This window comes from Nocardia sp. NPDC127606 (assembly GCF_042671725.1).
GTDB lineage: Bacteria > Actinomycetota > Actinomycetes > Mycobacteriales > Mycobacteriaceae > Nocardia.
In genome coordinates this window covers 796,573-854,243 of record NZ_JBHXWQ010000002.1, presented here as the reverse complement: position 1 = coordinate 854,243, position 57,671 = coordinate 796,573, and the positions used below count along the sequence as shown (strand labels likewise).

The 57,671-nt window shown below is 67.1% G+C and carries 52 protein-coding genes (1 of these 52 running past the window's edge); 21 read left to right on the top strand and 31 right to left on the bottom strand.

What is annotated here, in order from left to right:
- Positions 1-221 carry the 3' end of an alpha/beta fold hydrolase gene (locus ACFVJ5_RS14590; RefSeq protein WP_379220394.1) on the top strand. Its footprint begins 580 nt before the window's first position, so only the last 221 of its 801 coding nucleotides appear in the window; its start codon lies off the left edge, out of view; its stop codon occupies positions 219-221.
- 13 nt (positions 222-234) lie between these two features.
- On the opposite strand, the gene ACFVJ5_RS14585 is transcribed toward ACFVJ5_RS14590, so the two are convergent.
- Both ACFVJ5_RS14585 and guaB read right to left on the bottom strand, forming a co-directional pair.
- Positions 235-1,389 carry a GuaB3 family IMP dehydrogenase-related protein gene (locus ACFVJ5_RS14585; RefSeq protein ID WP_358126810.1) on the bottom strand — a complete coding sequence of 385 codons (1,155 nt, stop codon included), beginning with the start codon at positions 1,387-1,389 and terminating at the stop codon, positions 235-237.
- Positions 1,390-1,657: 268 nt separating this feature from the next.
- Positions 1,658-3,202, bottom strand: a complete 1,545-nt coding sequence (gene guaB, locus ACFVJ5_RS14580; RefSeq protein ID WP_379220393.1) for an IMP dehydrogenase — start codon at positions 3,200-3,202, stop codon at positions 1,658-1,660.
- A 221-nt stretch (positions 3,203-3,423) separates the two neighbouring features.
- Here guaB and ACFVJ5_RS14575 point away from each other — a divergent pair, with 221 nt between their 5' ends.
- A complete protein-coding gene (locus tag ACFVJ5_RS14575) occupies positions 3,424-3,837 on the top strand; it encodes a DUF5319 domain-containing protein (RefSeq protein ID WP_022567296.1) in 414 nt (137 codons plus the stop codon).
- Between the two features lie 167 nt (positions 3,838-4,004).
- Here ACFVJ5_RS14575 and ACFVJ5_RS14570 read toward each other — a convergent pair whose 3' ends face one another.
- From ACFVJ5_RS14570 to ACFVJ5_RS14560, 3 genes are all read right to left on the bottom strand, one after another.
- The gene (locus tag ACFVJ5_RS14570) at positions 4,005-5,108 is read right to left on the bottom strand and encodes an anti-sigma-D factor RsdA (RefSeq protein ID WP_379220392.1); all 1,104 of its coding nucleotides are present in this window, start codon (positions 5,106-5,108) and stop codon (positions 4,005-4,007) included.
- The gene (locus ACFVJ5_RS14565; RefSeq protein WP_056818204.1) at positions 5,101-5,679 is read right to left on the bottom strand and encodes a sigma-70 family RNA polymerase sigma factor; all 579 of its coding nucleotides are present in this window, start codon (positions 5,677-5,679) and stop codon (positions 5,101-5,103) included. Before ACFVJ5_RS14565 ends, ACFVJ5_RS14570 begins: the two co-directional genes overlap by 8 nt.
- A 156-nt stretch (positions 5,680-5,835) precedes the next feature.
- Entirely contained in the window at positions 5,836-6,669 is an 834-nt protein-coding gene (locus ACFVJ5_RS14560; protein ID WP_379220391.1) for a hypothetical protein, read from the bottom strand.
- A gap of 621 nt (positions 6,670-7,290) precedes the next feature.
- Here ACFVJ5_RS14560 and ACFVJ5_RS14555 point away from each other — a divergent pair.
- The 3 genes from ACFVJ5_RS14555 to ACFVJ5_RS14545 all read left to right on the top strand — a co-directional run bounded on the left by ACFVJ5_RS14555 (position 7,291) and on the right by ACFVJ5_RS14545 (position 8,602).
- A complete protein-coding gene (locus ACFVJ5_RS14555; RefSeq protein ID WP_022567299.1) occupies positions 7,291-7,584 on the top strand; it encodes a WhiB family transcriptional regulator in 294 nt (97 codons plus the stop codon).
- Between the two features lie 147 nt (positions 7,585-7,731).
- Positions 7,732-8,349: a sigma-70 family RNA polymerase sigma factor gene (locus ACFVJ5_RS14550; protein ID WP_379220390.1), complete on the top strand. Its 618-nt coding sequence runs from the start codon at positions 7,732-7,734 to the stop codon at positions 8,347-8,349.
- A 1-nt stretch (position 8,350) separates the two neighbouring features.
- Complete coding sequence (locus tag ACFVJ5_RS14545; protein WP_379220389.1) at positions 8,351-8,602, top strand: hypothetical protein; 252 nt, start codon at positions 8,351-8,353, stop codon at positions 8,600-8,602.
- Between the two features lie 55 nt (positions 8,603-8,657).
- On the opposite strand, the gene groL is transcribed toward ACFVJ5_RS14545, so the two are convergent.
- Both groL and groES read right to left on the bottom strand, forming a co-directional pair.
- Positions 8,658-10,268: a chaperonin GroEL gene (gene groL / locus ACFVJ5_RS14540; protein WP_378635326.1), complete on the bottom strand. Its 1,611-nt coding sequence runs from the start codon at positions 10,266-10,268 to the stop codon at positions 8,658-8,660.
- A gap of 84 nt (positions 10,269-10,352) precedes the next feature.
- Positions 10,353-10,652 (bottom strand): co-chaperone GroES, encoded by a 300-nt coding sequence (gene groES / locus ACFVJ5_RS14535; protein ID WP_056818214.1) that lies wholly within the window; start codon positions 10,650-10,652, stop codon positions 10,353-10,355.
- 351 nt (positions 10,653-11,003) lie between these two features.
- On the opposite strand from groES, the gene ACFVJ5_RS14530 reads away from it, so the two are divergent.
- Positions 11,004-12,482 (top strand): Hsp70 family protein, encoded by a 1,479-nt coding sequence (locus ACFVJ5_RS14530; protein WP_379220388.1) that lies wholly within the window; start codon positions 11,004-11,006, stop codon positions 12,480-12,482.
- Positions 12,483-12,550: 68 nt separating this feature from the next.
- Here the strand turns inward: ACFVJ5_RS14530 and tsaD are convergent, their stop codons facing one another.
- The 7 genes from tsaD to ACFVJ5_RS14495 all read right to left on the bottom strand — a co-directional run bounded on the left by tsaD (position 12,551) and on the right by ACFVJ5_RS14495 (position 19,029).
- On the bottom strand, positions 12,551-13,597 hold the full coding sequence (gene tsaD, locus ACFVJ5_RS14525; protein WP_379220387.1) for a tRNA (adenosine(37)-N6)-threonylcarbamoyltransferase complex transferase subunit TsaD: 1,047 nt from the start codon (positions 13,595-13,597) through the stop codon (positions 12,551-12,553).
- Complete coding sequence (rimI, locus tag ACFVJ5_RS14520; protein WP_101468212.1) at positions 13,594-14,088, bottom strand: ribosomal protein S18-alanine N-acetyltransferase; 495 nt, start codon at positions 14,086-14,088, stop codon at positions 13,594-13,596. Before rimI ends, tsaD begins: the two co-directional genes overlap by 4 nt.
- A gap of 29 nt (positions 14,089-14,117) precedes the next feature.
- Complete coding sequence (tsaB, locus tag ACFVJ5_RS14515; protein WP_379220386.1) at positions 14,118-14,810, bottom strand: tRNA (adenosine(37)-N6)-threonylcarbamoyltransferase complex dimerization subunit type 1 TsaB; 693 nt, start codon at positions 14,808-14,810, stop codon at positions 14,118-14,120.
- 65 nt (positions 14,811-14,875) lie between these two features.
- Positions 14,876-15,331, bottom strand: a complete 456-nt coding sequence (gene tsaE, locus ACFVJ5_RS14510) for a tRNA (adenosine(37)-N6)-threonylcarbamoyltransferase complex ATPase subunit type 1 TsaE (RefSeq protein WP_056818220.1) — start codon at positions 15,329-15,331, stop codon at positions 14,876-14,878.
- A complete protein-coding gene (locus ACFVJ5_RS14505) occupies positions 15,324-16,400 on the bottom strand; it encodes an alpha/beta fold hydrolase (RefSeq protein ID WP_379220385.1) in 1,077 nt (358 codons plus the stop codon). The genes tsaE and ACFVJ5_RS14505 overlap by 8 nt, the downstream gene beginning before the upstream one ends.
- Positions 16,397-17,560, bottom strand: coding sequence for an alanine racemase (alr, locus tag ACFVJ5_RS14500; RefSeq protein WP_379220384.1), 1,164 nt, complete (start codon positions 17,558-17,560; stop codon positions 16,397-16,399). Before alr ends, ACFVJ5_RS14505 begins: the two co-directional genes overlap by 4 nt.
- A gap of 20 nt (positions 17,561-17,580) precedes the next feature.
- The gene (locus tag ACFVJ5_RS14495) at positions 17,581-19,029 is read right to left on the bottom strand and encodes a bifunctional ADP-dependent NAD(P)H-hydrate dehydratase/NAD(P)H-hydrate epimerase (RefSeq protein WP_379220383.1); all 1,449 of its coding nucleotides are present in this window, start codon (positions 19,027-19,029) and stop codon (positions 17,581-17,583) included.
- A gap of 71 nt (positions 19,030-19,100) precedes the next feature.
- Here ACFVJ5_RS14495 and ACFVJ5_RS14490 point away from each other — a divergent pair, with 71 nt between their 5' ends.
- Complete coding sequence (locus tag ACFVJ5_RS14490; RefSeq protein WP_379220382.1) at positions 19,101-19,523, top strand: plastocyanin/azurin family copper-binding protein; 423 nt, start codon at positions 19,101-19,103, stop codon at positions 19,521-19,523.
- A 36-nt stretch (positions 19,524-19,559) separates the two neighbouring features.
- On the opposite strand, the gene glmS is transcribed toward ACFVJ5_RS14490, so the two are convergent.
- On the bottom strand, positions 19,560-21,440 hold the full coding sequence (glmS, locus tag ACFVJ5_RS14485; RefSeq protein ID WP_379220381.1) for a glutamine--fructose-6-phosphate transaminase (isomerizing): 1,881 nt from the start codon (positions 21,438-21,440) through the stop codon (positions 19,560-19,562).
- 36 nt (positions 21,441-21,476) lie between these two features.
- Between glmS and ACFVJ5_RS14480 the strand changes: the two genes are divergently transcribed.
- Positions 21,477-22,331, top strand: a complete 855-nt coding sequence (locus ACFVJ5_RS14480; protein ID WP_379220380.1) for a dienelactone hydrolase family protein — start codon at positions 21,477-21,479, stop codon at positions 22,329-22,331.
- 64 nt (positions 22,332-22,395) lie between these two features.
- On the opposite strand, the gene ACFVJ5_RS14475 is transcribed toward ACFVJ5_RS14480, so the two are convergent.
- The 5 genes from ACFVJ5_RS14475 to ACFVJ5_RS14455 all read right to left on the bottom strand — a co-directional run bounded on the left by ACFVJ5_RS14475 (position 22,396) and on the right by ACFVJ5_RS14455 (position 25,437).
- On the bottom strand, positions 22,396-22,737 hold the full coding sequence (locus ACFVJ5_RS14475) for a hypothetical protein (protein WP_379220379.1): 342 nt from the start codon (positions 22,735-22,737) through the stop codon (positions 22,396-22,398).
- Between the two features lie 25 nt (positions 22,738-22,762).
- Entirely contained in the window at positions 22,763-24,349 is a 1,587-nt protein-coding gene (locus tag ACFVJ5_RS14470; protein WP_379220378.1) for a hypothetical protein, read from the bottom strand.
- A 51-nt stretch (positions 24,350-24,400) separates the two neighbouring features.
- Entirely contained in the window at positions 24,401-24,715 is a 315-nt protein-coding gene (locus ACFVJ5_RS14465) for a type VII secretion target (protein WP_379220377.1), read from the bottom strand.
- 130 nt (positions 24,716-24,845) lie between these two features.
- Positions 24,846-25,154 (bottom strand): DUF6802 family protein, encoded by a 309-nt coding sequence (locus tag ACFVJ5_RS14460; protein WP_101464356.1) that lies wholly within the window; start codon positions 25,152-25,154, stop codon positions 24,846-24,848.
- 91 nt (positions 25,155-25,245) lie between these two features.
- Positions 25,246-25,437, bottom strand: coding sequence for a PspC domain-containing protein (locus ACFVJ5_RS14455; protein ID WP_063057023.1), 192 nt, complete (start codon positions 25,435-25,437; stop codon positions 25,246-25,248).
- A 144-nt stretch (positions 25,438-25,581) separates the two neighbouring features.
- On the opposite strand from ACFVJ5_RS14455, the gene ACFVJ5_RS14450 reads away from it, so the two are divergent.
- Together ACFVJ5_RS14450 and ACFVJ5_RS14445 are read left to right on the top strand one after the other, a co-directional pair.
- A complete protein-coding gene (locus ACFVJ5_RS14450) occupies positions 25,582-27,222 on the top strand; it encodes an ABC-F family ATP-binding cassette domain-containing protein (RefSeq protein WP_379220376.1) in 1,641 nt (546 codons plus the stop codon).
- Positions 27,223-27,225: 3 nt separating this feature from the next.
- Complete coding sequence (locus ACFVJ5_RS14445) at positions 27,226-27,651, top strand: hypothetical protein (RefSeq protein ID WP_379220375.1); 426 nt, start codon at positions 27,226-27,228, stop codon at positions 27,649-27,651.
- Here ACFVJ5_RS14445 and ACFVJ5_RS14440 read toward each other — a convergent pair.
- From ACFVJ5_RS14440 to ACFVJ5_RS14415, 6 genes are all read right to left on the bottom strand, one after another.
- Complete coding sequence (locus ACFVJ5_RS14440; protein WP_379220374.1) at positions 27,648-28,010, bottom strand: hypothetical protein; 363 nt, start codon at positions 28,008-28,010, stop codon at positions 27,648-27,650. The genes ACFVJ5_RS14445 and ACFVJ5_RS14440 overlap by 4 nt on opposite strands.
- Before the next feature lie 166 nt (positions 28,011-28,176).
- Positions 28,177-29,514, bottom strand: coding sequence for a phosphoglucosamine mutase (gene glmM, locus ACFVJ5_RS14435; protein WP_379220373.1), 1,338 nt, complete (start codon positions 29,512-29,514; stop codon positions 28,177-28,179).
- Between the two features lie 142 nt (positions 29,515-29,656).
- Entirely contained in the window at positions 29,657-30,181 is a 525-nt protein-coding gene (gene rpsI, locus ACFVJ5_RS14430) for a 30S ribosomal protein S9 (protein WP_082844303.1), read from the bottom strand.
- The gene (gene rplM, locus ACFVJ5_RS14425; protein WP_194825954.1) at positions 30,178-30,621 is read right to left on the bottom strand and encodes a 50S ribosomal protein L13; all 444 of its coding nucleotides are present in this window, start codon (positions 30,619-30,621) and stop codon (positions 30,178-30,180) included. Before rplM ends, rpsI begins: the two co-directional genes overlap by 4 nt.
- Before the next feature lie 176 nt (positions 30,622-30,797).
- Positions 30,798-32,156, bottom strand: coding sequence for a hypothetical protein (locus ACFVJ5_RS14420; RefSeq protein ID WP_379220372.1), 1,359 nt, complete (start codon positions 32,154-32,156; stop codon positions 30,798-30,800).
- Between the two features lie 145 nt (positions 32,157-32,301).
- Positions 32,302-34,836, bottom strand: coding sequence for an ATP-binding cassette domain-containing protein (locus ACFVJ5_RS14415; protein ID WP_379220371.1), 2,535 nt, complete (start codon positions 34,834-34,836; stop codon positions 32,302-32,304).
- A gap of 158 nt (positions 34,837-34,994) precedes the next feature.
- On the opposite strand from ACFVJ5_RS14415, the gene ACFVJ5_RS14410 reads away from it, so the two are divergent.
- Positions 34,995-36,389: a metallopeptidase gene (locus tag ACFVJ5_RS14410; RefSeq protein WP_379220370.1), complete on the top strand. Its 1,395-nt coding sequence runs from the start codon at positions 34,995-34,997 to the stop codon at positions 36,387-36,389.
- Positions 36,390-36,584: 195 nt separating this feature from the next.
- On the opposite strand, the gene ACFVJ5_RS14405 is transcribed toward ACFVJ5_RS14410, so the two are convergent.
- Positions 36,585-37,907: an FHA domain-containing protein gene (locus tag ACFVJ5_RS14405; RefSeq protein WP_379220369.1), complete on the bottom strand. Its 1,323-nt coding sequence runs from the start codon at positions 37,905-37,907 to the stop codon at positions 36,585-36,587.
- Between the two features lie 144 nt (positions 37,908-38,051).
- On the opposite strand from ACFVJ5_RS14405, the gene ACFVJ5_RS14400 reads away from it, so the two are divergent.
- From ACFVJ5_RS14400 to ACFVJ5_RS14365, 8 genes are all read left to right on the top strand, one after another.
- Positions 38,052-39,251 (top strand): hypothetical protein, encoded by a 1,200-nt coding sequence (locus ACFVJ5_RS14400; protein WP_379220368.1) that lies wholly within the window; start codon positions 38,052-38,054, stop codon positions 39,249-39,251.
- Positions 39,252-39,322: 71 nt separating this feature from the next.
- Positions 39,323-40,516: a hypothetical protein gene (locus tag ACFVJ5_RS14395; RefSeq protein ID WP_379220367.1), complete on the top strand. Its 1,194-nt coding sequence runs from the start codon at positions 39,323-39,325 to the stop codon at positions 40,514-40,516.
- Entirely contained in the window at positions 40,513-41,745 is a 1,233-nt protein-coding gene (locus ACFVJ5_RS14390; RefSeq protein ID WP_379220366.1) for a hypothetical protein, read from the top strand. Before ACFVJ5_RS14395 ends, ACFVJ5_RS14390 begins: the two co-directional genes overlap by 4 nt.
- A gap of 93 nt (positions 41,746-41,838) precedes the next feature.
- Entirely contained in the window at positions 41,839-43,377 is a 1,539-nt protein-coding gene (locus ACFVJ5_RS14385; RefSeq protein ID WP_379220365.1) for a serine/threonine-protein kinase, read from the top strand.
- 32 nt (positions 43,378-43,409) lie between these two features.
- Positions 43,410-44,675, top strand: coding sequence for a hypothetical protein (locus tag ACFVJ5_RS14380; RefSeq protein WP_379220364.1), 1,266 nt, complete (start codon positions 43,410-43,412; stop codon positions 44,673-44,675).
- Positions 44,676-44,701: 26 nt separating this feature from the next.
- Positions 44,702-45,931: a hypothetical protein gene (locus tag ACFVJ5_RS14375; RefSeq protein WP_379220363.1), complete on the top strand. Its 1,230-nt coding sequence runs from the start codon at positions 44,702-44,704 to the stop codon at positions 45,929-45,931.
- A 350-nt stretch (positions 45,932-46,281) separates the two neighbouring features.
- Positions 46,282-46,605 (top strand): WXG100 family type VII secretion target, encoded by a 324-nt coding sequence (locus ACFVJ5_RS14370; protein ID WP_379220362.1) that lies wholly within the window; start codon positions 46,282-46,284, stop codon positions 46,603-46,605.
- Between the two features lie 34 nt (positions 46,606-46,639).
- A complete protein-coding gene (locus ACFVJ5_RS14365) occupies positions 46,640-46,942 on the top strand; it encodes a WXG100 family type VII secretion target (RefSeq protein WP_379220361.1) in 303 nt (100 codons plus the stop codon).
- A 122-nt stretch (positions 46,943-47,064) separates the two neighbouring features.
- Here the strand turns inward: ACFVJ5_RS14365 and ACFVJ5_RS14360 are convergent, their stop codons facing one another.
- From ACFVJ5_RS14360 to eccCa, 4 genes are all read right to left on the bottom strand, one after another.
- Entirely contained in the window at positions 47,065-47,910 is an 846-nt protein-coding gene (locus ACFVJ5_RS14360; RefSeq protein ID WP_379220360.1) for a hypothetical protein, read from the bottom strand.
- A gap of 97 nt (positions 47,911-48,007) precedes the next feature.
- The gene (locus ACFVJ5_RS14355; protein WP_379220359.1) at positions 48,008-48,571 is read right to left on the bottom strand and encodes a hypothetical protein; all 564 of its coding nucleotides are present in this window, start codon (positions 48,569-48,571) and stop codon (positions 48,008-48,010) included.
- Positions 48,568-49,998, bottom strand: coding sequence for a type VII secretion-associated protein (locus ACFVJ5_RS14350; protein WP_379220358.1), 1,431 nt, complete (start codon positions 49,996-49,998; stop codon positions 48,568-48,570). The genes ACFVJ5_RS14355 and ACFVJ5_RS14350 overlap by 4 nt, the downstream gene beginning before the upstream one ends.
- Positions 49,995-54,032 (bottom strand): type VII secretion protein EccCa, encoded by a 4,038-nt coding sequence (gene eccCa, locus ACFVJ5_RS14345; RefSeq protein WP_379220357.1) that lies wholly within the window; start codon positions 54,030-54,032, stop codon positions 49,995-49,997. Before eccCa ends, ACFVJ5_RS14350 begins: the two co-directional genes overlap by 4 nt.
- A 188-nt stretch (positions 54,033-54,220) precedes the next feature.
- On the opposite strand from eccCa, the gene eccD reads away from it, so the two are divergent.
- Positions 54,221-55,687, top strand: a complete 1,467-nt coding sequence (eccD, locus tag ACFVJ5_RS14340; RefSeq protein WP_379220356.1) for a type VII secretion integral membrane protein EccD — start codon at positions 54,221-54,223, stop codon at positions 55,685-55,687.
- Positions 55,684-57,102 (top strand): type VII secretion-associated serine protease mycosin, encoded by a 1,419-nt coding sequence (gene mycP, locus ACFVJ5_RS14335; RefSeq protein WP_379220355.1) that lies wholly within the window; start codon positions 55,684-55,686, stop codon positions 57,100-57,102. Before eccD ends, mycP begins: the two co-directional genes overlap by 4 nt.
- Positions 57,103-57,671: the final 569 nt, after the last annotated feature.

Sequence of the window (57,671 nt, the reverse complement as noted above, 5' to 3'; positions counted from 1 at the left end):
ACCGGCTACGGGAGATCACCTGCCCGGCGCTGATCATCCACGCCACGCAGAGCGGCATCGCGGGCGACCGGGCCCGCACGCTGGCGGACGGGCTCACCGCCTCCACCTTCGTGGAGATCGATGGCGCCCGTCTCGCCGTCACGATGACCCACCCGGAACCGGTCAATACCGCGATCTCCCGGTTCCTGCGGGATCGGGTCTCACTGACCCACGTTCGTTAGCGCAGGCCGCCTGTCAGCGGACGCTGAGCCCGACCTTCTGGAACTCCTTGAGGTCGGAGTAGCCGGCCTTGGCCATCGAACGGCGAAGGCCGCCGACCAGGTTCAGCGAGCCGAACGGGTCGTCGGAGGGGCCGTAGAGCACGCGCTCGAGGCTCGGGCGGGCCACCGCGCCGTCGGGGCCGTCCAGCCAGGCCTCGTCGACCGGCAGGAACGAACCGCGCGGCACCGAGGGGTGCGCGGTCGCCGAGGGCCAGTACCAACCACGACCGGGCGCCTCCGCCGACGCCGACAGCGGCACCCCGAGCATCACGGCGTCGGCGCCACAGGCGATGGCCTTGGCCAGCTGACCCGAGGTGGCCACGTCGCCGTCGGCGATGACGTGCACGTACCGGCCGCCGGTCTCGTCGAGGTAATCGCGACGGGCCGCGGCCGCGTCGGCGATCGCGGTCGCCATCGGGACGCCGATGCCGAGCACCTCACCGGTGGTGGTGGCGCCGGGGAACGAGCCGTAGCCGACGATGACGCCCGCCGCGCCGGTGCGCATCAGGTGCAGCGCGGTGCGGTGATCGCTCACGCCACCGGCCACGACCGGCACATCCAGCTCGGCGATGAAGGTCTTGAGGTTGAGCGGCTCCTCGCCACCCACGTGCTCGGCGGAGATGATGGTGCCCTGCACGACCAGCAGGTCGATGCCCGCCTGGAGCAGCGCCGGGGTCAGCGCGCGGGCGTTCTGCGGGCTCACGCGCACCGAGGTGGTCACCCCGGCCGCACGGACCTGCGCGACGGCGGCGGCCAGCAGGTCGGGCTGCATCGGCGCGGCGTGCAGTTCCTGCAGCAGCGAGATGGCCTTTTCGTAACCCCCCTTGTCGACCAGATCGAGCAGCTGGTCGATCTTGGCCTGCACGTCGGCGTGGCGGGCCCAGAGACCTTCGCCGTTGATCACGCCGAGGCCGCCCTGGCGGCCCAGCTCGATCGCGAACTCGGGCGAGACCAGCGCGTCGGTGGGGTGCGCGAGCACCGGGATCTCGAAACGGTAAGCGTCGAGCTGCCAGGCCAACGAGACCAGTTTCGACGACCGCGTCCGCCGCGAGGGGACGATATCGACGTCATCGAGTTCGTAGGTCCGACGGGCGACCCTGCCCATACCGATTTCGACCATGTCACGCACAGTTGCTCCTGTGTTTTTGGAGCGCTGGCGCGCTCGAGTTCGCGGCCCCGAGGGGCCGCCGGTCAGTCACCGCTGCTTGCTCCTTCGTCGCCTACGCAGCGGCGCCTGACCGGCGACCCGGCCGCGAACCGCCGCTGCGCGGCGGGACCCTCCTCGAGGTCGGGTCGTGTGGGGCTGGGAGTGCGGTCATGGCGAGACTCGGGGCCAAGCCTGCGTTGCCTCGTGCTCCGGGAGCTTATCCCCCGGAGCACAAACGCATCTATTGTACTCAGCCGCGCCCGGTGTAGTTCGGGGCCTCGACGGTCATCGTGATGTCGTGCGGGTGGCTCTCCTTGAGACCCGCCGCGGTGATCTGCACGAACTGCGCACCCTGGAGGTGCTCGATGTTCTGCGAACCGGTGTAGCCCATCGCGGCACGCAGGCCGCCGACGAGCTGGTGGATCACCTGGTTGACCGGGCCGCGGAACGGGACGCGACCTTCGATGCCCTCGGGGACCAGCTTGTCCTCGGCGAGCACGTCGTCCTGGAAGTAGCGGTCCTTGGAGTACGACTTGGCCTGGCCGCGGCCCTGCATGGCGCCGAGCGAGCCCATGCCGCGGTAGCTCTTGAACTGCTTGCCGTTGACCAGGATCAGCTCACCGGGCGACTCGGCGGTGCCCGCGAGCAGCGAGCCGAGCATCACCGTGGACGCGCCCGCGGCGATCGCCTTGGCGACGTCGCCGGAGTACTGCACGCCACCGTCGGCGATCACCGGCACGCCGGCGTCCTTGCACGCGGCGACGGCTTCGAGGATCGCGGTGATCTGCGGCGCGCCGACACCGGCGACCACGCGGGTGGTGCAGATGGAGCCGGGGCCCACACCCACCTTCACCGCGTCGACGCCCGCCTCGACGAGCGCGGCGGCACCGGCGCGCGTGGCGACGTTGCCGCCGACGATCTGAATCCGGTCACCGACCTCGGCCTTGACCTTGGCGACCATTTGCAGCACCTGCGACTGGTGGCCGTGCGCGGTGTCGACGATCAGCACGTCGACCCCGGCGTCGGCCAGCGTCATGGCCCGCGACCAGGAGTCCTCGCCGACACCGATCGCGGCGCCGACCAGCAGACGGCCGTCACGGTCCTTGGTGGCGTTGGGGTACTGATCGGTCTTGACGAAGTCCTTGACCGTGATCAGCCCGCGCAGCCTGCCGTTGCCGTCGACGATCGGCAGCTTCTCGATCTTGTGGCGACGCAGCAGACCCAGCGCGGCCTCGGCGGTGACGCCCTCACGGGCGGTGATCAGCGGCGCCTTGGTCATCACCTCGTCCACGCGGCGGTCCTGATCGACCTCGAAGCGCATGTCGCGGTTGGTGATGATGCCCACCAGCGCACCGGTCTCGTCCACCACCGGCAGACCCGAGATGCGGAAGCGGGCGCACATGGCGTCGACCTCGGCGAGGGTATCGGTGGGACGACAGGTGACCGGGTCGGTCACCATGCCCGCCTCGGAGCGCTTCACCGTCTCCACCTGGGCGGCCTGATCGGCGGCCGAGAGGTTGCGGTGCAGCACGCCCATACCGCCCGCACGCGCCATGGCGATGGCCATGCGCGCCTCGGTGACGGTGTCCATGGCCGAGCTCACCAGCGGCGTACGCAGGGTGATGTCCCTGGTCAGCTTGCTGGAAGTCTCGACCGAGCTGGGGATGAGATCCGAGGCGGCAGGCAGCAACAGCACGTCGTCGAACGTGAGGCCGAGCATGGCGATCTTGGTCGGATCGTCGCCCCCCGTAGGAGGGCGCACCGCGATTCGTTCGCCCGACACGGGATTACTCATTCGGATCGACCCCTCCTGGTCGTCATAGCTACCGACGCGGTAGACACGGTGCGTCGGTGCTCGAGCGGAAAAAGCTTTCGGATGGTCGGCTGGAACAAAGTCGCCGACGCCTGTATTCCATGGTATCCGGCGCCCGGAGACGCCTGTGAAGTGAGCCCTTCCGCAAAACTTGCCCCCCGCATCGCTGGCGCGATGCACCGAGTACTGCGTACCGTGGGGATGTGCGTGACCATCTACCACCTGGCCTGCCGCCGGATCCCTTCGCCGGAGACCCCTCCGACCCGTCTGCCGCGCTCGATGCGATCGAGCCCGGTGAGCCGTTGGATCCTCATGAGCGCCTCGCGGTCGAGGAAGATCTCGCAGACCTCGCCGTATACGAAGCCCTGCTGGCCCACCGCGGTATCCGCGGTCTGGTCGTCAGCTGTGAGGATTGTCGGCAAGATCACTACCACGACTGGGACATGCTGCGGGCGAACCTCCTACAGCTCCTGGTCGACGGCACCGTCCGTCCACACGAGCCCGCCTACGACCCCACCCCCGAGGCTTATGTCACGTGGGACTACTGCCGCGGCTACGCGGACGCGTCGATGAACGAGGCGTTCCACGGCGACGGTTTCGACGGGTTCGACAACTGAGCTCTCCGGCGACTCGGCACAGCTGAGTCCGTCGCGGCGCCTGCCCACCCCACTCTCGGTCACGCGTGCGTGGGCGACCACGCAGGCCCGGACCGGAAACTCCCCAGACAAAGACGAAGGCCCCGAACCTGTTCGGGGCCTTCGTCTTTGTTCAATTCATCGTTCTACTACGGAGACGGCACCGCGGGCGGCGACTGCAGGATGGTCGCCGGCGTGGGCACCTGCTGCGTGGGCGGCAAGCTCGGCAGGGGTGCCGACGTCGGGACCACCGTCGGCACAGTGACGACCGGCGGCGGTGATTCGACGATGGTGGTCGGTGGTGTGGTCGGGTCGACAGTCACCGGCGGAGTCACCGGCGGCTGCGTCGGCTCCACCGGCGGCTGCGTCGGCTCGACCGGAACCAGCGGCTTGGTCTCCGGGCCCGGCGACTGCATGATGACCGGCGGCGGGGTCGACGGATCGGTGCTACCCGATCCGGGATTGGTCGGCGCCACCGGCGCGGTGGTGCCCGGATTCGTGGTGGGCGGGACCTGAACGGCCGAGCTCGGCTTGGTCGGCGCGGTGGTGGTCGGCGGCAGTTGCGCGCCGATCTCAGGGGCGACCTTGATCAGCTGATCTCGCAACAGGTTCCAGCGCGCGATCAGATCCTCACGCTTGGCCGGATCGTCGACCTGGCCTGCGTTGGCCGAAGCCTGTTCCAGCCTGGCCTTCGCCTGTTCCGGATTGCCCGAGGTGAGCAGATTCTGCGCGGCCAGCAGATCTTCGTCGGCGTACTGTACGACGGTGGACTGCGCCTGCTCGCTGAACACGACCTCCTTGACCCGCCACAGCGGATCGCCGGGAGCCGCGCTGTACGCGAAGGCCGTAATACCGCCGAACACCAGCGACAATGCCGCTGCTGCCCCGAAAATCGGGCGGATCAGTCGTAGACGTCCGCGCGAGGAAGCTCCGACTCGAACCTGCCGCGCGCCGATCTCCTGATTGACGGCCGCGAACACGGTGTCGAGATCAGGGCCTGCGGGCATCGGCTCGGCCAGTAGGTCGGCCCGCCAATCCGCGAGTAACGACGCCAGCTGGAACTCTTCGGGACTGTCGGTGCGGACCGGACCATCGCTCGCGATCGCGTCGATCAGCGCATCATCGCTGCGCACCGCCGCAATGTCGACCGGCCCGGAGTCACCGGCATCCTCGGCGGCGTAGGGACCGCTGTCGTGCGATCCGCGCTGCCAAACTTTCCGGTCGCCTAGACCGCGCTCGCCATCCCTAGCCATACATTTCACCTGCCCTCGCCACTTGTGACTTCAGTTTCGCGAGTGCCCTGTGCTGGGCAACCCGTATCGCCCCCGCCGTGCTGCCCACGGCGACTGCGGTTTCCTCTGCTGACAGACCCATGACCAAACGCAGGATCAGGATTTCTCGATGCTTCTCGGGGAGCGTTGCCAGCAGAGTGTTCATCTGCCTGCTCGTCTCCGAGTCGAGAGCCCGCTGTTCCGGACCGTGGTCGGTGGATATGACATCTGGTACTTCGGCCATCGCCTCCGCCTTGTTACGGGCGGCGTTGCGATGGGCGTCGGCGACCTTGTGCGAAGCGATTCCGTACACGAAGGCCATGAAGGGCCGACCCTGATCCTGATAGCGGGGCAGGGCGGTCATCACAGCCAAACAGACCTCTTGCGCAACATCGTCCGCGGAGAGCTGTCCGCGCTCCGCGGCCCCGATCCGCGCCCTGCAGTAGCGAACTACCAAGGGACGGACCAGTTCCAATACCCGAGCTAAAGCGGTCCTGTCGCCCTGCGCAGCCGCAGCGACGGCGAGGTCCAACTCTTCGCCCATATGCGTCATCGTCAGAGATTTTCCTGGCGTTACGAGTGGCGCGGTCGAATGTGACCGAGCTTCCACCGAAAAGGCGGAACGGCACTAACAATAGCGACCCCCGGATCGGCCGCCAGCGGGCGTGGTCGCTTCTAACCGTGCTCTCAGAAAGATCATCCGGAGCAATCACGCACCCAGCGGGGCGATGTCCCCACCCCAGGCCCGTAGACGGGCACCATGATCTGCGGCTTCGTCCGCCGCGTCGCGCGCTCGCGCGGGTTCGGCGACTCCCGAGCGCAGCATCGCGGTGGCCCAACGCAGTGGGAGAAGGCCGTTTTCGCGGCAGTCCGCGTCGACCCGCGCGGCCAGTTCCGCCGACCCGGCGAGGTCACCGGTCGCGGCGGTCGCGGCGGCGACGAGCAGTGCCGATTTCACCTGGTGACGGACCGACGGCAGAGCCGCGGCGAGGTCGACGGCCTCGACCGCGTCGCGTAGCGCCTCGCTCGCTTCGCCGCCCGCGAGCGCGGTCTCGGCGCGTACCCAGTGCCAGCGCACCTCTGCTCGTGGGGGTGCGTCGGCGAGTAGTGGTCGCACGCGCCCGAGCAGCGTGCGGGCCAGGGCGAGTCGGCCGGTGCCGAGCGCGTCGGCCGCAAGCCCCGTATACGCGTCGGCGAGCGCCTCGGCGCGGGCCGCTCCGCCGGCGCCGAGTGCGATCGCCGCCGCACGGCCGTCGAACGCTGCCGCGCCCGCATGGTCGCCGAGCTGGCGCAGCAACGACCCCCGGGTGCTCTCGACGAGGGATCTCAGGCCGGGATCCACCGCGGTTCGAGCCAATACCCGCAGGTCAGAGCGGGCGGCGGCGTAGCGACCCTGCCCGCCGAGCGCGACCGCGCGGTACCACCGCGACAACGGGTCCGCAGGCTCCGGCAACTCCGTAGCGGCCAGCCCGGGAGTGGGGCCGAAGGCAGTCGAAACGAGTATTTCGGAACCGATATCCGCGGGTGAGGCCGTTGTCTGCACGACGAGACTCTAGCCGCCACCCGCCCGGGACAGTTCGCGTGTTATGACGCGGAGACGGCCATTCAGCTAACAATCAGCATTTCGCTCGAGCGTCGATGTTGCCATCAGGTAAAACTCCGCTCCTCGATGCCGCCACCGGAAAGTCTCGAATTCACATGCGTTTCGCGCAATTAACCTTCGCGCCCCGTTTTCGCCATCTACACGCAGTCCGGCCGCGGAGGTCGTTGTGATCCAGCACACCCGCCCCCGGCGGGCGTCACCGGCACGAACCGGGCCTCTACCGGCGCGACCTGGGAAAATCTGGGATGTCCCAGAAACGCGAAGACACCCGATCCATAGCCAACCAAACAGTATGGAGGGATCGGGTGTGAAATGTAAATAGTGAGTAGGTTAAATTTCAGCGTTGCAGATTTACTGAACTCATGCGCCGAACTATTGACGGAATTTCCCGCCTGCACCTAACGTAGCTCATCGCCACGGTTGGCGCCGCGCGAAATCGCAGCGACCTCCGAGCGGCACCGTCAGGCACCGTCGAGCCGGCCACCCCACACCGGGTGGCGCGAAGACCTGCCGCACCACTCGCTCGACAACGCTGACGAGCTCGCGCCACAAGGAGTTCACATGCCCATGCCCACCCACCTCCCCGGACCGAACGCCGATGTCTGGGACTGGCAGATGCGTGGCTCGTGCCGCGGTCAGGACTCCGCGGTCTTCTTCCACCCCGACGGCGAACGCGGCCGTGCCCGCACGGCGCGCGAGATGCGCGCCAAGGAGATCTGCCGGGCCTGCCCCGTGCTGATGCAGTGCCGCACCCATGCCCTCAAGGTCAGCGAGCCCTATGGCATCTGGGGCGGCATGTCCGAGACCGAACGCGAGATGCACGCCCGCCGCAATCGGCGACGGATGGCCGTCTGAGGTCCACCGAGTCCGTCTGGCCGGGTTGGCAAATCTGTTCCAATCCGCTGGCCGTGGCGCGCCGAATCTCTAGCAAACAGCTGGCACCCGAATAAAAGGCACCCCCGGTCGTGGGGAGGTCATAGCTTCGGGCTACATTCGTGACCGATGACACAGAATGGGTTCCGAAGCGAAGCCTTTCCACCGAGCGTGGATTCTGCGGTTACCGCACGCGCGGCCGAAGGAGTCGAGCTAGCTGCACTGCTGGAACGATGTGCTCTGTCCGACCAGCAGGCCTTTGCCGAGCTGTACGACCGAACGTCTGCGCGCGTTTTCGGCCTGGTCCTGCGGGTGCTCCACGACCCCGGGTACGCGGAGGAGACCACTCAGGAGGTCTATCTCCAGATCTGGCGTACCGCCACGAGTTTCGACCCCGCCAAGGGGTCGGCGGTGACCTGGCTGATGACGCTGGCACACCGGCGCGCGGTCGACCGGGTTCGCGCCGAGCAAGCCCACACCCAGCGCGAGGTCGCGTACGGGATCCGGGTGCTCGGCCACGAATTCGACGAGGTCACCGAGGAGGTGGAACGCAGACTAGAACAACAGGCCGTCCAGCGCGGACTCTCGACCCTCACCGAGACCCAGCGCGAGGCGATCTCGCTCGCCTACTACGGCGGGCGGACCTACGCGGAGGTAGCGCAATACCTCGGCATCGGGTTACCGACCGTTAAGTCCCGGATTCGGGACGGATTGACAAGACTGAAGAAAAGTTTGGGGGTGACGTGAGATGAACGAAGCCCAGATCGATCTCGCGCACACCGTCGCGCTCGGATTGATCGACGACGAAGACCATCACGCGATCCAGACCATCATCGATACCGAAGACTCCACCCTGTGTACGCAGTTCCTGCGAGAGGTTCGCGATACCCGCGAAGCTCTCGCCCAGCTCGCGTCCGCAACCCCCACCCCGCCGCCTCCGTCTCTGCGCGACCGTTTACTGGCCGCCATCGATGCCCAAGATCCGCCGGTAGCCAGCTAGCGGACAACGAAAGGCCCCCAGACCGCATTCGCGATCCGGGGGCCTTCGTTATGCGTCAGTGCGAGTGACCGTGGTGCCCGTGGTCGTCGTCGGCCTCGGCCGGCTTCTCCACGATGGCGCTCTCGGTGGTCAGGATCATCCGCGCGACCGAGGCGGCGTTCACCACGGCGGAGCGGGTCACCTTGACCGGGTCGACGACACCGTCGGCGAGCAGGTCGCCGTAGGTCAGGGTGGCGGCGTTGAAGCCTTCCTTGCCCTCGGAGACCTTGGCGACGACAACCGCACCGTCGAGACCGGCGTTGCTGGCGATCCAGTACAGCGGCGCCTCGAGGCCCTTGCGAACCACCTCGACACCGACGGCCTTGTCACCGGTGAACGAGTCACGCAGCTCGACCAGCGCGGCAGCGGCGATCACGAGCGCCGAACCACCACCGGGGACGATGCCCTCCTCGACCGCGGCCTTGGCGGCGGCGACCGCGTCGTCGACGCGGTACTTGCGCTCCTTGAGCGCGGTCTCGGTGGCAGCGCCGACCTTGATCACCGCGACGCCACCGGCCAGCTTCGCCAGACGCTCTTCGAGCTTCTCGCGATCCCAGTCGGAGTCCGAGGCCTCGATCTCGCGACGCAGCTGCGCGCTGCGGCCCTTGATGTCCTCGTCGGAGCCCGCGCCGTCGATCAGCACGGTCTCGTCCTTGGTGACGACGACGCGACGCGCCTGACCCAGCTGCTCGATGGTGGCCTCGCGCAGGGTGACGCCGAGATCGGGGTTGATCACGGTGCCACCGGTGACGACGGCCAGGTCGTCGAGGAACGCCTTGCGACGGTCACCGAAGAACGGCGCCTTGACGGCGACGGCCTTGATGGTCTTGCGGATCGAGTTGACCACCAGGGTCGACAGCGCTTCGCCGTCGACGTCCTCGGCCACGATCAGCACGGCCTTGCCGGACTCGGCGATCTTCTCCAGCAGCGGCAGCAGATCGGGCAGCGAGCTGATCTTGTCGCGGTGCAGCAGGACGTAGGTGTCCTCGAGCACGGCCTGCTGGGTCTCGGGATCGGTCTGGAAGTAGGGCGAGAGGTAGCCCTTGTCGAACTGCACACCCTCGGTGATGACGAGTTCGGTGTTCGTGGTCGAGGATTCCTCGACGGTCACGACGCCGTCCTTGCCGACCGTGGTGAGCGCCTTGCCGACCATGTCGCCGATTTCCTCGTCACGCGAGGAGACGGTGGCGACCTGGGCGATGGCCTTCTCGCCGGAGACGGGAGTGGCCAGCGCGAGCAGCACCTCCGACACCTTCTCGGCGGCAGCGGCGATGCCCTGGCCGAGGGTGATCGGGTTGGCGCCCGCGGCGACGTTCTTCAGGCCGCCGCGCACGAACGCCTGGGCCAGCACGGTGGCGGTGGTGGTGCCGTCGCCCGCGACGTCGTTGGTCTTGGTGGCGACGCTCTTGACGAGCTGTGCGCCGAGGTTCTCGAAGGGGTCCTCGAGGTCGATCTCACGCGCGATGGTGACACCGTCGTTGGTGACGGTCGGGCCACCGAAAGCCTTGGCCAGCACCACATGCCGGCCACGGGGGCCGAGGGTCACCTTGACGGCGTCGGCCAGCTTGTCGACACCGCGTTCCAGAGCCCGGCGAGCCTTTTCGTCGAACTCGATCTGCTTGGGCATAAGAGGATTCAGCTCCTGTTTGTGAACGCAATCCGCCCCGGGCCTGTGAAGACGCCGGGGCGGAACGCTGATGCGGCGTTGGCCTTACTTGGTGACGACGGCCAGGATGTCGCGCGCCGAGAGGATGAGGTATTCCCCACCCTGGTACTTGATCTCGGTGCCGCCGTACTTGCTGTAGATGACGACGTCGCCTTCTTTGACATCGACCGGGATGCGGTCACCCTTGTCGGTGACGCGACCCGCGCCGACGGCGATGACGGTGCCCTCCTGGGGCTTCTCCTTGGCCGTGTCCGGGATGACCAGGCCGGAGGCCGTCGTCGTCTCGGCCTCGTTGGCCTGGACGAGGATCTTGTCCTCGAGCGGCTTGATGTTCACGCTCGCCACGTTGAGCCCTCCACTTTCAGGGGAAATTCGGTTGTCCGGAACTGGTGTCCCAGGCCGGGTTTCGGTCAGCTCGCGACCCTGCGCACAGCCCCGTCGTCGCGGGTGCCGGAGCCGAAGCCCAGAAGTCGACTGGCACAAGTACAGCTTCACAGTGCCGACTAGCACTCTATACGCGAGAGTGCCAGCACTCAAGGTCGGGTTCTGCCGATGTCGCATTTTCGACACGCCCACACTGGCCAGTGATCTTCACATCCCCTGCCACAATCTGTAACGTTCGCATAACAGGCTGTGACATAGCACAGGAAGGCGCCATCCGCTCGGAGAGCACCATCGGCTTGAAGGGAGGTGAACATGCGAACATCCCTCGGCATCTCGGCCGGGAACGAGGTGGTGTGCTCGGCATTGGTCGCGACGGGGCCCGCGGGCGAGCAGACTTTCGACTACCGGGTCGTTTCCGCAGATGAGGCACATTCCGATCTCGGCGATCTCGTGTCGTCCTCGATCGAATTGATGACCACCCAGCTGCCGGTGTCACAGGTGGCGATGGCAGGCGAACCGCTCGGGCGCTATTCCGGCGGACACCGTCGCGCCGAGTCGGGCCGGTCGCGGCCACCGACCAGCGTCGCCGTCGCCTACCGCAACAAGGAACAGGCACAAGCCATTCGGGCGGCCACCACGCGCCACCGTGATCTGCGGCTCGTCACCGAGGGCGCCGCCGCCCTGGCCTACCTGCGCCACACCGGACTGCTCGACCGCTACCCCACCGTCGCCGTGATCGACCTGGGCGCGACCGGACTCACCGTCACCGTGGCCGATTACACCGACAACGTGGTGCTGCACACCGAACGGACGCCGACGCTGAGCGGCAACGCGATCGACGAACTGATCTACCACCACCTGGTCGACCTGCACTACGCCCGACGCGGCGCCCGGCCCAACCGCACCACGCTGACCAACCGCGGCCGCGCGGCCAAGGAGCACCTGTCGCTGGCCCCCGTGGTCACCATCGATCATGTAGCGGGACAGGGGCTGGAGCTCACCCGTCCCGATTTCGAGGAGCTCATCGGCGGCCTGCTGCGCAATATCGCGCTGTTCTCGTCGTCGGTGTTCACCCGCGCGCCGAAGTACCCCGACGCCGTCGCCGTGATCGGTGGTTGCGCCAATATCCCGTGTGTCATCGACATTCTCGACTCGCGCCTCGACGTCCCCGTGCTCACCGTGCCCGACCCCGAGGCCGTGATCGCCAAGGGCGCGGCGCTGGTCGCCGATGCCGCGGCACCGTCGGGACTGTCGGGCGGCGCGCACGCCGACGCACCGAGCGGCACCTTCGCCAAGGTCGTCGGCACCCTCGTCGGCGCGGTCGTGGTGGTCGGCCTGGTGATCGGCTACGGCGTGCAAGCGGTCTCGCCCGACGCCCCCGATGTCACCCCCGCGGGCACGAGCAGCACCGTGCGCCAATCCCCGTTACCACTGGTGCCTTCCCCGGCACCGACACCAGCCAATCGCGAGAGCACCGAACGCACCGGCGCCACCGTGGCCCCGCCCGCAACCGAAGCACCGAAGACCACCACCGGGACGCCGAGCACGAGCGCCACCACCCCCTCCGCGCCCACCTCGGCAACGGCCCCCACCCTGCGCCCCGACCCGAACCTCCCGCAGATCCCCTACCCCGAGTCCCCGCTCGGCCCCCTGGACAGCGGCTCCTCCGGTGGCGGCAGACAACGCCCCTCCACCCCCAACACCTCTCCCACGCAGGCTCCCGCCAACAGCACCCTCCCGATCCCGTCGGCGACCACGACAGACGAAATTCCCCTGCCGCCGGCCGATTGACCCGCACAGCGCCGGGCCGACCGGTGACGGGTTCTTCAGGGGTGCCGTGCGGCCGGGTAGAACGGACGCTAGCCGCGCAGAGCGCTCACCGAGACCGGCAACCCCGGGTCCGTGGCGACAGTGAGTTCAGCAGGCTGCGCACCCGCCGCGATCACATGCGCGCCCAGCGCCGCGATCATCACACCGTTGTCGGTGCACAGCCGTGGCTTCGGCACCCGCAGCGTCAAACCCGCGGCAGCACAGCGTTCTTCGGCGAGTGAGCGAATGCGCGAGTTGGCGGTGGCGCCGCCTCCGAGAACGATCGTGTCGACACCGACGTCGGTTGCCGCGCGCACGGCCTTCATCGTCAGCACATCCGCGACCGCCTCCTGAAAGGACGCGGCGATATCGGGAATCGGCAGCTGGTCGGGCGTGATGCCCTGACGCTGCGCGGCCTCGACGTAGCGGGCCACCGCGGTCTTGAGGCCGGAGAAGGAGAAGTCGTATCGCGCGTCACGGGGCCCGGTCATGCCACGAGGAAAGGCGATCGCCCGCGCGTCACCCGAGGTGGCGGCGGCGTCAAGGGCGGGCCCGCCGGGATAGCCGAGACCGAGCAGCCGCGCGACCTTGTCGAACGCCTCCCCGGCGGCATCGTCGACGGTGCTGCCGAGTTCGGTGATCGGCTCACCCAGATCTGTGACCTGCAACAGATGCGTATGCCCACCGGACACGAGCAGCGCCACCGCGGGCGGCATCGGCCCGTGCTCGAGCGTATCGACCGCCACATGCCCACCGAGGTGGTTGAGCGCGTAGAACGGCACATCCCACGCCGCCGCATAGGCCTTGGCCGCGGCCACCCCCACCAGCAGCGCACCGGCCAGCCCAGGCCCGATGGTGACGGCGAGCGCGTCGGGCTTGCTGATCCCCGCGGTCGCCAGCGCACGACGCATCGCGGGCACGATCGCCTCGAGATGCGCGCGCGAGGCGATCTCGGGCACCACGCCGCCGAAACGCGCGTGCTGGTCGACACTCGAGGCCACCTCATCGGCGAGCAGCTCGACGGAGCCATCGGAATGACGGCGCACGATGCCGACTCCCGTTTCGTCGCACGAGCTTTCGATCCCCATGACGATCACGACAACACCTCGTCCTGCCGACCGCGCGCGGCCCATTCGTCGGCCGCGGCGGTCAATTCCGGACGGCGCATCGTGTACGCGTCGGCACCGCTGGGGTGGTAGTAGTTCTTGCGCAGCCCGATGATGTGAAACCCGTGCTTGGCGTACATCGCGATGGCGGGCGCGTTGTCGGTGCGCACCTCGAGGAACACCGGTCCGCCGCGTTCGGCCGCCGTGGCCAGCAGCGCTTCGAGCAGCAGGGTGCCGATGCCGCCCCGGTGACATTCCGGGTCGACGCCGATCGTGTGCACCTCGGCCTCGGGATGGGCGTCGTCACCGAGCAGCGCGATGCCCGCGTAGCCGACCATCACCCCGTCGGCGGTGCGCGCGGTGATGTAGCGGTTGTGCCCACCGGCCAGCTCGGACCGGAACGACACCGCCTGCCACGGGTCGTCCTCGGGGAACAGCAGGTGCTCGAGTTCGACGCAGCGGTCGATATCGGGCAGCGTCATGGGAGCGATCAGGTACTCGGTCACGGCACTCACGCCCCGGTCCGGTCGAGGGTGCGGAAGCTGTTCTCCACCGCATCGGGCCTGCGCAGATACAACGGCACCAGCGCTTGCGGCAGCTCTCCGGCCAGCAGCGCCGACGCCGCGACGGTGACCAGCCCGGCAGGCGAGGGCGTCTCGCTGGGCAGCACCGGCAGATCGAAGAAGTCCACGTGCCCGGCCGACCCGGCGACCGCCGCGGCATCACCCACCGGCACGTCGGAAGCCTTGTTCACCTCGGGACCGGCGACCCGCGTCCCGTTCAGATACTTGGCCCAGTACACCTCGCGCCTGCGCGCGTCGGTGACCACCAACAGCTCGCCGGGATCTCGCTTCTCCCCGATGGTGTCGGCGGCGATGGCGTCGAGACTGCACACCCCGTGCACGGGTAACCCGAGCGCGTCACCGAAGGCGGCCGCGGTGGCCATTCCCACGCGTAGCCCGGTGAACGGTCCAGGTCCGAGTCCGACGACGACCGCGTCGAGCTCGTCGCGGCGCACCCCCGCCTCGGCTAGACACTCCAGGATCTGCGGGGTGAGGACCTCGGCGTGCGCGCGGGCGTCGACCTTCACGCGGGCAGCGAGCGTCGCCACGGCGGGGCGGGTGCCGGGTTCACCGGCAGGTGACAGGTGCACCAATCCCGCTGTAACGGCGGGTGTCGCGGTGTCGACTGCTAGTACGAGCATGATTGTCTCAACAATACCGGGTGGTATCGGCGCTCGGCGCGCACCGGTGCGCGGGTGATCGCGCGTTATTCGATCCATTCCCAGATCGCCGTGCGCACATCGGATTCCGGCTCCCGGGCGAGTTGCACTCGCAGGTGCCGGTCGGCGAGGTGTTCGACGACCCCCTTGCCCCATTCCACGACGACGACCGCGTGGTGCAGGTCGGTGTCGAGGTCGAGCGAGTCCAGTTCGTCGAGGTCGCCCGCGAGGCGATAGGCGTCGACATGCACCATCGCCACCCCGGGCGTGCCGTCCGGCCGCACTCCGGCCTTGTGCGCCCGCGCGATGATGAACGTCGGCGAGCTGACCCGGCCCGCGACACCGAGTCCGGCGGCGATGCCTCTGGTCAATGCGGTTTTACCGGCGCCGAGCGGGCCGTCGAGCACGACCAGGTCACCCGGTCGCAGGGTGGCCGCCAGTTCGCGGCCGAACGCTTCGGTGTCCTCGACGGTGTCGAGAACGCGCTGGTGCGGGTCAGCCACCGACGGCCTCCTCGCCGCGACTGCCGGTGATTCCCGCGCGCGCCAGCAGCCGGTCGAGCGCGGCCAGGCTCACCTCGGGGAACTGCAGGTGCGGCATGTGCGCCGCCTCACGCACCCGGACCAGTTCGCTGCCCGGTAGTTCCGCCGCCAGTGCGCGGGAGTTGCGGAACGGGATCACCACGTCGTGCGCACCGGCCAGGATCAGGACCGGCAGCGCGCCCAGGACGGGCAGTGCGGCTGATTCATCGTGCAACTCAATCGCTTTGAGGAACTTTTCGATGGTGCCGACGGGCGTGCGGTCGATCATCATCGTGGTGAATCGCGACAGCGTCGGACTCACGGGGCCGTGGAACGAGCTCACGTGCAGGATCGGCGTCACTACGTGTTTGCTCGCGCTGCGGCTGAACTGCACCAGCGTCGGCGCCGTCCGCGCCGCCAGCCGGAAGCCGTCGACCGCGGGATGCCGAATCAGTTGCGAGATCCCGGTCGCGGTCACCTCCGCGGCGGCGGTGCTCAGCAGCCCGACCGCGCGCACCCGCGTCGCGAACAGTTCGGGGAACTGCGCGGCCGCCGCGAGCACGGCCATTCCGCCGAGCGAATGCCCGACCAGCACGACAGGTCCCGTCGGCGCGCACTCACGGATCACCATGGCGAGGTCGCGGCCGAGCTGGGCGACCGTGCAGCTCTCGGTACTCGGCGTGCCGGAGCGTCCGTGTCCGCGCAGATCGAAGAACACCATCCGCACCCGCGACCCCCACTGCTGCGCGAGATCGCGGCGCTGGAAGTGGAAGGACTCCATGCTGTTGCAGAATCCGTGCACGAAAACGATCGTGACCTCGGCGGAGTCGTCGCCGAAAGTGCGGGTGGCCAGCGACACACCGTCGTCGGCGAGCACCATGCCCGGTTCGTCCTCGTCGATCAGGGCGAAATTTTCGTCGCGGTATTCGTCGCGTTCGGCGGGCCACATCACCCGCGCGCCGATCTGGCGCAGGGTATGGGCGATGGCCAGGCCCGCGAGCAGGCCCGCGGTCGCCAGACCGCCGCGCCGGATCACCGTTCTCCGGGTCATCGACCGCTCCCCACGTAGCGGCGGACCACACGTCCGCGCGGCGCGCAGACGACCTCGTAGTCGATCGTGTCCAGCGCCCGCGCCCAGTCGAGCGCGTGTGGCTGTCCCGCGCCGCCGCCGAACAGCACCGCGCGGTCGCCCTCCCGCACGCCGCCCGCGTTGTCGCCGAGGTCGACCATGAACTGGTCCATGCACACCCGTCCGACATTACGGTGTCGCGCCCCGCCCAACCACACCTCGAAACGTCCACTGAGCGAACGGAATACACCGTCGGCGTATCCCGCGGGTACCAGCGCGACCGTGGTGTCGCGCGGTGCGACCCACCGGTGCCCGTACGACACGCCTTCCCCTGCCGCCACCTGTTTCACCAACGCGACCTCCGCCTGGAATGTCATCGCGGGCTTCAGACCGAATTGTCCGAGCTCCGGAATGGGCGAGAGCCCGTACACCGAGATACCCGGCCGGACCATGTCGAACCGCAGATCTGGTCTGGTCAAGGTGGCCGCCGAATTCGACAGGTGGACGAGTTCGGGTTCGAGACCGTGCTCCTTGGCCAGCGCGATCGCCTCGACGAACCGATCCCGCTGCCGATCCACCATCGGATGCCCCGGTTCGTCGGCGTGCGCGAGGTGGGAGAAGATCGCCCGCAACCGCACCACCTGCCCGTCGACGAGCCCCCGCACAGCCTGCAGGACCTGCGGATACTCGGTCACCGACACCCCGTTGCGATTGAGCCCCGTATCCACTTTCAACGTCACCGTCGCGGTCTGCCCCGTCGCCACCGCGGCGCGCTCCACCGCCCGCAACTGCGCCAGCGACGACACCCCGATCTCGAGATCGCCCGCCACCGCACCCGCGTAATCGGCGTCGACAGTATTGAGCCAGCACAGCACAGGAGCCGTGATCCCCGCCGCCCGTAGGGCCAGCCCCTCGCCCACGGTGGTCACCCCCAGCTCTCGAGCCCCCGCCCCCAGCGCGGCCCGAGCCACCTCCACCGCCCCATGGTTGTACCCGTCAGCCTTGACCACCACCATCACAGCAGCCCCGTGCGCGTACTCCCGCAACACCCGCACATTGTGAGCAATGGCATCCAAGTCGACGACCGTCTCCACTTGCGCATTCACACCCCCGATCGTGCCAGGACCCGCCGAATCCCCCATACCTGGGCTCCGTCCCGGGACTACCGACCCTGGCCGCCACCGACCTCCCGCAAGACCCGCACCGCCCCCCGGACATGCCCCAGCAACGGCGTAGCAGAAATAGGCGCCCCGGCCGCCCGCCCCTCATGAGCAGCCAGATTCGCCGCCAACGCGTGAACCCGAGCCCCCGCGGCCGCAGCCCACCCCGCCTCACGCCCCGCGGCGAGCAACGCCCCGATAATCCCCGACAGCACATCCCCCGACCCCGGCGTAGCGGCCCAATCCCCACCCGCGTCATTGACCAGCGTCGCCTGCCCCGGCGAAGCGACAACCGTCGCCCGACCCTTGAGCAGAACCGTCACCCCCCACTCCTCGGCCAGCCTTCGAACCGCCCCCACCCGATCCGCCCCCACCGCACCACCGGTCAGCCGAGCGAATTCCCCCGCGTGCGGCGTCAGCACCGTCACCCCGGATCGCCCCCGGACCAGCCCCGGTTCCTCGGCGAGAATCGTCAACCCATCCGCATCCACCAACACCGGCAGATCAGTAGCCAGCACCTCGGCCAACCGATCCCGGGCCCCCGGATCAGTACCACCCCCCGGCCCGAACACCCAGGCCTGCACCCTCCCGGTCTCCGAAATCAACGCACTGGCGACAACTTCGGGGAACTTCTCCAATACCTCGGTATCGGGGCCCACATACCGAACCATCCCCGAGGTCGCCGCCACCGCAGCCCCCGCGCACAACACCCCCGCCCCCGGATACTTCGCACTGCCCGCGCAAACCCCCGTCACCCCCTGACTGTATTTGTCATCAGCAGGCCCCGGCACCGGCCACCCGGCCCCCACCGCTGCTGGATCGAGTTGCACCAGCCCAGCCTCCGGAAGACGTAACCCGATCGGCACCAACACAATCCGCCCGCACTGCGGCACCGCCAACGCATGCACCGGCTTGTAGGCACCGAATGCCACCGTCACATCCGCTGTCACCGCGGGGCCCGCCACCGCCCCCGTATCCGGATCGACCCCACTGGGCAGATCAGCCGAGACAATCGGAACATCCAGGGCAGCAACCATTTCCGCCGCCGCAGGCCGTAGCGGCCCCCGCCCGGAGATCCCCACGATCCCGTCGATCACCAGATCAACAGCATCGAGCCGATCGACCACCCGCCCGCCGGCCGCTCGCAAGGCAGCTAGCCCCTCCCTGTGCGCCCGTTCAGGATTCAGCAGAACAGCCGACACCCGAACCCCCCGACGCCGCAGGAAGACCCCCGCCCACAACGCATCCCCACCGTTGTCCCCCGACCCCACGAGCAATCCGACGGTTCGCCCGACCACGCCCCCGGTGAGCGACCGCACTTCGTCGACAACCACCCCGGCCAGGCCGAAGGCCGCCCGTCGCATCGGCATTCCCGCAGGCACCCGCGTGAACAGCTCGGCTTCCGCCGCCCGCACCTCGTCGACGGTGTAATAGCCACGCCGATCCGACATAGTCGCCTCCCAGCTGCCCGAAACGGGCCGCCGACCGGCCCGGGGTCGCTCGCAGACTACGCTCCACACCCATGTCGATGGTTCGTCACCGCGCCGCATCCGCCCGGTTTGTCGCCGGATTCGTCGTGGCCGCCGCCCTGTTGTCCGCCGGCTGTTCCGGCGACTCGGGAAACGCCGCCACCACCACAACCCGCAAACCCCGCCCGGTCACCACCACGACCACCCAACAGCACGCGCCGACCAACCTCACGGTCGAGGTCGGCAACATGAAATACGCCCCCGCCGATGCCACCATCAAGGTCGGCGAGACGGTGACCTGGAAGTTCTCCGACAAGGTCCCGCACAACGTGCAGGGCATCGGCGACAAGGCGATGGGCCTCAACAGCCCCATCTTCGACAAGGGCGAATGGTCCTACACCTTCACCCAGGCCGGCACCTACCGCTACATGTGCACCCTGCACCCCGACATGCGCGGATCCATCACCGTCAAGTGACCCTGCCGGCCTCGCGTCGAGGCCGGCACCCGGTTTCTATTCGACGGTGACCGACTTGGCCAGGTTGCGGGGCTTGTCCACGTCGTAGCCCAGGGTCTGCGCCACTTCGGCGGCGAAGATCTGCAGCGGCACCGTGGACAGCAACGGCTGGTACAGGGTCGGGGCGGCCGGGATCTCGATCAGGTCGTCGGCGAACGGGCGCACGGTGTCGTCTCCCTCTTCGGCGATCACGATCGTCCGGGCGCCGCGCGCCTGGATCTCGCGAATGTTGCTGAGCAGCTTGGAATGCAGGACCGCGCGCCCCTTCGGCGACGGCATCACGATGATCACCGGCAGGCCTTCTTCGATCAGCGCGATCGGCCCGTGCTTGAGCTCGCCCGCGGCGAAGCCCTCGGCGTGCATGTAGGCCAGTTCCTTGAGCTTGAGCGCCCCTTCGAGCGCCACCGGGTAACCCACGTGGCGACCGAGGAACAGCACCGTCGGCACATGCGCCAGCTCGCGCGCGATGGCCCGCACCTGCGGCGCGGTCTCGAGTACCCGGGCGATCAGCTTCGGCATCGACTCGAGCTCGGCGAACTCGCGAGCCACCTCGTCGGGGTACTTGGTCCCGCGCGCCTGTGCCAGGGCCAGACCGACCAGATAGTTGGCGGCCACCTGCGCCAGGAACGCCTTGGTCGAGGCGACGCCGATCTCGGGCCCGGTCCGCGTGTAGATCACCGCGTCGGACTCGCGCGGAATCTGCGCCCCGTTGGTGTTGCAGATGGCCAGCACGCGCGCCTTCTGCTCCTTGGCGTGGCGCACCGCTTCGAGCGTGTCGGCGGTCTCACCGGACTGCGAGATCGCCACCACCAGCGTCGACCGGTCGAGAACCGGGTCGCGGTAACGGAATTCGCTGGCGAGCTCCACTTCCACCGGCACCCGGGTCCAGTGCTCGATCGCGTACTTCGCGAGCAGGCCCGCGTGATACGAACTGCCGCACGCCACGACGAACACCTTGTCGAACTCGCGCAGCTCTTGGTCCGCGAGGCGCTGTTCGTCGAGGACGATCCGGCCGCCCTTCTCGTCGACGACGAAATGCCCCATCAGGGTGTCGGCGACGGCGGTGGGCTGCTCCTCGATCTCCTTGAGCATGAAGTAGTCGTGGCCGCCCTTCTCGGCGGCGGCGAGGTCCCAGTCGATGGTGAACGGTCGGCTGACCACACCGTCGGTGTTGCCCGCGAAGTCGGTGACGCTGTAGCCGTCCTTCGTGATCACCACGGCCTGGTTCTGTCCGAGCTCGACCGCCTCGCGGGTGTGCTCGATGAACGCGGTGACGTCGGAGGCGATGAACATCTCGCCCTCGCCGACCCCGACGACCAGCGGCGTCGACCGGCGAGCCGCCACGATCGTGCCGGGATGATCCGCGTGGGTGAACACCAACGTGAACGCGCCCTCGAGCCGCTGCAACACGGCGTGGACACTCGCGGTGAAGTCGCCCGCGGTGGGTCCGTCGGCGTACTCGCGCGCAACCAGGTGCACCGCGACCTCGGTATCGGTGTCGCTCAGCAGCTCGACGCCCGCGTCCTCGAGCTCGCGGCGCAGCGGCGCGAAGTTCTCGATGATGCCGTTGTGGACGACAGCGAGCTTGCCGGAGATGTCGCGGTGGGGGTGCGCGTTGCGGTCGGTCGGCGCGCCGTGCGTGGCCCAGCGGGTGTGTCCCATCCCGGTCGATCCGGCGAAACGCTCGGTCCCCGCCTCGCCCAGTTCGGCTTCCAGATTGGCCAGCCGCCCGGCCTTACGTTCGACCGCGAGAGCACCGTTTCCGTCGAGGATCGCGACCCCCGCGGAGTCGTATCCGCGATACTCCATGCGTCGCAGCGCGTCGACGACAACGCCCAGCGCATCCCGGTATCCGACGTACCCCACGATTCCGCACATGGTCCCCCACCCTACTGATCGGATACTCTTCTCGCCGTGTCGGTGTCTGCAAAATCGCTCGTGAGCACCCTGTCCGTGCGCGGCCCCCACCGGGTGCTGCGTGGGAACTTAGGGATCGCAGGTCAGCCGGGTGTGGTGTACACGCCCGAGTCCGGGCTGAACCTGCCCGCTGTCGCGTTCGCGCACGGCTGGCTGACCAGCGCCGAGAACTACAAGAGCCTGCTCGAGCACATCGCGTCGTGGGGTTTCGTGGTCGCCGCGCCCGATACCGAGCGTGGCCCGATCCCGTCACATCTGGACCTCGGCACCGACCTGCTCACCACGCTCGACATCGTCAGCAAGGTCCGCCTCGGTGACGGCACCATCAGCGTCCACCCCGACCGCCTCGCCCTCGCCGGCCACGGCATGGGGGCAGGCGCCGCGGTGATCGCCGCAGCTCAACGCCGGGTAGCCGCCGTCGTAGCGCTCTTCCCGGCCCCCACCTCCCCCGCCGCGGAGAACATCGCCCCCGACATCGACACGCCCGGCCTGATCCTGACCGGCGACGACCTCGACTCGGTCAGCTCCAACGCCCGCACCCTCGCCGCCGCCTGGTCGGGCCCGTCGATCCTGCGCACCATCGGCGGCGCCTCCCACAACGGCATCATCGAAGGCCGCCGCCTCTTCGCCGCCCTCGGCGCGGGCCGCTACGAACACAAAACCGACAAGACCACCCGGGCCCTGGTCACCGGCTACCTCCTCGCCACCCTCCTCGCCGACAAGAAGTACGCGGCCTTCGCCGACCCGGAAGCCGAGATCCCCCACACCAAGGTCGTCGACCCGCACGCCGAGGTCGAGGTCGAGGCGCCGAAGTTGTCCATCGGCACGGTCGCCAAACTGATCCGCGGCTAGAAGCCTCCGGGCGGTCCGAGGAACGTCGGCCCGGCGCGATCACCAACCGGCGTCGCGCCGGCGATCAGACCAGCCAGCTCTTGCGCTGGTAGTACTCGGCTTCCGGATCGTCGTCGTCCAGCGGAGCAGCGCGGTCATTGGCGCGTCGAGCCGCGATAGATCGCGCGATGGCTTCGCGTTGTTCCCTGGCTGCGGCCTCCTGACGCTCGCGTTCCTCCGCTTCTAGCCGTGCCCGCTCCTCGGCCTCGGCGGCTTCGCGTTCCCTGACCGCTTGAATCTCGGCGAGTATCTCGTGACCGTTGTTGTGGACGGCGAGGCTGTTGCGCATCTGGTCGTACTCGTCGTCCAGAATCCGCACCCGGCGAAGGAACTCGTAGGCGCCTTCGTCGATCCGCGATCGACTCATGACGAAACCCCCTCAATTCGATGATTCACAGCGGTCCCGCCTCGGCCAGGACAGCACCGGTGTCACCCGGATTGGGTTGCTGGCTCACCGGATATTCTTCCGCCCAATGTTCACCGTCGGGCTCGTTGTCCGCGCTCGGCGTCGAGCCCGCCCCCGGCATGTTCTCTGCGGCATAGCCTTTGGCGTTGAGGGAACCGGTCGGGTTCGGTGTCGCACCCGAGGACGTCCCCTCATCCGTGTCTTCGAGACCGGTCGGCCCTTGGCCAGTGCCGGTCTCCGGTGTGCCCGAACCGATTTCGCCGCTGGTCTGCTCGTCGCTGATCACCGGAATACCGTTGGCATCGAGCGTCATGCCGTATTCGTGTGAGTTTCCAGCAGAGTCGGTGGTACTCACCGTGAGTTGGCCGTTCGCATCGGTTCCCACACTGACCTGGGTGCCATTCAGATCGAATGTCGCGCCACCGGACATCAAGCTGCTCAACTGGCTCGATATCGACGCGAAACCCTCTTGGACCGAGGTACTGAGCGACGTGAGGCCGGAACTGATCGTCTCCGCCGTACTCGTGACGAGCGATTCGAGTTCACTCACCGACGACACGAGCGACGTGAGACCGGTCATCACTTCGCTGACCGTATCGGTGATTTCGCTGATCGTATCGGTGATGTCGTCATCGTCGTCGTCATCGTCCTCCTTGGTGGTCGACGGGTCCTCGGTGGTCGCCGCCTTGGTCGACGTGTCCTCCGTTGTCGACGGTGTGCCGCCGGTCGAGGTGTCACCCTTCGACGTATCTTTCGTCTGGGGCTGCTGTTCCGTCGTCACGGGTGTCTGCGGCTTGCCGGAATCCTGCGGCATGGGATATGCGCCGGTATCCAGTCCGTTCAAGGCTTCGACAAGTACGCCGTAAATCCGACGAACCTCGGTGTCAACTTCTTTGCACAGCTGAATGAATTTATCGTACGTGGCGTGGACGTGGGGTACGAATACCTCGACCAACCACTCTTTCGCCTTCTGACCCAAATCGGAATAAGGGTTCTGCGCCACCAATCGAATGTAATCATCGATCGCTGCGCGTCCCACCCCACTACCGTTCTGCTGCGGAATGTCAGGCGTATTCGGAGACCAAAAGCTCTGGACCGTCACAGCTTTGTGGCGCACTGCCGTACGCAGCGCAGTCGAAACGTAGCTGAGCTCCAGAGATATCGTCGCGGCCTCGATGCGATCTTGCTCAGCACGGAGAATCTGCGCATTGAGCATATTGGACGCCGAGTCGCCTGCTTGCCCCTGCCAAATCGACGGAAGTGCCGAGAGCTGGCGGCGCTGTTCGTCGATCTCACCGGGCAATTTGGCCATCACCTTGGACAACGCCGCAGACATCCGATCGATGGCTGCGATATCCATCCCACGTTCGGCGTCATATTCCACGTAGATCAACTTGTTCAAGTCGGCGCCTACCAGCTCCGCCCTGCCCGCCGTTGATTCCGTTACCGCGAGCGCCTTCTCATAGCGTGGAAGGTATTGGACAAAATATTGCAGACCCTCGGCCCCTAGGTCGAGTATCTCGTCCGCGCTGCCACTGTTGGGAATATTCGGCCATGTCGGGGAGTCAGCCACCGAAACCCCCTCCGACTACGAATGAGGATGCCGATGCTCTCGTACTACGCATCAAAGGTTCACCCCAGCAGCGGTTATCTTCTTGACGTTGGCATCGTCGACCGTCGCGTACGTATCCGCACTCGTACCGAACTGAACGCCCGTCTTGTCGATCGCGGTCTGCCAGTTCTTCAACCAGGTCTCGACCTTGCCGATCACGCCCCCGACCTTCGTCCCCTCGGCGCCGTAGTCGCGACCGGCTTGCGCGGCGGTGAAGGTCCAGCCTTTGACGTCGGCAGAGCACGTCCCGATGTCAGCCGCCGACGACTTCAAGTTCGACGCAGCCTTACGCAGAGCCGTCGGATCGACCGTCACTGAATCGCCCACTTCCCCCTCCTTCTGGTCAAGCGCCGGCAGGCGCACTACTCCCTTAGACGCGCCACGACCGGGATCGGTTCCACGATCACACGACAAATGCCGCTGTGATCGGATTCGACCACAGCGGCACCCTCGTGCGCTACTTCTCCAGGTTCCCCTGGTCGGTCTTCCGCCACTCCGACGTGCCGTCGGGATGACGGTGGTACTCCCAGGCGGCGTAGTCGCCGTCTTCCTCGACGACGGTGACGTGGTCGGCCAGGCCGTCGTGGTCGTAGTCGGACCAGATGCTGGTCGAGTCGGTGTCGCCGGTGGAGAGGGAGTCGACGACGCCGTCGTGGTCGAGGTCGAGGGATGGGTTGTTCAGTTCGACGGGGCCGAGGCCGCCCAGGGATGAGTGGGCGTCGATGTCGGGTAGGCCGAGGCCGGGGAACTCACCCGAGGTGACCATGACTGCTCCTCCAACGGAAAACTCGCGGATGACGACGTGGCGGGGTTGCCACCATCTTGTCATCCGCGAGCGGGCGCCGGGGGGTTCGGGGCTACTTGTTCGGGATGAGGATCCACATCGCCAGGTAGATCAGGAACTGGGGGCCGGGGAGCAGGCAGGACACGACGAAGACCAGGCGGACGACGTTGGGGTTCCAGCCGTAGCGTTCGGCGAGGCCACCGCAGACGCCTGCGATCCACTTGTTGCTGGTCGAACGGGTGAGGCGGCGGGCGGGGGCGGTCATGGTGTTGCCTTCCTGTGAAGCGGTGATGTCTCCACTGTGCCGTCGGAGCACCCCCGCCCGCATCGGTCCACAGACCCATCCGCACCCTGATTTCGACGGGCCCCGACCTCAGGGTCAGACCCCGAGACGGGCACAATTGTCGAGGTGAGCACGACATTGCACGCCAGCGGCCTGTCCGCGGGGCACGCCGAACGGACCCTGTTCGCCGACCTCGATTTCACTCTCGCCCCCGGCGATGTGATCGGGCTGGTCGGGGTGAACGGCGCGGGCAAGTCGACGCTGCTGCGGATGTTGGCCGAGCGCGAGCCGGGTGAGGGCACCATCGCGTTGAGTCCGCCCGACGCGACCGTCGGTTATCTGACCCAGGAACCGGAACGCATCGAGGGCGAGACGGTGCTCGAATTCCTCTCGCGCCGAACCGGTGTCGCGCACGCCCAGCAGGTGATGGACGCGGCGGCCGAACGTCTCGGCGACGGTGGCGACGACGACTACTCACCCGCGCTGGAACATTGGCTGGCGTTGGGCGGCGCGGATCTCGATCAGCGCGCCGAAGAGGTCGCCGCGGACCTGGGGCTGACCCACGGCTTGGCCGGTGGGCTCGACACCCCGATGACGGGTCTGTCCGGCGGCCAGGCGGCACGCGCGGGGTTGGCCTCGGTGTTGTTGTCGCGCTTCGACATTCTGCTGCTCGACGAGCCGACCAACGACCTCGATCTCGACGGCCTCGACCGGCTGGAACGTTTCGTCACCGGTGTGCGCGTACCGCTCATGGTGATCAGCCACGATCGAGAGTTTCTGGCGCGCACCGTGAACAGCGTCCTCGAACTCGACCTGGCTCAGCAGCAAACGGGCTTCTACGACGGCGGCTACGACGCCTATCTCGCCGAACGCGAGATCGCTCGCAAGCACGCCCGCGAGGCCTACGACGAATTCGCCGATACCAAAGCGGGTTTGGAGTCACGCGCGCAGATGCAGCGCAACTGGCTCGAGCACGGCGTGCGCAACGCCCGCCGCAAGGGCAAGAACGACTCCGACAAGATGGGCCGCAAGACCCGCGCGGAATCCACCGAGAAGCAGGCCGCCAAGGCCCGCCAGACCCAGCGCCGGATCGAACGCCTCGACGTGGTCGACGAGCCGCGCAAGGAGTGGGAGCTGCGGATGGAGATCGCGACCGCCCCACGGAGCGGCGCGGTGGTCGCGACCGCCAACAACGCCACCCTCACGCGCGGCGAGTTCACTCTCGGCCCGATCACCACCCAGATCGACTGGGCCGACCGGATCGTGCTCACCGGAGCCAACGGCTCGGGCAAGTCGACCCTGCTCGGCCTGCTGCTCGGCAAGATCACACCCGATTCCGGTTCGGCCGCACTGGGTTCCGGTGTCGAGATCGGCGAGGTCGACCAGGCCCGCGGGCTGTTCCGTGGCGACGACGCGCTGGCCGATACCTTCGCCGCGGCCATGCCCGACTGGCCCGACGCCGAAGTCCGCACGCTCCTGGCCAAATTCGGCCTGCGCGGGCCGCACGTGACGCGCGCTTGCGACACCCTGTCCCCCGGCGAACGCACCCGCGCGGCCCTGGCCCTGCTCCAGGCGCGCGGGGTGAACCTGCTGGTCCTCGACGAGCCGACCAACCACCTCGACCTGCCCGCCATCGAACAGCTCGAGCAGGCCGTCGAATCCTTCACCGGCACGTTGATTCTGGTGACGCATGATCGCCGGATGCTGGATTCTGTTCGTGCGACCCGTCGTTGGCACATGTCCGGTGGGCTTCTCAGCGAGGAATGACGCATGGACTACGCACTGGGTATCGACACCCGAATCACTCTGCTCGTCACCGGATCCCTCTTCCTGAGCGCGTTGCTGCTCGGGGTGTGGAAGTACCACGGCATCCGGACCGCCGGCGCGGCGCACGTCTATGTCGACATCGCCCACCGCGCCGCGCTGATGTATTCCTTCGCGGGGATTCTGCTCGCGGTGTTCACCGAACTCAGCGCCTGGCCGACGATCGTCAACCTGACCGCCGACCTGGTGGTGCTCGCGTTCTTCGCCGGTGCGATCGCCAGTTACGCCCTGCACGGGCTGCGCCGCGACACCACCAACCAGTTCGACGGGAAGATTCCCACCGAACTACGGCTGTCGATGTACGGGCTGGTCGTGGGCGAGATCGGTGGTTTCGGGGTGCTGTTCAGCGGTTTCGTCGTCGGACAGTTCTAGAGCGACCGCACCACGGCAGGTTCGGCCGCACCGAACAGGTCGATGTCGGAGCCGAGCTTGGCCCCGATCAGGCCGACGCCGAAGGTGACACCGAGCACGGCGACCACCGCGATGAACGATCGCGAGCGCGGCACCCGTGGCGCCGCGAACGGGCGGGTGCGTGGTGCCTCGGCGACCGGCTCATAGGCGGACTGACCGTAGCCTTCGTCCCGGATCGGTACGGTGGGCGAATACCCTTGCGGCACTTCGCGGCACCCCGGTCGTCCGCAGGCCCCGCCACAACGGTGCGGCTGATCCACTTCGCCGTACTCGTACGGGTACTGGTCCTGGTAGTTGCGGGCAGGCAGCGGCGGAACCATGATCGGCCCCCTTCGAATCGTGCTGCGCGCCGAAATAACCGCCTGCGCCGAGCAGCACACACGCGCCACGGGGCACACAGGTCCTGACGGCGTATCCCGATACTAGTGGGGCCCGGTGGAACACGCCACAGAACCGATCGCCGACCCGTCGCCCTGACCCCGGCGACTAGACCGCGGCGACCCGCTTGGCCAGATCGTCGGCCAGCTGACGCGCCTGCGCGGGATCGGTGGCTTCCACCATCACCCGCACCAACTGCTCGGTCCCACTGGGCCGCAACAGAACCCGCCCGGTCTCCCCGAGAATCCGCTCGGCCTCCGCGACAGCCTCCAGCACCTCGGGAGCGACAGCGACAGCACCCTTGTCCGACACCGCGACATTGATCAACACCTGCGGCACCGTGCTCATCACCGAGGCCAGCGAGGCCAGCGAGCGCCCGGTCTGCGCCATCCGCGCCATCACCCGCAGGCCGGTGAGCACCCCGTCCCCGGTGGTGCCGAACCGCGGGAACACCACGTGCCCGGACTGTTCCCCGCCCAGGCTGTATCCGCCGCGACGCAGTTCCTCGAGCACGTACCGGTCGCCGACCGCGGCGGTGATCACGGTGATCTCGGCGGCGCGCATCGCGATGTGCAGGCCGAGGTTGCTCATCACGGTGGCGACGAGAGTGTTGTCGACCAGTTCGCCCGCATCGCGCATCGCCAGCGCGAGCACCGCCATGATCGCGTCACCGTCGACGATCTCGCCGGCGGCATCGACGGCGAGGCAACGATCGGCGTCACCGTCGAGCGCGATGCCCAGGTCGGCGCCGTGTTCGAGGACCGCGCGCCGCACATTGTCCAGGTGCGTGGAACCGCACCCGTCATTGATGTTGAGCCCGTTGGGTTCGGCGTTGATCGCGATCACCGTCGCGCCCGCCTCCCGGTACACCTGCGGGGCCACCTCGGCGCCCGCACCGTGCGCGCAATCGACGACGACGGTCAGCGAGGACAGGTCCTGGCCGGTGGATTCGAGCAGATGCTCGACATAGCGTTCGTGGGTGCCCTCGACGGTGTAGTCGCCACGCACCCGGCCGATGCCCGCGCCGGTCGGGCGCACGGTGACGCCTTCGGCGATCAGGGCTTCGATCCGGGCCTCGATGGCGTCGTCGAGCTTGTGCCCGCCCGCCGCGAAGATCTTGATGCCGTTGTCGGGCATGGGGTTGTGCGAGGCGGAGATCATCACGCCGAAGCACGCGTCGTACAGGCCGGTCAGGTAGGCCACGGCCGGAGTCGGCAGCACGCCCACCGAGAGGACATCGACGCCGACGGACGTCAGGCCCGCGGTGACCGCGGCCTCGAGCATCTCGCCGCTGGCGCGGGGATCGCGACCGAGCACCGCGACCGGGCGCTTCTTGCCGCGCGAGAGCACCTGCGCCGCCGCGGCGGCGACGCGCATCGCCAGTTCCGGGCTCAGCGACTCGTTGGCGAGCCCGCGAACACCGTCTGTGCCGAACAGCCGTCCCATAAACCTCTACCCGTCGTAGGTCCCCGTTTACAGCACGAGAGCAGGCGACCAGCCGTGCTGGAAGCCTGCTCTCGCACACGTGCTCCGCCGACCGTACCGTCTCCACCAAAGTAAGCGAAGACGGCGGTCGACAGTGCGTAAATCAGCGCTTCGAGTACTGAGGCGCCTTACGGGCCTTCTTCAGGCCGTACTTCTTACGCTCGGTGGCACGCGGGTCACGCGTCAGGAAGCCGGCACGCTTGAGGGCGGGACGGTCGTCCGGGGTGACCACGATCAGCGCGCGGGCGATGGCCAGACGCAGGGCGCCTGCCTGACCCGACGGGCCGCCGCCGACCAGGCGAGCGAAGATGTCGAAGTTCTCGACACGCTCGACCAGAACCAGCGGGGACTTCACGAGCTGCTGGTGCACCTTGTTCGGGAAGTAATCCTCGATGGTGCGGCCGTTGAGCTCGAAGTTGCCCGAACCGGGCACCATGCGAACGCGAACAACGGCTTCCTTACGACGGCCGACGGTCTGCACCGGGCGGTCGAGGCCGAGCGGCTCGAAAGCCAGCTCTTCTTCGACGTATTCGCCTTCGGCGTAGCCTTCGCCGTCTTCGACGATCTCGACGACGACCTCATCGGTGGCGTCGAACTCTTCGGCTGCGAACTCTTCAGGAGCGGTCACTGGGCCACCTGCTTGATCTCGAACGGAACCGGCTGCTGCGCGGCGTGGGGGTGGTTCGGGCCTGCGTAGACCTTCAGCTTGCCCGCGATCGCGTTACCCAGCTTGTTCTTCGGGATCATGCCCTTGACGGCCTTCTCCACGAGACGATCGGGACGGGTCGCCAACACCTCGCCGACAGTGCGCGACTTGAGGCCGCCCGGGTGTCCGCTGTGGTGGTGGATGAGCTTGTCCTGCTTCTTGTTGCCGGAGATGGCAACCTTTTCCGCGTTGATGATGATGACGAAGTCGCCACCATCGACGTGGGGTGCGTAGGTCGGCTTGCCCTTGCCGCGCAGCAGGCCAGCGGCCTGCACGGCGAGACGGCCGAGGACTACGTCAGTGGCGTCGATGACGTACCACTTGCGGGTGACGTCACCCGCCTTGGGGCTGTACGTAGGCACAGTCGTTCCCTGTCTGTCGTCGGTGTTGCCGGCCCTGATGTGTGGATCGAGACTGCCCTGGCGGCCGGTGGAGACCCAGGACATCGAGGAGACGCCGATCCGCGAACGGTTCGACGTTCCACACGCCAACGGGCAACGATACCAGCCACGCATCACCGACCCGCAATCGGGCGATGCTAGATCACGACCGGCGGACCGGGGTCGGTCGCACGCGCGGGACCGGGGATCAGATAGCGCAAGGTGTCGATGCCGGGGGTGACACAGGTGGAGTCGTCGACCAGCAGGCCACGCGCGGTCTCGATACCCTCGCGCGGGACCGTGTTCGCGTACGGGGTGAACGCGCAGCTCACCGGTTCGGCGGCCGAGGCGACGGCGGGATCCGGCTGGAGCGCGACCAGCGCCAGCGCGCCGACCACGGCCGGGGTGCCGAAGAAGCCCTTCTTCACCTTGCCGAGCAGTTTGCCGCGGCGGTCGTCGTCCTCGGCATCGTCGTGTTCGAGCGCGTGCCGCGGCGCGCGAGCGGGTGGACCTGACGGCTGCGGCGGTTGCGCGGCGGGCGGACCGGCGACGAACCCGGCCGGTCCCGGCGGCTGGGCGGCGGGCGGAGCCGTGGGTTGGGCACCCCACCCGACCTGCGCGGCGACTGCCTGAGCCGGATGTCCCGAGTCCGGATAGTCGTCCTCCTCGTCGTCGAGGTCGGGCTCGGTGACCAGCAGATGCGCGGCGCCGAGGACCAGTGCGTGCATCGGATGGTCGGCCACGTGCAGACGCTGGCCCAGGTGGTTCTGGAAGGCGAAACGCAGGGCGTCGTTGAAGCAGACGTTGCCCGCGAGCAGCACCGTCGAGGTGTCGGCGCCGATCGAGCGGGCCGCGGCCATCGCCTCGATCACCACGTTGTCGGCCGTGCGGGCGTCGCGCAGCGCCTCGGCGCTGACCGAGACCTCCGTCGATTCGGTCGGCTGTTCGTCGTCGCCGTGGACCGCGACCACCAGCAGCGAGCGACCGTCGGAGTAGATCCCGGTGGCGCCGATGCCGGTGCGATGTCGCTCGCTGGGCGGGGAGACCAGGCCGAGGGCGCGCACATAACCCGAGAGCGCGACGCTTTCGGGCAGCGGTTCCACGACCACGTCGAGCTGCTCGACGAGCGCCGCGTACACCTCGACCTTGTCCTCGGGCCAGCTGTCCGGATACGGCAGCGCGACCAGCTGCGGCTTGCCCTGGAGGTACTTGCCGATCGCGGCCAGCGGGTTGTAGAGCCGGGCCCGGAAGACGAGTTCGGCGGGCCAGGTGGCGCCGGCGATCACGATCTGTGGGTGGCCGAGGATGTCGCGCACATCGGCGATCGCCATCCCCAGATCCGGTCGCTGCCGGTCGACGCCGGCGGTGTGCAACCTGCCCGCGGCATCGGCGAGCAGGTAGGCGGGCGGGGTGTAGGTGCCCTCGACCTGTACCGGGCGGACCGGGGTCGCGCCGCCACCCGCGGCCACGGACACCACGTCCCACCCCAGATGTAGGGCCCCAACTCGAACGGTCACAGGATCAAGTGTGCCCGGTCGGCGACGGACACGCGCAGCTTGCCCACCGAAACGATGCTGACCTGGCGGATCATGCTGTGCGCAGCGAGGCATGCTCGGGCGCCCCGCGTGGTTACGCGAGCTGCCGCCTCCAGGCGCTGACCACTCATGCCTGTGACTTCTTCAGTCGTAGTCGGCTCCAGGTGATCAGGGCGAGGATCGAGGTGATCACGATGAGCATCACGATGTCCAGGATCCAGATTCCCGCGCTGTGCCCCCAGAGTGGGTCGTCCTGCGAGCCGAAGACCAGCTGCGTCAGATCCACCGTCGACGCGCCCGCCGCGTAACCCCAGCGTGAGGGGAACAGGTACGAGATCTGCTCGAGGCCGACCCGGTCGGTCACCGGGATCAGGCCACCCGCCATCACCAGCTGCACCATGATCATCACCACGAGCATCGGCATGACCTGCTCGTTGGACTTGGCCAGGCTCGACATCAGCAGGCCGAACACCACACAGCACACCGCGGTCATCGCGATGTCGAAATACAGCTCGACGCTGCCGCTCGGAATCAGCGAACCGGCGCCCGGCGCCTTCTTCCCGATGAACGTGATACCGATCAGCACCGCCGACTGCAGGAACGCGGTCACGCTGAACACGACGATCTTGGCCATCAGGTATGCCGAGGGCAGCAGGCCGACCGCGCGCTCGCGCTGGAAGATCGACCGTTCGCCGACCAGGTCGCGCACACTGAGCGTGGCGCCCATGAAGCACGCGCCGAGGATGAGCACCACCAGCAGCTGCTGGGCCTCACCGCCGCTCTCCCGCCCGAACGAGCCGTCGGGCAGCTGTACCAGCGCGCCCTCCGTGAACCCGTCACTACCAGGCACCACCAGCGACAACGCGCCGAGGATGAAGGGCAGCACCACCAGGAAGATCAGATATCCCCGGTCGGAGAAGATCAACCGCAACTGCCTGCGGGACAACGTGCTGAACTGCCGCATCGCGCTCGACTGCGGCGGCGCGCCCACGTTGCCGCGGTTCGGCTGCGCGGGCGGCGGTGGCGGCACATAGGCCTGCCGGGACCGATACTTCGCGAAGGCCTGATCTGGGTTGGCCGCGACCTCGGCGAAGATCTCCGCCCAGTCGCTGGTCCCCATCGCCGCGCCGACCCCACCCGGGTGTCCGGCGAACGCCGTCTTACCGCCCGGGGCCAGCAGCACCACCTGGTCACACATATCCAGGCAGGCCACCGAGTGCGTCACCACGATCACCACGCGACCGGCGTCGGCCAGTTCGCGCAGCATCTGCATGACCTGCCGATCCAGCGCCGGGTCCAGGCCCGAGGTCGGCTCGTCGAGGATCAGCAGCGACGGACCGGTGAGCAGCTCCATCGCCACCGACGCCCGCTTGCGCTGACCACCGGAGAGCCGGTCCACCCGGGTGTCGGCGTGCTGGGTGAGCGAAAGCTCTTGCAGCACACCGTCGATCACCTTCTGCCGGTCGGCCTTGGTGGTATCGGGCGGTAGCCGTAGCTCGGCGGCGAAGCCGAGCGCCTGGCGGACAGTGAGTTGGCGGTGCAGCACGTCGTCCTGCGGCACCATGCCGATGCGCGAACGCAGCGCCTCGTACTCGGCGTGCAGGTTGCGGCCCTCGAAGGTCACCACACCGCCGGAGGGCTGGGTATTGCCCGCGATCAGCTTCGACAGCGTCGACTTGCCCGCGCCCGACGGCCCGATCAGCGCGGTCAACGTGCCACGCCCCGCCGTCATGTTCACATCGACGAGCAGTTGCTTGTTGTTCTCGACCGTGAACCCGACCCCGTGCACCGACAGGCCCTGCTCGGCGACCGGCTTCTGCCGATGCGCCAGCGCGCCCTGGGTGACGACGAAGTCGATGTTGCCGATGGTGACGATGTCGCGCTCGCGCAGCACCGAACGCTGCTGGCGGTGACCGTTGACGAAGGTGCCGTTGGCCGAGCCGAGGTCCTCGATGACCAGGCCCTCGGGCGAGGCCAGCAGCTTCGCGTGCGCACGCGAGGCCAGCGGATCGTTGACGACGATCTGGTTGTCCGAGGTGCGGCCGATGCTCAGGCCGCCGGGCGGAATGCGGTCACCGCGCGCGACCGGTTCGGTCGAGGCGGCCTTGCGGACCGGCGGCAGCATCGACGAATCGGCGCGGCGGGTCATATTGATGTTGTCCTGCGGCTGCGCGGGCAGCTGCGAGGTGGGAACGTATTGCGGTTGCTGTTGTTGCGGGCGCGAGGGCGGCTGGAAGCCGGGATGCGGCTGCTGCGGACGCGGCTGCTGGTGGTGCGGTTGCTGGTGGTGCGGCTGGTGCTGTGGTTGTGAAGGCGGCGCGACCATGGTCGCCGCGTGGCGCGCCCCAGGCGCCGCGGGGACCAGGTGCAGCAGCGGCCCGGTGATCGCGTCACCCAGGCGTACCTGGGTGGGTCGGTCGATCGAGACGGGCTGGTTGAGCCTGCGCGCGTCGACGAAGACGCCGTTGGTACTGCCGTTGTCGGCGAGTACCCACGCGCCGTTGCTGAATCGAAGAGTGGCGTGCACACGAGAGACCAGCGGACTGTCCACGAACAGGGTGACCTCGGGCGCGCGGCCCATGGTGATCTGCTGGCTCGCTTCGAAGACTCGTTCGGTTCCATCATGGCGCACGGTGATGGTCTGCGCCCCCGGTGAAGACATGGAGCGGATACTATGCCATCGCCCGGACATCGGCGGTGCCCCCGAGACGGCTTTGCGCCCGATCCGGCGATCGACCTGCACGTGTATCCGGCCGACCAGGGGGACGTATGCCGAAAGCCCAAGTGTTCGTTGCGATCTCTGTCGTGCTATGCGCGCTGATGGGTGTCGGGTGCACGCGGGCGATCGATGGGCACGGGGTCTCGATCTACGACGATCCGTTCCAGGTGGCGGGATTGCCGACCACCGGTGGGCCGAACGGTCCGCGCACCGGCGTCCCCGATTCGTCCCTCACCGCGTCCAACGGCGACGGCGGTGACGTCGACAAACTGGCGCTCAACGCGATCGACGACATCCAGTCCTACTGGCAGGCGGGCTTCGGCACCGAATTCCCCGGCGAGACCTTCGACCCGGTCGAGAAGCTGATCTCCTGGAACGCGCGGGCCGCCCGCAGCCAGGCGATCGAATTCTGCAAGGAGACCACCTACCACCTGGTCAATGCCGCCTACTGCCGCAGCGACAACTCGATCGGCTGGGACCGCGAGATGCTGCTGCCCACCATGAGCGAGACCTTCGGCACGATGTCGGTGGTGATGGTGCTGGCCCACGAATACGGCCACGCCATCCAGAGCATGGCCAAGATGGTCACCAAGAAGACGCCGGTCCTGGTGAAGGAGCAGCAGGCCGACTGCTTCGCGGGCGCGTTCATGCGCCATGTCGCGGAAGGCAAGTCGGAGCACTTCACGATCAACACCTCCGACGGCCTGAATTCCGTTCTGGCCGCGACTGTTTCGATTCGCGACTCCGATCCCGACGACCCAGAGAGCGTGCACGGTTCGGCCTTCGAGCGCGTCACCGCTGTCCAGATCGGGTTCACCGACGGACCGCGCGGCTGCAAGGGCATCGACGAGGACGAGATCGACTCGCGCCGCGGCACTCTCCCGCAGAGCTTCTCCGGCGACAGCGGTCGCGGCGAATACCCCGTCTCCAAGGAAAATCTCGTCGAGCTGAGCAAGGCGCTTCAGGCCATCCTGCCGGTGAAGGACGCGCCGACCTACGACTACGCGGGCTCGCGCATCGACTGCAAGGACGGCGCGGTCACCGAACCGGTCACCTACTGCCCCGCCAAGAACACCATCGCCACCGATGTGCCCGGGCTGGCCGAACGCGGCGCCACCGACACCGACGACGACGGCCCGCTGCCGGTGAAGGTCAGCGGCGATTACAACGGCTACGTGGTCTTCATCTCCCGCTACACCCTGGCCGTGCAGCGCAGCCACGGCCAGCAGCTGACCGGCGCGAAGACCGGACTGCGCGCGGCCTGCCTCTCCGGGGTCGTCACCGGCAAACTCGCCCAGCCCGGCCGCCCCGTGAGCCAGGGCGACATCCAGCTGTCGGCGGGCGACCTCGACGAAGCGGTCTCGGGCCTGCTCACCGACGGACTGGCCGCCAGCGACACCGAGGGCAACACGGTGCCCAGCGGATTCTCCCGTGTCGACGCCTTCCGCGCCGGCGTCCTCAACGGCGAAACCACCTGCCTGTCCCGCTACAGCTGAGTTTTTGGAGCGCTGGCGCGCTCGAGTTCGCGGCCCCTTCGGTCCCGTCGATCAGGCACCGTTGCTTGCTCCTTCGTCGCCTACGCAACGGCGCCTGATCGACGGGACGGCCGCGAACCCGCCGCTGCGCGGCGGATCCCTCCTCGGGGTCGGGATGTGCGGGTTGCGAGTGCAGTCGGGGAGCGAACGGGGTTGTCAGCCGAACGGCGGTGGTGCGGCCGGTTCGTAGCGCAGCACCCGGTTGCCGATCATCACCTCGGTGCCGGGGACGAGCACCATCGGCTGATTCGGCGTGAGGCGGACCCAGTCGCGGTAGCCGGGGTGGCGGCTGCGAGTGCCGTTGGTGGAACCGCGGTCGATGAGTTGCACGTCCCAATTCACCAGGTGCACTTCGGCATGCGCGCGCGACATGCCACCGGAGGTGTCGTCGATGCGCAGCGGGATGAGTCCGCGCTGGGCAGCGTCGGAGTGCTCCGGGTCACGCCCGATCACGGCGTCGGCGGCCATCAGGTAAGTCATGCCGTCGTCGAGCACGAGCATGCCGAGCGGCGGGCGGACCACCTCGGCGAGCGCTTGGGTCTGGTCGACCGGCATGCCGCACACCGTGCAGAACGCCGAGCGCGGATCACTGGGATGCGCACGCGCGCACTTGAATCCCATGACCTTCACCGCGAGCACCGTCGACTTGGCCGTGGCCTCGAGCCTGCGCTGCAAGTCGGGATCGGGTTCGGGCGCGGGATTGGTTCCGGAGAGCCGGGTTTCGGCGGTGTGCGGGTCGGCGACGGGGGTGTCGACCGTGCCGTGCGCGGTGCCGGTGACAGCGTCCAGCATCGAGGTCGCCGGCTGCATCCCCGTCGCGGGCTGCTCGGAGTGTCGTGAATCCGGTTGCGCCGCACGCGGTTCCCGGTCGATGCGGGCGGTAGGCGGTGGCGGCCTGCGAGTCTGGCCCGCCGGTTCCGCGGTTCGCACCCGGCTGCGCACATCGTTGGACCACATCACGGCCCCGCCGGCCTGCGCGATTCCTTCGACCAGCCAACCGATTCCGCGCTCCGGCGGCAGATCCGGGATGCGGCCCTTGGCGTCGTCCGCGAACAGCGCGACCGCCTTGGCGGGCTCGGAGGCGACCCGGTCGACGGTGAACGCCGCGTCACTACCGCGGTAGTACTCCGGGCCGTGGTCGTCGGCGAGCACCGCTGTCACCGAACCGTGCAGGAAGATCGCCACGCCCCCGTTGTCGGCAGCTGAGAGCACCCCGAAATCGATCGGCACGCCCGGCGAGATCTGCTCGGCGTACTTCATGAGCCACCGCGTCGCCTCGCGCGCCACCACCGAACCCGGCCCCGACGGCGCTTGCTCGTGCGCGTCACGCACCAACTCCGCCAGCGATTCCAGCGCGATCGCCGCGGTATCGCCGGGCGTGAGCTTGCCCTGCCCGCGATGCGCGACCACGATCACCGCGCCCGCGACCCGTGCGACCGCGTGACTTCCGAGCACCACTTCGACCTGCCGATCCCTCACAGGTATCGGCCTCCACCGGAACTGCACAGCAGGGGGGTCGCCATGTCATCCAGACTATGGCAAAGCACCCCGCTTAGGTCCCCCTGGGCGGGGTCGGTCCGGTAACTTCATAGGTGTTGCGGGAGGAACATCGAGGGGAACCTGATGATCGATTCGACCAGAATTCGCATCGCGCTCGCCTGGGGTGGGGCTTTGATCGTCCTGTCCGGCTGCGCTGTCAGCGGCACACCCGTCGCCGGTGAGCCCGATGTGCGCGGTCTGGAGACCGGGACCTTCGCCACCGACCGGCACACCTACACCGACACCGCGGGCGATCGGGGCGCGATCGTCGAGGGTGCGCGGATGTCGGCGGCCGTGGTGCCCGCGGTGCGGATCGATCCGTCGCTGTCGCATGGACGCGGCGGCGTGATCGTTCCCGATATCGAACGCGCGCTGGATTTCGTCGCCAACGTCTCCAAACCTGTTCTGGAGAACCGCAAGTTCGTCACCGGCTATGTCGCGCTCGGCGCCGACCGGGCCGATCCCGACGGCGAGACCCGTCCCGGTCCGGACGCGACCGCGCTGACCACGGCACTGTTCCGCTTCCCCACCGCGGCGGCCGCCACCCTCGCCGCGCGTGAACTGGAGGATGTCGACCTGGCCGTCTCCCCCGACAACCGCAAACTCGCCTCCACCAAATACCCCGACGCCTACCTCCATTGGCGTCCCGGTGTGCCCACCATCGGTGCCTTCCTCGCCCACGAAGAGTTCGTGATCTCGCTGTTCATCCAGCGCCCCAGGGCCGACGCGACCGACCTCACCTCCTGGGTCGACCAGAATCTCGCCGCCGAACTCGCCCAGCTCGCGAAGTTCGACCCCACCCCCACCGAGAAGATCTCCGATCTTCCGGTAGACCCCGCCGGACTTCTGGCCCGTGCCGTCGTCGACGACCGCGCCGCCATGCACCCCGGCCAGTACTCGTTCGCCTCCTATGCTCCCGAGCACCTCGTGAACAAGGCAGCCGACCTCACCGCCCGTCAAAACCTGGTCGACGCAACAGGAGTCGAAGCCCACGCGGTTGTCGAGGGCGGCGCCGTCACTCGGGTACGCGACCAGTCCGCCGCGCAATCGCTCATGCGGGGCCTCATCGATTCGGCGGGCCACTACGACCCGATCACCGCCCCCGCCGACGTCCCCACCGCGACCTGTCTGAAACTCAACGACAACGGCAACAAAGAAGACGACTACGTCTACCGCTGCTACGTCGCGTACAAGCGCTATCTGGCCATGGTCAGCGCCGACGGCGAGCCCGAGGTCCGCCAGAAGATCACCGCCCAGTACGCCCTGCTGGCCAACAGCTTGTGAGTTCGCTCGACCCCACTCCCAGATTGCGGTGACGTAGGATTCCGCCGACAATCGTTTCGGGGAGGAATGAATTGCGAGCCGCACAAGTCGTCGGTGTCCTGGCGACCGCACTGTTGACCACTGTCGTCACGGCCTGCGGTGGTCCCGATGAGATCGCCGCGACCGACGCCCCGGTGGACCTCGCCACTCTCGACGTCGGCAACTATCCGACCCAGCCCCGCCAGGTCGGGACGGTCGCCAACCTGGACCAGGGCCGATTCATCGAGGCCGAACGCCTCGGCGACTTCGTGCCGACGCCCGCCGATATCGATCCACGGTTCATCCACACCAATCCGTCGATCGCGTCGGTGTTCCTCGACGCCGAAGCCGCGCTCGGCAAGATCATGGCCGTCGATCGGTTCGCCGAGGTCGCCCCCGATTTCATCGGCGGATTCGTGAGCTCGGCGGAGACGAAGCCCAGCAATATGGGCCTGGACATGGTGAACGCGGTGATGATCTTCCCCGACGCGCAGAAGGCCGCCACCGCCGCCACCGAGCTGGAGAAACTCGATTTCGGCTACGCCCCGAACAACCAGCGCATCGAGATCCCCGGCTATCCCGCGGCGACCGCGCACTGGCAGCCCGACCAGCAGTCGATCGGATCCTGGTTCGCCACCGGTCATCTGGTGATCTACACCTGGTTCTACGACTACCTGAAGATCTGGCTGGAAAAGGTCGACAAGCAGGAGCTGCTCGACCTCACCCGCAAGAGCCTCGACACGATCGTCCCCGCGGTCGCGAAGTTCACCCCCACCCCCAGCACCGAACTGATGACCCTGCAGCGCGATCGCGACGGCATGCTCGGCCGCACCGCGCCCCGCCCCCGCGAGGATTCCTGGATCAACCCACCCGGCGTCTACGCGGGCCGCACCGCCCGCCACTTCCTCTCCGACCCGGTGAGCGCCGCGAAGATGATCGACGACTTCGGCATCGACCTCTACGCCAACGACGGCGCCGAGGTCTACCGCGCCCGCGACATCGCCGGCGCCCAGGGTGTCCGAGACGAGCTCGGCGGCGTCACCCGCAAATTCACCGCCTCCGCCGCACCGAAAAACCTGCCGAGCGCCCGGTGCAAGGAATACATCGGCAGGAAACAACGGATCGCGATCCGCTTCTATTGCGCCGTGTCCTACGACCGCTACGCCGCCTATGTCTGGTCGAACCAGCTCCTCGATGCCCAGCAGCGGATCTCGGCCCAGTACGCATTGTTGGTGAACGCGAAATGAGAATCCGATCCGCCTTGCTGGCTGCCACGCTGGCCACCGTCCTGACCGCGTGCGGGTCCACCCTGTCCGGGCAGGCGCTGCCCGGCGAGATGGATGTTCGCTCCCTCGACGTCGGCTCGTACCCGACCGAACCGGTCAACGCCCACGACGACGACCCGGTCCCGCCGTTCTACGAGATGTACGAGGTAGCGGCGATGCGGATCGCCGACTATGTGATCAACTCCCGCGACGTCGACGCCCAGATGACCTACGGCAAACGCGCGACCACCGTCTCCGCCGGCGTGATGCCCTCGGCACTCGGCGACGAGCCCGCGATGTCGGCGATCGCCAAGAAACACAAGATGCTGTACGGCTTCGAATCCAATGGCGCCGCGAAGGATTCGCGCGTCGAAACCTACGGTGACTGGCCGACGAAGAAGGCCGACAACAGGCTCACCGCCACCACCATGGTCCTGCAATTTCCCGACGCGGACCGGGCGGCCGCCGCCGCGAAAGAGTTCTACGACACCGACTTCGCCATGAAGGAAGGCCGCAACCAGCCCGTTGCCATCCCCGGACACCCTGCGGCCCTGTCACATTGGCGTCCCGACTCACCCTTCCTGCGCACCGTGCTCCCCCACGGCCCGTATGTGATCGCCTTCCTGCTCTCGGTGCCCACGCCCGATCAGCAAGCGCTCACCACTCTCGCCTCGAACGCCTTCACCGAGCAGATCGAGGCACTGGCCGACACCACGCCGCTGACCGACGAAGAGGTCATGACGCTGCCGTGGGACCCCGACCATCTCCTGATGCGCACCCTCAACCCGGACCAGCTGGCCAACCCCGAGGGCTCCGGCTACTACGTGGTCACCGGCAAACACGGCATCCTGCACTACGCGGGCGACCAACTCCCCACCGATCGCCACTACGTCGACGAGCAACTCACCAAGATGAGCGCCCAGCAGGTGGCCCTGTCCTGGGGCTCGATCGCCGTGCGCACTCCCGACGAGCAGACCGCCCGACGCGCGGTCACCGAGAAGCTGTTCCCCTGGCAGGTAGAAGCCGAGGCCGCCAACCCACCCAACCTCCCCGACGCCGCCTGTGTGGAGAACAAACGCACCGGTGCGGCGAAACGCTTCAGCTGCATCCTCGCCTACAACGAATACGTCGGAATAGTAAGCGGCAACCAGCTTTTGGATGCCCATCAACGTGCGGCCGCGCAATATGCGTTATTCGCCAACAGCCGATAATCCCACACCGGCCGACCCCTACGGAGTCCTATATGCTCCAGCCGGGAAAGCGGCAGTGTGCGGCATTGAGTCAGGAGATCGTAAAAGATGGTGATGAGCCACGGCACCATCGTCGGCGGGTACCGCGTGCAGCGGGTGCTCGGCGCCGGCGGCATGGGCACGGTTTACCTGGCCAAACATCCCAGCCTGCCACGGATGGACGCACTGAAGGTGCTCAGCGCCGAACTCAGCCGCGACCCCGAGTTCCGTGCCCGCTTCGAGCGCGAGGCCAATCTCGCCGCCGGCCTCGACCACAACAACATCGTCTCGGTCTACAACCGCGGTGAAGAGCACGGCCAGCTGTGGATCGCCATGCAGTACGTGGACGGCACCGACGCCGCCGCCGAACTCGCCCGCGACCCGCACGCGATGACTCCCCTGCGCGCCCTTCGCATTACCACCGAGGTCGGCAAGGGCCTGGACTACGCCCACCGCCGCGGCCTGCTGCACCGCGACGTGAAGCCCGCCAACTTCCTGCTGTCGAGCAGCGACGGCGAAGAGGAACGCATCCTGCTCACCGACTTCGGTGTCGCGAAGTCCACCGACGACGCCACCGAACTCACCCAGACCGGCAGCTTCCTCGCCACCATCGCCTACGCCCCGCCGGAACAACTCAGCGGCGCCGTCCTCGACCACCGCGCCGACATCTACAGCCTCGCCTGTGCCTTCTACAAACTCCTGACCGGCCAAAACCCTTACCCCGCAGCTCAACCCGCCATGGTCATGATGGGCCACCTCCACGAGCCCCCACCCCAGGCAACCCGAATCCGCCCCGGCCTCCCCCACGCCATCGACCACGTCTTCGCCCGCGCGATGGCCAAAAACCCCGCCGAACGTTTCGCCACCTGCCGCGAATTCACCGACGCGGCATCGAACGCGCTGACCCCGGGTTTCAACCCCACCGGCCACAACACTTCGCCGACGTACCCGATCCAGGTGATGCCGCCCCGCGAGCACACCGATCCGCGGGCAGGGGTATCGCTGCATGGCCTCACAGCGTCCACTCCGACCGCTCCGAGCAAGACCAAGCGCGCGGCAGTGATCGGCGGAGCGATCGTGCTCGTCGTCGGAATCGGCACCGGAGTCGGCATTTGGGCCGCCGGCGGATCCGACCCAACGCCTGGCACCACCACCAGCACACCGGCCTCCGCGCTGCCGCCGATCGAGCAGGAGCGCAAGGACAACCCGCAGTTCGCGGGCAAGACTGTCACCCTCCTCAGTGTCACGCAGCAACCGAACAAATTCGGGATCTATTTTACCGGCAGCCCGCAGACACAGTTTTTGGAAAAACTCGGTTTCGTCTACAACTTCAAGTACACGAATACCGAAGGGATTCCGTCACCCAAAGAGGTATCGGACAGCTCGAGCGCGCTCGAAGCACCTGACGACAGCTACGTCATCGTGCTCCGTAGCGACGAGAAGGCCGGTGGCGGTGGACTTCTCGGTCTCCCGTACGGGATAACCAGTTCACGCGCAATTGTCGTCCCCATCGATGATCCCAGCACGGTATCCGCCATGCGGAATTGGTCACCCGAATCCGAGGCACTGATGATCAGCAAGCTGGTTCCCGTCCTCAAATCAAAGATCAGATAGAGAAATCCGGAAACTACCGACGGGGGGATGCTTTGCGTTCTGAATTGAAATCGCCAAAAGCACTGAGAAAACGAGCACGTAGCGCGGCATTAAGCGCAACAGTTTCTGTCGCCTGCCTGTTGACGACAGGCTGCGGGGGCGAAGCGAGCCCGGCCGGCCCGGTGGCCGCTCCAGAGGTACAGGTCGACCTGAGTAAGCTCGAAATGGGGAACTACCCGAGCCAACCGATCCCCTTGGGAATGGCTGAAACCGACGACGAGGCAGCACTGGTCGAAGCGCGACGCATCGCCGAAGCTATGCCTCTACCAACAGAGATCGACCCAGCGCTGAATTTCACAAACCGATTCAACCAGAGTCGTACGTTCACAGATGTATCGCATTACCCGTTGTCGCGAGATCTGCTCATGAGCCGCGAAGATTTCAATACTTTCGCACCTGGGTTCATATCCGGCTATTACAGCGAGGGGCGAACGAATTTCAACGGGAATCTCTCTTGGACGCTGAACAACTACGCTCTTCTGTTTACCGACGCCGAGGCAGCAAAGAATGCTGTGCCATCCCTGGGTGCCAAGCACCAGGAAATTCTCGGGGAGAAATACGAAGGCACCCGGCTGTCACGATTTCCTGAAGCTCATGCCGTGTGGACCCCACGATTCGATGCAATCTACGTGTGGCATTCAGTAGGCCAATTCTTGGTACTGACTGTCGTCAGAGACAATCTCAGTGATCAGATCGGATCCGACGACCTGCCCGGGATGCAATCGAAGGCAGAGAAGGTCATCGCGGCCATCCAGCCCAGTTTGTCGAAATTCACACCGACTCCACGCGATAAATGGAGCACACTGGACCGCGATGTCGACGGAATGCTCGCCATGACGGTCCCTGCTACTAACGACTCCGTGACCGACGGTGCCACGATCCCTACTGCGTATCAGAAGCACGGCGCATTGCAGGTCTCACTGAATATCACTGAAGACCAGCGACTGCTCGATGAAACAGGCGTTGACGCGGCCGCTTTCAACGGCGGGGAATTATATCGAACCAAGAATGCGGAGTCCGCACAGCTGCTGGAGAAGCGACGGGGCGAACGCGGCCGTATGTTCATTGTGGCGCCGAGCCCACCAGGACTGCCGTCTGCCAAATGTCACGAAAATCGTGAAAAATTCCGCGGTGTCAACCCGCGGTTCTACTGCACCATCACCTTCGGCAGATATGCGGCCCAGATATCGGCAAACCAGCTAACCGATGCACATCAGCGCATTTCGGCCCAGTACTCGCTATTGGCGAACTCCAAATAATAGCCAGACGGAAGCGAGGACAGGCCATGCGCAAACACATTGCTAAAGTTGCGGTCGCAGCTGTTATTTCGTCAATTTTGACATCAGCCTGCGGATCGAACGTCGGTGGAACGGCGATCGCCGGCGAAATCGATGTTCGAACCTTGGATGTAGGAAAGTACCAGACGCTCCCGGTCAGCGCCTACTACCAATACAAACACGGCTACAAGAACGGCCAGGAACTGGCAGCTATGCGCCTCGCCGACCATCTCGTACTCGGTACAGATTTTGACCCGAGCCTGAAATACGGCGATTGGGGCTCTTTTACATCCGAGACCTTGTTGAGCGAGTTCAGCGACACGGTAAAGCCTGCACTCAAGGAACATCGCCTGCTGTACGGGTTCAGCACAGGGAGCACCGACAAAGAGCACTTCGGCGTCTTTACTCTATCGCCCGGCGATGACGTCCTAGCAGATTCTCAGCGTTCACTCAAACCGACATATTTCGGAATGCGTGTAATGCAGTTTCCCGACGAGGATGCAGCAAGACGCGCGGCCGAATCGATCGAGGTCCTCGACTTCCAGGTAGCCGCTGACCAGAATCAGAAGGTGGCAATCGACAAGTACCCGGCTGCCCAAGCGCACTGGCGCCCCGGAGTACCGAGCATGGCCGCGAACATCGCGCGAGGCAGCTACGTCGTGAGCCTGCAGGTGGGTCTGCCGTCAGCTGATCTGCCGCAATTGAAGGATCTAGCCAGCCGAGTCCTGGATGCCCAGTTGCCACGGCTCGACAAGTTGCCGGCGCTCACGCCGATGGAAATACTGATGCTCGATCACGATCCTGCCCACGTGTTGGAACGTGCGTTGAACCGCGAACAGTTGGGCGGACCGGAAGATACGCGGTCGGCAGCATACGGCCTCCAGGGCTTCCTGCAGGTACAACGTGCGGAGCAGGAACACCGGGGCCTATACGAGGAGACCGGCGTCGATCACATCGGGATCGGATGGGACGCAACCGTTTTCCGGGCACGAGACTCTTCTGCCGCGGAGAAGTTCCAGGCCGGGATGTTCGAGGGCCCACGATTCGGCCCGGCGAACTCGCCCACCGCGGTGCCCGCTACCAACTGCGTCGAGAACAAGGTCACTTCCAGTGACATCAAGCGGTTCTCCTGCTCAGTGCGCTACCGGCAGTATGTCGGGCTCGTCAGCAGCCACCAGATCAATGACGCGCATCAGCGCGCGGCTGCGCAGTATGCCGTCTTCGCCAACGCCCAGTAGCTGACGTTGCACACTGCTCCTGTCCGACAACGGCGGTGGGAGTGGGGTGTGCAGACAGCGTCGCGATCGGTATGGTGATACGCGAAGTGCCGCTGGCCTTGTGACTCGGGCTGTGGCAGGGGAAGGAGGGGGAAAGATTCGCGGACATGTAGGCCTCGTGTCGCCAGGGCGACGGCGGAGCCGTGAATCCGCAGGTACAGCAGGGTGGACATCGACGTCATCCCGGGGGCCGAAAAAAATCTCGGAAGATGTGGGAACCGATCCACCTTGGCTCGCGTCCAATCATATGAACGGGTCGACCGGAGCAGTTGCTCCCGACTCCCAGCACAGCAAATCGGAAGGAAGACACCATGGCGGGTCAGCTCAGTGCCAGTGCAACCGAAATTGACAATTTCGTGAAGACCTCCGAGTCCAAGCACCAGGATCTGGTTACCGCGATCCAGGCGCTGAAGACGCTGGAGGACCAGACCACCGCAACATGGAGTGGTGGCGCCCGCGCGGCGTTCGACTCCTTCATGGAGCGCTACTACTTCCAGGCCGACAAGCTCAATGACAAGCTGCTCGAGACCTGTGAGAACCTGCGCAACGCCGGGAAGAAGTACGACGAGCAGGACCACGACTTCGCCTCACAGGTGAAGGCCCAGGTCAGCTCGCTCGACCTGCCCGCCCTCTGATCCGACCCCACCCACACTGAGTAAGGAGCCATCGATGGCAGGCAACGACGTCACGCGGATTTCCGCTAACTTCGGCGAGGTCGAGGCCGGTGCGCAGCGCATCGTCCAGGATGCCCGTGGCATCATGACCCAGCTGGAAGACTTCCACAAGCAGGTCACCGACTTCGTCACCAACAACTGGGCTGGTGACGCGAACGATGCGTTCACTCAGCTGCAGGCGCAGTGGAACACCCACGTGCAGCAGCTCAACACCACCCTCGAAGGCGCGGGCACGCTGGTCCAGACCGGCAACTCGGACCTCAAGGGCACCGACACCGCTCTCGCGGGTCTGTTCTGATCCCAGCACCATATAAATCAGGCCCCGGCTCACAGCCGGGGCCTGATTTGTTTCAGGACCACCGCACTCCCCGAATGGCCGCACTCAGACGAGGAGTGGGGTGCATACCTGAGCGAGCTGACCTAGAACCCAGCGCGCTCGAGGTATTTCAAGGCGGCGTCTTTGTCCTTGAACCCTGACATCGACGTGTACAGCTTCGTCGCCGTGTTGAAGGTTTCCACGGTGGCCCCACCACCCGGGATCGTGTCATCGATGCGGAACTTCTTCTCGCCCTTGTCCATCAGCCATTCCGGGTGCTGACTACTCCACTGCCGGAGCAGTTTGTCCGGGTTGGTGTCGATCCAGGCGATCGGGTAGCGGTCGATGTCGACGGCTGTTCTGAGCAGGCCTACCGTCAGGCTGTTCTTGGCCGGGACGGTGAAAACCACTCGCACCGCGTACGGGTCGTTGCCGATCGGGGCCTTCTCGGTGATGTTGTTGACGGCGACGACTTCGCGTAGGGGCGCCGGCAACGCTTCGAGAACGATCTTGGCGTCAGCCGAAACAGGTTGCGGGGCAGCCTTGGTCGTCGTTGGTGCGGCCTTGGAGGTGCTCTTCGCGGAGGTGGGCGCCGAAGGTGCCTCTTGGACCGACGAGGGGGGCGCTGCGACCGTTCCCGCTTCGTCGTCGCCTCCGCCGACAACAGCGACAACCCCGACCACCAGCACACCGATGACAACAACGGCGCCGCCGACCAACACGAGGGGCGATTTCCACCACGGGTTCTGTTGCGGTGGTTGGGGCCATCCCTGCTGCGGTGGTTGGCCCCAACCTTGTTGCGGGTGGGGCTGACCACCCTGCTGCGGATGCGGCTGCGAGCCGAACTGCGGCGGCTGCATCGGCGGATATGGTTGCTGACCGGCATACTGCTGCGGCGCACCCTGACCGGGTACCCAACCCGGACCCTGCTGCGGCGGTGGATAAGTCATGGTTTCCCCTCCCGATTCACAGGCCGCGCGCGATACACAGGCGACCCGCTGCGAGCGTACTTGCGCACGCCGTCGAACCCGAATCGAAGGCAATCCGCTACTGCCCGCTGCTGATCCGCACACCACTCAGGATCGTGTCCAGGTCTGAGTGGTAGCGGGGGACGTTGGCGATGGGGGTTTGGGTGGCTATTTGGATGGGGTAGAACTTGTCGCCCATCGGGTAGGCGAACTCCAGGTAGTCGTGGTGGGAGTTGGCGGTGGTTCCGGTGGTGAGGTGGGCGGGGTTGCCGCAGATCTGTACCTCTTCGGAACGTGTTCGGTGCCAGTCGGATTCGTGGAGGCGCAGGATCTGGAGGGTGTTGGTCGCGGCGTCGGCGGTCTTCGCGGGGCTGAAGGTGGCGACGGTGACCGTGGCCATGCCGAAGGGCGGATTGGCGCCTTCGATGGTTTCGAAGCGGTGCAGGACGAGACCGCCCCCTTCGACCGGCTGGGTCGACCAGCCCCGGGGTTGTGGGGCATGGATGGTGTAGCCGGCCGGGTTGGCCGTGGTGGCCGACGGTAGGTCGGCAGGGCACGAGGGCGCGTTCGAGGTCGACAGGTCGGCCGGGGCGCATGCCAGCGTGCAGGACGCCAGAAGTGCGGCGAAGAGGATGCGGCTCACGGCCCGACGTGGACGCCTCCGACGACCTGTTCACAGGCGGACATCACACCGGCCCAACCATTTTCGGCGTACTGGCAGCCGATGCTGACCTGAACTCCGCGCTCGACGAGGACCTGCCAGCGAACTGTTGACCCGTCGGCGGGACGCTCTTCGTAGGACAGTCCGGGACGGCCGGCGAAGACCACATCTCGGCGCACGGGGGTGACGGTGCCCGCGGGCTTTTTGGCGATTTGGGCGCTGAGGTCGGCGGCGACCTCGTCGTAGCCCGCACCGGGGGTGACCGGTTTCTGGGTGATGGTGATGCGGTGACGGGCGGCGTCGTCGGGGACGAGGTCGGCGCGGGCGTCGGTGGCCGTGGTGCGGTGCCAGCCCGCGGGGATCTCTACGACGACTCGGCCGACCGTCTCGGTGGTGGGTTTCGGCTTCGGCTTCGCCGACGTGGGCTGGGGCGCTGCGCTCGTCACCACGGGGGCCGAGGTGGTCGCGACGGCGGCGGTGGCCTGTTGGTCACCGGATCCGAACAGGAAGAAGCCACCGATCGCTGCCGCGGCGACAACAGCGGCGAGAGCCGCGGCGCCGATGTAGAGCGGGCGGCGGTCGACCGGGTTGGTCGCCGCGGCGCGTTCGCGCAGGGGCTGCATCCACTCGGCCGCCGGGGGAATGTTCGGCGTGTAGGCGGGGGTCTTCTGAGTGGGCCGCGCCAAGTCTGTTCCGGTCAGCGGGCTGACGGGAACACCTGCACCGCACACACTTTCGACTGCGGCGGTGACCGCGGCCAGTACCGCCGGATCGGTGGCGCCGAACACCTGGACGACGTCGGCGGGACGATCGGCGAGCAGGCGGCCGAGAAGGGCCGTGAGATGGCCGAAGCCTTCCTCGTCGGCGAGTTCCGAGGCCGCCAGGTTCGGTTCGACCTCGACCGCCTCGACATGGGTGCCGTAGGTGTCGTAGGTGACCGACGACGCCGAGGTCGACAGCATGCCGAACTCGATGATCGCGGTGCGGCGGCTACGACTGGCGGTGACATCGACGGCCGATGCCCGCAGGGCACAGGCCTCGAACACGACCTCGTGGGTGAATTGCTGTGTCGCGGTGCCGAACAGGTCGAGTTCGGGTTGCCCCCACGAGGTGGGGTGCACGACCACGATCCGCTCACACAGCGGCGTTACCCGCAGGGTGTCCATGATCGCCGCGAGCAGCGCGGACAGGGCCTGGCCCACCGTCGGCATCCGAGGCGGCAACGCGAGCACACCGCCGGCCAGGTACTGCACCACCGACACCGCCTGCGTGGGCGGGGTCAGCGGCTCACCGACGACGAGATCGGAACCGTTGCTGCCCAACACAACCGACGGCGCGACATCCCAGTGGGTGGTGGCGCCACGCGCCCACACTTTGGCTTCGCTGACAACGAGCTCGACGACGGTCATTCCGGTTGCGGCATCCAGGCGGTCTGGACCAGGCCCTCGGTATTACGCGTGACGAAGGTGCCACGCCCGGCGGGCTTGGGGCCGGGACGCGTGGTACCGACCATGACGCCTTCGTCTTTGCTGCAGCTCATCACCAGTGCGGCCGAACCGAGGTCCTTCATCCGCGCCAGCGTCGCCTCGTACATGGCGCGGCTGGCGCCACCGGAGCGGCGAGCGATGATCAGGTGGAAGCCGAGGTCGCGGGCGTGCGGCAGATGCTCCACGAGCGCCGAGACCGGGTTGCCCGACGAGGTGGCCACCAAGTCGTAGTCGTCGACGAGCACATACAGCTCGGGACCGGTCCACCACGAACGCTCACGCAACTGCTGTGGCGTCACCTCGGGACCGGGGGTCCGCTTGGCGACATACGCCGCGAGGTCGGTCATGTTCTGGGTGAATTGCGGTGCGGTGGAACCGTATCCGGCCTGGTAGCCCTCGGGGATGATGCCCAGCATCGAGCGGCGGTAGTCGCCGACGATGAACCGCGCCTCGTTGGGGGTGTTCGACGCGGCGATGCCCTCGATGATCGAGCGCAACAGCGTGGTCTTACCGGACTCGGAGTCGCCGATGATGATGAAGTGCGGGCTTTCCGCGAAGTCGATGTAGACCGGGGCGAGCTCGGCCTCGTTGATACCGATCGGGATGCGCAGGCACTTGGTCGCCGGGTCGACGCGCGAGGGCCAGTTGCCCGCCAGGTACAGCAGCTGTTCGCGGGGCAGCTGATCGGGCAGCATGCGGACCTGTGGTGCGGGTCGGCCCGGCGTCATCCGGGCGATCGTCTCGACCGCGGCCGACACCGCTTGGCCCAGGTTGGACGGATCGGAGGAACCGTCGATCCGCGGCAGCGCGGTGAGCATGTGCAGGCACTCGGCGGTCATACCGCGACCGGGGCGACCCTGCGGAACCAGCGACGCGAACTTGCGGCCGAGGTCGGAGTCCATCGGATCGCCGAGGCGCAGCTCGATGCGGGTGCCGATCTGGTCCTTGAGCGCGGGGCGGGCTTCCGCCCAGCGGGCGAGTGCGATCACCACGTGCACGCCATACGAAAGACCCTGCACCGCAAGGTTCATGATGACCTGCTCGAGCGCGTCGAAGTCCTGGCGGATCGAGCCGTAGCCATCGATGACCAGGAACACGTCACCGAACGGATCCTCGTGCGCGCCCTGGGCGGCCGGGCTCGAAGCCGGGTCCATCGAGCGCAGGCGACGGAACTCGACCATCGACTCGATGCCGAGCTGCCGGAACTTCGCCTCACGCGTGCGAACGATCGTGGTCATCTCGGCGACGGTGCGCCGGACCTGGTCCTCGTCGAGGCGGCTTGCCACCGAACCGACGTGCGGCAGACCCTGCAGGCTGGTCAGCGTGCCACCACCGAAGTCGAGGCAGTAGAACTGCACCTGCTCGGCGGTGTGGGTCAACGCCATCGCCATGATCATCGATCGCAGGGCGGTCGACTTGCCCGATTGCGGACCACCGACGATCGCGACGTTGCCTCGTGAACCCGACAGGTCGACGACGAACGGGTCGCGACGCTGGTCGTAGGGGCGGTCGACGATGCCCATCGGGGCACGCAGGGTGGCGATCGCGGCGTACTCGCCGGTGAGGATCGAGCGCGGCACGAGCTGATCCATGGTCGGCGCCTCTTCGAGCGGCGGCAGCCAGATCTCGTGGGCGGGACGGCCGTGGCCCGAGATGCGCGAGACCAGCATGTTCAGGTTCGACATCTGCTCGTTCTCGTCGCCGATCGGCTCCGGCTCGAACTCGGCCTCCACCGGCAGCGGAACCCGGTCGGCGGCACGGAAACCGACGTGGGTCGCGGCGAAAGGACGGGCGTGGACGTCGATCTCGCCGCCGACGATGCCGGCACTGGTGACCTCACGCGCCGATCCACCACCGACATACGGGCCCGACACGTACGAGGCCTGGAAGCGCTGGATCTCGCCCGAGTCGGACTTCAGGTAACCGCCACCGGGGGTGCTCGGCAGGTTGTAGGCGTCGGGGACGCCGAGGACCTGACGGGACTCGTTGGCGGAGAAGGTCTTCAGGCCGATGCGGTAGGACAGGTGCGATTCCAGGCCCTTGAGCTTGCCTTCTTCCAGACGCTGCGAGGCGAGCAGGAGGTGGACCTGCAGCGAGCGGCCGAGGCGGCCGATCATCACGAACAGTTCCGCGAAGTCGGGGTGCTGGGTGAGCAGTTCGGAGAACTCGTCGAGCACGACGAACAGCGCGGGCAGCGGGTCGAGGTCGGCGCCCGCCGCGCGAGCCTTCTCGTACTCGGAGACGTTGGCGAAGTTGCCCGCCTGCCGCAGGACTTCCTGGCGGCGGTTCATCTCGCCCGCCAGCGCGTCCTTCATACGGTCGACGAGGTCGGCTTCGTCCTCGAGGTTGGTGATGACCGCGGCGACGTGCGGAACGCCGTCGAGGCCGAGGAACGTCGCACCACCCTTGAAGTCGACGAGGACCAGGTTGAGCTGGTCGGGCGAATGGGTGGCGAGCAGGCTGAGCACCAGGGTGCGCAGGAATTCCGACTTGCCGGAACCGGTCGCGCCGATGCACAGGCCGTGCGGGCCCATGCCGTTCTCGGCGGCTTCCTTGATGTCGAGTTCCACCGGGGCACCGTCGGCGCCGATGCCGAACGGCACGCGCAGACGTTCGCGGCCGTAGCGGGGACGCCAGGCGCCGGCCGGGTTGAAGTTGCCGATATCGCCCAGGCTCATCAGCTGCGACCAGGTGGAGATCGTCTCGGTCTCGTCGGTCTCGACATCGCTGCTGCGCTGGGTCGCGGCACGGTAGGGCGCGAGCCTGCGGGCGAGCTGCTGGGCCTGCTCGGCGCTGACCCGGTCGATGGTGGCGAAGCGTTCCTGGTTGCCGGTGGCGCCGCGGCCGAGGCACTCGCCGTCTTCGACGACCATCTTGATGCCACGCGAAACGGCAAGGCGCGGTGCGTAATTGCACAGGTCGATGATGGTGACGCCCTCGTACCCGGACTCACGCAGCTGGTCGTCCTCGGCTTCGAGCAGACCGCCGTCGACGACGATCACCACGTGCACCATGTTCGGGTTGTTCGGCTGGTTACGCGAGTACCGGACCCGGTTGCCGAGCAGCGGATGCAGGCCGCTCATCGCCTCGCGAATGGAGCCGTAGAACATGCGCTGGGTGCCGATGCCGTCCTGGGAATCGGGGTGCTGGGTGTGCGGGAGCCACTTGGTCCACTCCCACTCGCGGGCGGTGTCCGGGCCACAGACCACGGCGACGAGCACCTGGTCGGGCGCCTGGAACATGCACAGCTGCAACAACATCGCGCGCGTCATGTCGCGCGCCTGGGCGCGGTCGCCATCGAGGGCGACGGTGCCGAAGCCCTTCACCGCGATGGCGGTGGGCAGGTCGGGAACCGTGGAATGCGCGCGCACGAAACGGCGCAGCGACACCGCGGCGATGGGCTCGAGCTCTTCGACGGGTCCGGTTTCGGGGGCTACCAGCCTGGTCGCCAGGCGCTGGCCGCCGAGGCCGATGCGCGCGTGGCAGAAGTCCTTGTCGCCGGAGCGGCGCTCCCACATCCGGCTGGTGCCCGCGAGCATCCAGATCAGGCCGGGCTCGGGGTGGCTCCACTCGACGGCGGCGCGCTGCTGCTTGGCGGTCTCGTCGACATCTTTACGGACCTGATCGAGGTAGCGCAGGTAGTCCTTGCGGTCCTCGTTGGCTTCCGCGGCCTTGGCGCCCTTGCCACCACCCTGGCCGAACATGGTGACCATCGACATGATCATCATCATCGGGAACATCATCGACATCGGGTTGGACAGCATGCCGCTGCCCTGGGTGAACATCAGCGCCATCATGCCGACCATGCCGACCACCATCACGACGGGCATCAGCTTCATCAGCAGGCTGCCCGGGGTGATCCGCGGGATCTCCGGCGGCGGCTGCAACGTGACTTCGCCACCCGGTGTACGCGGCATCTCGCGCCGGGCACGGCGCTGGAACCTGACGGTGCTCATGGTCGAAGACTCCCCCTGCTTGACTACTCGCTCATCTGTCGTCGCGAACGGGCTCAGTGTAGAGCTCGCGGCCGACATGTCGTATGGTTCGTCAGGCATTCTGCTGTCCGAACGGTGGGTTCCGCAAACTGTCGACCGTTAAGAGCGGTCGAGCGGAAACACGAGGTAGAGACGGAACTGGGGGAGTTTTGACGCACGCGCGACTCGATCATGTGGAAGAGGACTCCGCACGCGGCATAGTGCGCGCGCCGGACCTTGCCCGAGTAACCATCCTGGCCAAGCACACGCAGGTAGACATGGCTATTCCGGTGGATGTGCCGGTCGCCCTCGTCATCCCCAGCGTGGTCGACATGGTCGCGCAGCACAGCCGCTCGAATGATTTCGACAACGACGGCGAACGCTACGAACCCGCCGAATGGGTGCTCGCCCGCATCGGCCACCCCCCGTTCTCGAACTCGCTGAGCCTCGGCGAACAAGGCGTCCGCGACGGCGAACTGCTCATGCTGGAGAGCGCCTCGCACGCGGCGCCGACGCCCCTGTTCGACGACATCATGTACAACGTCGCGGTCGCCGACGCCGAGCACTACCGCAGCTGGACGCCGAAGACCGCCCGCGTCACCGGTTCGGTGCTCGCCGCGCTCACCATGCTGGTCGGCTGCTTCGGCCTGCTGGCCGCGCCGGATGCGTTGCCGTTCTGGGTTTCCGGGTCGCTCGCGCTGTTCGTCGCGATCCTCTGCGTGGTGGCGGGCACGGTGCTGAGCCGCATGTACCGCGATGCCTCGGCCGCACTCGTGCTGGCCGGCTGCGCGCTGCCGACCGCGTTCACCGGCGGCATGCTGCTGGTCCCCGATCACTACGGCGCGGCACACCTGCTGCTCGGATTCGCGCTGCTGGGTTCGATCGCGGTGCTCGCTTGGCGGGTCACCGGCATCGGCCTCGCGCTGTTCATCGGCGCGGCGACCGTCTCGGTGTTCGGTGTGCCCGCCGCCCTGGTGGGGCTGCTCACCGAGCAGCCGGCCAAGGCGATCGGCGCGGCTGTCGCGGCGCTCGGTTTGGCGGGACTCTCACTCGCGCCGCGTGTTTCGATGCTGCTGGCCAAGCTGCCGTTGCCGCCGGTCCCCTCCCCCGGCACCCCGATCGATCCGACCGAGGACGACCCGGACGACCACCGCGCCCTGCCGACCCTCGACGCCCTGCGTGCGCGGTCGGAGCGGGCCCGCAACTACCTCGCCGGTCTGGTCAGCGCGACCACACTGGTCACCGTCGCCGGCGCGCTGATGGCGACCGACGCCGGCGCCGAAGATCCCTACTGGCCCGGTATCTCGCTCGCGCTGGTGTGCGCGGTGGTGCTGATGTTCCGCAGCCGCACCTACGCGGGCGCCGAACAAGCCATCGTGTTGATCGCGGGTGGCTCGGGGATCGTGCTGATCATGCTGGTCGGCGTGGCGCTCGAAATGCGCCAGCCCCTGGTCGTTTTCGGTGCCGCGCTGGTGATTCTGATCTCGGCGCTGGTGATGGGCCTGATCGTGCCGAACCAGTCCGCGACACCGCCGATGCGCCGGGCCGTCGAGCTGCTCGAGTACGCGTTCGTCGCCGCGGTGCTGCCGCTGGTGTTCTGGGTCGCCGATCTCTACTCGCTGGTTCGCGGGCTGTGAGGCTCGGCTTTCGACTGACGGCCGTTGCTCTGGTTGTCGGTCTGAACGCCGGATTCGGTCTCTACGGCACAGCGCACGCGGACCGGCCGCCGGCGATCGACCCCGGAATGTTGCCCGCGGGAGATCCCGCCGCGCCGCCGGACAAGACCGAGCGCGGCAGCGGTACCAACGGACTGTGCTTCCGCACCCAGGCGAGTACCGCGACGGCGGTGATTCCTCCCAGCCAGCGCTCCCTCGATCTGGAGCGGGCGTGGGAATTCTCGCGTGGCGCAGGACAACTCGTCGCGGTGATCGACACCGGCGTGGAGCCCCACCCCCGCCTGCCCGATCTGTGGGCGGGCGGTGACTACGTAGCCGCAGGCGGCAACGGCACCGAGGACTGCGACGTACACGGCACCGTTGTGGCCGGAATCATCGGCGCCACCAAGATCGACAACCAGGGCTTCTCCGGTGTCGCGCCCGAGGCCCGCATCCTCAGCATCCGCCAGACCAGCTCGCTCTATCAGTCCGAGGGCGCGGGCCGGAACAAAGGGCCCGACGACTTCCCCGAGGGCTACGGCAAGGTCTCCTCGCTCGCGAGCGCGATCCGGCGGGCAGCCGACTTCGGCGCCCGAGTGATCAATATTTCACTGGTCTCGTGCCTGCCGAGTTCCCCGGCGAACGAGTCGGCGTTCCGCGCCCTCGGTGCGGCAGTGCAATACGCGGCGGTCGAGAAGGATGCGGTGATCATCAGCGCGGCGGGTAACACCGATAACAATTGCAAGTCAGGCAATCCCGGCACCGACCCGCTCAAGCCGGCACAGGATCTCTGGAGCACGATCCGCACATACGTAAATCCTGCCTGGTACGACGATTACGTGCTGTCGGTCGGCGCGATCGGCGCCAACGGCGCACCATCTTCGTTCTCCGTGCCCGGTCCGTGGGTCGGCATTGCCGCACCCGGCGAAGGCATTACCTCGCTCGATGCCAGGACCACCGGCATCTCCGACGGTAAATACGACAACCAGGGCAAGTACATGGCTTACAGCGGAACGAGTTTCGCCTCGCCCTATGTCGCCGGTGTCGCCGCGCTGGTGCGTGACAGGTTCCCCGATCTGACCGCCAAACAGGTCATCCAGCGGCTCCAGGCGACGGCCCACGCACCGGCCGAAGGCTGGAATCCGTACATCGGTTACGGCGCGGTCGATCCCGTCGCTGCGCTGACGAACGAAGTGCCAAAAGAACTTCCGCCGAAGCAAGCGAGCCCGGCCCGCAGCCAGCAGCTCGCGGTGCCCGCACCGCCGCCACCCGCGGACAACACCGCGCGCAACGTGGCCCTGATCGGTTCCGGCGCCATCGGCCTCATCCTGGTCCTGGGCGTACTGGCGTCATTCCCGATCCGGCGCAAGTTCGGGATGTCGGCCGACGATCTCTGATCACCTTGCCCGAAGCACCAGGCATGGCACTCCATCACCGATCCTGTAACACCCCATGTTGTAGATCGGGTGTGCCACTGTCGACGAGCAGCCCGGGATTCGCGCTGAGCAGACCTCGCATATGCCCACAAGGTCCGCTCCGCCCTAACACGAAAATGACTCGGAGCTTATCGGTTACATACAACCGATAAGCTCCGAGTCAGTTCACAGAACTACCAAGTATTCATACTCCATTTTCCATTACCCGCGTACTCACAGTTGTAGATCGGGTCAGTGGAGGCTTTGCGAGCTGGTTTCGCCATCTGACATGCTTCTTCGGACGGATACAACACACTAGTGGGGTCGGCGACCGCAATCCCCGAGTTTGCAACGCTAATCCCCCCAGCCGCGACGGCTACTGCCACAAGCGCCACTCGGGCACGCATCTTGAAGTTCATTCTCTCCCCTGCCTTCCGGTTACTGACGAGGCATATACCCCCATCAGATATGTTCACCAATGCCAGCTCTCAACCGCCTGATCGCTTTCGCCGGCATGTGAGTCTCGTTGGCTTACATACTGATTGGACGCG

Coding starts and splice junctions, on each gene's coding strand:
- ACFVJ5_RS14455 (WP_063057023.1), bottom strand. CDS start 25,437: ATGACCGCCCCCGCCCGCCGCCTCACCCGTTCGACCAGCAACAAGTGG.
- alr (WP_379220384.1), bottom strand. CDS start 17,560: ATGGGGGATTCGGCGGGTCCTGGCACGATCGGGGGTGTGAATGCGCAA.
- ACFVJ5_RS14410 (WP_379220370.1), top strand. CDS start 34,995: ATGGGTGTCGGGTGCACGCGGGCGATCGATGGGCACGGGGTCTCGATC.
- ACFVJ5_RS14475 (WP_379220379.1), bottom strand. CDS start 22,737: ATGAGTCGATCGCGGATCGACGAAGGCGCCTACGAGTTCCTTCGCCGG.
- ACFVJ5_RS14400 (WP_379220368.1), top strand. CDS start 38,052: ATGATCGATTCGACCAGAATTCGCATCGCGCTCGCCTGGGGTGGGGCT.
- ACFVJ5_RS14460 (WP_101464356.1), bottom strand. CDS start 25,154: ATGGTCACCTCGGGTGAGTTCCCCGGCCTCGGCCTACCCGACATCGAC.
- ACFVJ5_RS14505 (WP_379220385.1), bottom strand. CDS start 16,400: ATGACCCGGAGAACGGTGATCCGGCGCGGCGGTCTGGCGACCGCGGGC.
- ACFVJ5_RS14370 (WP_379220362.1), top strand. CDS start 46,282: ATGGCGGGTCAGCTCAGTGCCAGTGCAACCGAAATTGACAATTTCGTG.
- ACFVJ5_RS14545 (WP_379220389.1), top strand. CDS start 8,351: ATGAACGAAGCCCAGATCGATCTCGCGCACACCGTCGCGCTCGGATTG.
- ACFVJ5_RS14495 (WP_379220383.1), bottom strand. CDS start 19,029: ATGTCGGATCGGCGTGGCTATTACACCGTCGACGAGGTGCGGGCGGCG.
- ACFVJ5_RS14445 (WP_379220375.1), top strand. CDS start 27,226: ATGGACTACGCACTGGGTATCGACACCCGAATCACTCTGCTCGTCACC.
- ACFVJ5_RS14365 (WP_379220361.1), top strand. CDS start 46,640: ATGGCAGGCAACGACGTCACGCGGATTTCCGCTAACTTCGGCGAGGTC.
- ACFVJ5_RS14570 (WP_379220392.1), bottom strand. CDS start 5,108: ATGGCTAGGGATGGCGAGCGCGGTCTAGGCGACCGGAAAGTTTGGCAG.
- ACFVJ5_RS14360 (WP_379220360.1), bottom strand. CDS start 47,910: ATGACTTATCCACCGCCGCAGCAGGGTCCGGGTTGGGTACCCGGTCAG.
- rimI (WP_101468212.1), bottom strand. CDS start 14,088: ATGACGCTGCCCGATATCGACCGCTGCGTCGAACTCGAGCACCTGCTG.
- ACFVJ5_RS14385 (WP_379220365.1), top strand. CDS start 41,839: ATGAGCCACGGCACCATCGTCGGCGGGTACCGCGTGCAGCGGGTGCTC.
- ACFVJ5_RS14390 (WP_379220366.1), top strand. CDS start 40,513: ATGAGAATCCGATCCGCCTTGCTGGCTGCCACGCTGGCCACCGTCCTG.
- glmS (WP_379220381.1), bottom strand. CDS start 21,440: ATGTGCGGAATCGTGGGGTACGTCGGATACCGGGATGCGCTGGGCGTT.
- ACFVJ5_RS14530 (WP_379220388.1), top strand. CDS start 11,004: ATGCGAACATCCCTCGGCATCTCGGCCGGGAACGAGGTGGTGTGCTCG.
- ACFVJ5_RS14350 (WP_379220358.1), bottom strand. CDS start 49,998: ATGACCGTCGTCGAGCTCGTTGTCAGCGAAGCCAAAGTGTGGGCGCGT.
- tsaB (WP_379220386.1), bottom strand. CDS start 14,810: ATGCTCGTACTAGCAGTCGACACCGCGACACCCGCCGTTACAGCGGGA.
- ACFVJ5_RS14555 (WP_022567299.1), top strand. CDS start 7,291: ATGCCCATGCCCACCCACCTCCCCGGACCGAACGCCGATGTCTGGGAC.
- guaB (WP_379220393.1), bottom strand. CDS start 3,202: ATGAGTAATCCCGTGTCGGGCGAACGAATCGCGGTGCGCCCTCCTACG.
- groL (WP_378635326.1), bottom strand. CDS start 10,268: ATGCCCAAGCAGATCGAGTTCGACGAAAAGGCTCGCCGGGCTCTGGAA.
- eccCa (WP_379220357.1), bottom strand. CDS start 54,032: ATGAGCACCGTCAGGTTCCAGCGCCGTGCCCGGCGCGAGATGCCGCGT.
- ACFVJ5_RS14550 (WP_379220390.1), top strand. CDS start 7,732: ATGACACAGAATGGGTTCCGAAGCGAAGCCTTTCCACCGAGCGTGGAT.
- glmM (WP_379220373.1), bottom strand. CDS start 29,514: ATGGGACGGCTGTTCGGCACAGACGGTGTTCGCGGGCTCGCCAACGAG.
- ACFVJ5_RS14565 (WP_056818204.1), bottom strand. CDS start 5,679: ATGACGCATATGGGCGAAGAGTTGGACCTCGCCGTCGCTGCGGCTGCG.
- ACFVJ5_RS14440 (WP_379220374.1), bottom strand. CDS start 28,010: ATGGTTCCGCCGCTGCCTGCCCGCAACTACCAGGACCAGTACCCGTAC.
- ACFVJ5_RS14490 (WP_379220382.1), top strand. CDS start 19,101: ATGTCGATGGTTCGTCACCGCGCCGCATCCGCCCGGTTTGTCGCCGGA.
- ACFVJ5_RS14415 (WP_379220371.1), bottom strand. CDS start 34,836: ATGTCTTCACCGGGGGCGCAGACCATCACCGTGCGCCATGATGGAACC.
- ACFVJ5_RS14375 (WP_379220363.1), top strand. CDS start 44,702: ATGCGCAAACACATTGCTAAAGTTGCGGTCGCAGCTGTTATTTCGTCA.